This window comes from Clostridium beijerinckii HUN142, from assembly GCF_000621745.1.
In the GTDB taxonomy this organism is placed as follows: Bacteria; Bacillota; Clostridia; order Clostridiales; family Clostridiaceae; genus Clostridium; species Clostridium beijerinckii_A.
The window spans coordinates 1-57,671 of sequence record NZ_JHXK01000019.1 but is presented as its reverse complement, the minus strand read 5'-3'; the positions used below and the strand labels follow the sequence as shown (position 1 = coordinate 57,671).

Genomic DNA, 57,671 nt, shown 5'->3' with positions numbered 1-57,671 from the left:
TTTACATTTTCATCATCTATATATTTAGATAAAAACTTAATATCAGTACCTATTAATGCTTCTGATTCTTCTATAATTCCTGTACTACCACTATCTATTAGCGGTGTTATATTGTAAATCATATCAATAAATCCTGTAAAACCTAATTTTTTTGAAAGTCTCATAATAGTTGATGTGGATGTGTAGTTGTCGGCCGCAACTCCTCTAACGCCAAGATCCATTACACTATCGATATTATTAATTATATATTCTAATACTTGTTCTTCTATAGGTGTGATTTTTTTATTATTAACTATTTTGCTTAGATCAACTTTCATTTTTTAATCATCCTCTAATTATTATACGATTTCAATAGTTGCAATAACATTATTGTAATACATTACTATCTTATTATTCAATCTTAGCACACTATTATATATGTTGTCATAACTACTTTCTTGTTCCTATATTCTATTCAAATACTTTTATATGGGAATTGTAATACAATCAACTTATACATTACTTATCTAAATGGAATACTTATTTTAGTATTCTTTTTTATGTTATTAGTATGGTTCTTATACCTCAATTACCTTATAAAAAGTCCAACTTTCCTTAATCTTATCTAGAAATACATATACTGTATCGCTTGTCTATACAATATACACAACATTTTATTTTATCTACTTAAATATAAATGCTTAATCTATATGTAATTATAGGTATAGAAACATACTACTCGAAGCTTATTTGTATTTTAGTATCAAAATATGAAAAACATATTATTAACTTATATGAACGCTGGATATTCCTTACTACGAAATTAGTCCATTTATATAATCTAAATCTAAAGTATTTTCAATAATTCTATATTCCTTATTAGAATTACTGATATTATTAGCAATATTTATATATTCCTTACCTTGTATAGTAACTTCAGCAGATATGCTATTCTTATCGTAAATATATATATGATAAGAACCTTTTGTTCTATCTGATACGCTACCATAATGCTGAATTAGTTTTATTTTAGATAAATCAAATAAAATATTATTTATCTCAATCTTATCTTTAATTGTTTTATCTTCCCCTCCCAATGTGCTTCTAATCTCAATTTTCTCTATATTTTCTTTATTATAATTACTAAATAAAAAACTATTCAAAGTTCCTTTTCTAGGATATAAATAATATGATGAGCAAACTATTAGTACAGTAATCAATAATATGGATATACTTAAATTTTTCTTCATAAATACCCCTCCTATTTATGTTATAAAAGTATCGTCTAAATTATTAATAGATAAATCACTTTAAATAACTTGAGATCCTTTAAGCTTGTATTAACTTTAATGAAAAAGCAAATTACCAACTTAAAAAACTATATATGTTGAATAATTTATAAATTCTTTCGCATGAAAATATTAACATTTGAAACACAATAAAAGCTACAACCGTTGTATAACTAAGTTGTAGCTTTTGCTTGGTACTCCCAGCGGGATTCCCCCCATACATTTCAACACATTCTATAAAGTTATGAAAGATGCTATTTCACTACGCTTTAAGACTTTTTATTCATCAACTAAAAACCATTAAAATTGCTCCAATATCGGAGAATAAACACCGAACAAACACTTTTTATATAGTTAATAATTTAATTTTTTTATAAAAGATTATGCTTAATATAGTGTTGAAATATTTTATAAATTAGTTCTCTTTAATTGTGTCTCGTATAATATTTTCGAGTTCATTCCTCTTATCAATTAACTGTTGTTTAATAATGTCTTGCTTATCAATTTCAGCTTTAATTAAATCTACTACTTCCTTTTGCTTTGCTTTATTGGGAACTGGTAGTAAAAAATCATTTAATTCTTTACTAGATATTTTAACCATAGACTGATTTTTTCCCTTTGACACATACTTAAAGTATAGCCTTCCTATAATGGAGTTTATAATATACGCTACGTATTCTTTATTTATATCATCATTTAGATTAATCCTTATCATTAAATCAGAAAATATATAATCTTCATCTTCATCAGACAGTTTAGCAATTGACGCTAATGCTACTAAATTAACAGTATTACCCCTACTAACAAATAAATCTCCATTTTTAATAATATCATTATTAATATTATCTTTACTTTCATCTGAATATTTTGGTGAGTCAAATGACAAAGAAGTATTTATATTTATACAATCTATACCTAGAATTATATTTGTTGTTGCATTATCATCACATGTTGGAGACCATCCATTTTTAGTGTTTATTATATATTTACCCAATTTTTCAATACAATTACAATTCAAAAACATTTTTTCTTGTAGTTGAACAGCCTTATTCCACCTATAACTAGCTCTTAAATTTGAATTATTGAAAGACAAAGAATATAAATCAGTATCAATATTTTTCTTATTTTCTATTTTTTTTAATGTTTCTATATCTATGCAAAATTCTTTAGTTATAACTTCGTTAATTAATTTTTCAATAATTTTATTATAATTTCTGCTTTTAGAAATAGAATTTTCATATTTGTTGATTAAATCCAATAAATAGTCCTGTTCATTTTTGTCAAGAATCGGAATTTGTATATCCATTAAATCATCAACTCTTAAAAAAGAATATCCACCAGATACTTTATATAATTTTTCAACTACTTCTTTAATAATTATCGAAATTATATATGTGTACACTAAAGAATTATATTCTTCTTTTAATTTGATTGAAATATTATTCTGATTTAATAGCATCTTTACATCATCTCTTATGAGAGCTATTTTTCCAATACTGTGGCCAACTAGCGCTATTACAATCTCATTCCGTTGTACTTTAAACTTTTTAAATTTCTCCATATCGTAGAATTCTTCAGGTAAATAATCCATATTATCAAAGTCAATAAAGAAATCTTCTTGAAAATTAGCTCCTTTAAGTGCTATAATTTCTCCTTCAGTTGAAAAATCTTTTGCTTCAAAAGCATATCCTTTATATGAATAAGAAACGAAATATTTTAGTTTTTGGGTATTTTTATATTTGTTAGTAAAATCACTAATCCATTGAAAATACTTAAAATCATTTCTTAGAATATTATGATGTGATATATTTTTAAAGTTTAACTTTTGTATTTTTATAGCCATAGTCACTACCTCCTTGACCAATGGATTTCTCTTATGTAATCAAGTATAGTTTCTTTAATACCATCATCAACCAAAACCATTCCATTTCCATCTGTTCTATAAAGGTCATTAGATGCTATTTTTTCTCCTCTTTTAGACCTTTTATATCCAACGTTATCAGCTTCTGCCATAAAAATAGAGTAGTTAAGATCTTTTGAAACTTCTTCAAATACCCACCAAGTATTAACATAACCAAATTCCTTTTCTGTATCCTTATTATATTTGCAAAGTTCCACTAATTCATCTTGATATTTTTTTATTAATTCATTATTTGATAAAGCTATATCATCATCTGTAATATGCGCTTTTAAAAATCTAACCAAAACTTCCTTTTCTTCTGTCTCTGATAAACCTTTAATAGAAGGTAATTTTGCTTTTTGTTTTTCTCCAGAATAAACTCTAATTAAGTTCTCAACTCTTGTTTTAAGATTTTCATATTCTCTTGAATATTTATCCCAGATCTCATTCCATTTTTTAATCTCTACTACCGTTTTCTTTTCAGCAAAAAGAATACTTGTCTTTGTTTTTGTAAATGGATCAAATGTTAATTGTGGTAATGAAACAATTGCTTTAATGTTAAAATATTTATATAAGAATAGTCTAATATACTTATTTTCAGTTGTATCAAATATACTTTCTGGAAGAATAACAGCTAATCTACCATTTTCTTTAAGCAATTGATAGTATCTTTCAATAAATAAGTTTTCAGAGTTCTTTTTATCCCCAAAAATAAAGCATTTTCCAACTTTCTTTTTAGTGTCCTTATCCAAATCTACTGAAAATGGTGGATTTGTTAATATAATATCAAATTGTCCATTTACTTTTTGCCCATATGCTTCGTCATCTGATTCCTTATTGAGTGCATTTGGTGCTGATGGTTTTAAGTACTCTGTAAATGGCAATAACCCATCACCCTTTTGTGCTCCAACAAAAATGTTAGTAGAACCATCGCCATGTAATATCATATTAACCTTTGTAGCAGTTCCTAAATTAAAGTTCAATTCAGAACCGTATATGTATTCTCTTGCCCATTTATTCTCTCTATAGTCAGGATAAAACCAATCAGATTCAACTTTGTCTTTGACGCCTCTTGATGTATCAAGCTTTCCTCTGAACCTGTATTTAATGTTTTGAGTAACAAACTTCATATATTCAATTAAAAAAGTTCCACTACCCGCTGATGGATCAATCATAAATGGAATTTCTTTATCTTTATTAATTTTTTCAATTGCAAGTTTATCAGCTTGAATAGCCCATAACATAAATTTAACGATATTAACATGAGTAAAAAATTGTCCTTTACTTTGTTTAAACCCTGTTCGAATAATCCCTTCAAAAAAATCACCTAAAATATCCTTACCTGATAAACTATTTTTGCCATCTACAAAAGAATATTTTTCTAGTTCTTGAACTGTATATTTCAGTTTAGATAAAGAGAATTTTTTAGTATCAATAACATAAGATTTTTTTAATTCCTCAGTATCCGTAATATTAAGTTTTTCAGTTAAAGCCCTTTTATATAAATCATTAATTCTATCAAATAAAATTTCATTAGTTTCGAATTCATCACTTGAAGCTTTGTCAAAAGTAAGAGATTGAAATTCATATATATCCCCATCATTCTTTTCATCTTCATCCTGTATTTTAGCTAAAATAAGATTAGTAAGTGAAGAAAATATTTCATTATCATCTGTACTTCCTCCGCCCCATAAAACATTATGTAAATCTTTTTGTAGTTTATCTAATATTTCATGTGTAAAGTTCTTTTCTAAGTCTTTTTCGGTTCCTTTTATATAAGGTGTCTTTTGAGCCTTTCCATATCTTATTGGAATAGCATCTACAAAATCTCTTGATATTTCCCAATCAGAAAATGTAGGAAACTTTTCATTATCAATAACCATACATTCATCAGAAATGTTTTTTCCTAGCATATCTAATGTATAAAGCACCAAGTATTTAACATTGTGTCCTTCTATTTTTTCCATTCCGCCAACTTTAAATAATTGTTCTTCAATAGTCAGATCTTTATCCAAAGCAGCATAGTCCTTTGGAGACTTCAATTCAATAAATAGAAAAGCATCATTTTTATCATCTCTAACAATAATATCAATTCTACTCGTTATAGTGTGTGGCCTTCCTGCTGTGTATTCATGTTCAATTTCAATCTTTTCTGGTTTATATCCATACTCATTAACTAGTTTAGTTAATATATATGCTCTAACAATTTCCTCATCACCTGAAATAGATTTAATATCTCGTCCCTTGATTTTTGATGAATACGCAATTGCTCTTTTGGTGAAATCTAAATTTTCAACAATTTTAATAGGTTGTTTTTGTATATATTCTTCTATGTATTGTTTTTGTATATCTGTTAATAAACTCACCATTTATTCTATCTCCTTTAACTATGCATGTTTAATACTAATTCTATTACAATTTTATCGTGTACTTATCATAACATAATTTACAAAATATTGCACACAACGCCCATTTTTTGGTATTAAATTCTTTTATATGAAAAAATAAGCCCTACAAGCAACGATCAAGTTACCTATTGGGCTTTATTATTTCCCTATTTTTTTATTTCATAGAACCATGAACCCAATGTGCTTTTTAGATCATTACATTGACTCATAATCAAGTATTGTGTTTCAATCCATACACCTTTATCATTGCCCCTCACGTAACACGTAATGCCATTGAAATACTTCAAGACATCATTTATGTTAACCCCATCATATGCAGCTGATTCAGGCGGCAAATAGTTCGTAACTATATACCCTTTTTCTGCTGCTGTGGCTGCTGGATCTGCTGGTATATTTGAGTCAATTGCATTGCAGAACCTATGGGCCAAAAGCTGCCAACTGCAACCCCTATAGATGGCCATATCTGTTTCGCTATCACAAAAGCATATTTCAAATATTATGTTACCAGCTGCAATATGATTCATTTCATAATCTTTGACATATTTTACACCTCTGTTAGTGAATCCAAGAGATCCAAAGTTATTACATAACCTTTGGGCATATGGAAGGGCCTTGCTTGATTCTGATGAAACAAGCGCTTCAACCCCATGGCCTGATCCATTAAAAGCATTCATGTGAAGGCTCACAAATAAGTCAACATTTGCTGCATTTGCTGCGGCTGCTCCTTCAGATAATTCAGCATTTGCGTTGCTGCCATTACTATTACAATCTATAACAGTATGGCCATATTGTATTAATAGATCCCTAACATATTTAAAATATTGCTGCATTTGCTCATATTCATTAACGATTCCAACCGCCCCAATACAATTGGAGCTATGGCCGCCCCTTAATCCTATTTTCATTATTGCAATTCCTCCTTTGTTACACTATCGCTCATTCCTGTTGTGCTATTGTCCACAACAATTCCTAACATTGTAAGAACTCCTAATACTGTATTAATTATATCATTCCAATTATCAGGGAATATTTTAAACCCTAATTGTTGGCTCAATAATACGATAGCACTTGCAATGTATACCCAAAAACTCTTATTTTTTAATCTTGCCTTTAAATCAATCTTATTCATATCATTTCTACCTCTTTTCATTTATTTTGCTTTTGATCTCTCTTACATCTTCCTGAATATGCTCAACTAAATTGAATTTTTCTGCCAAAGTATCTAATAAATTTTGATACCTTGCTTCTCTTTCCCCTGTGGTCCTTAATACATAAACCAGTAAACAAGCAAACATTCCATACCCTAGGCCCTGTTTTAGGGCCATATTAATTAACTCATCCATAACACACCTACTCATTCAACATTAAAAAAGGCCATAAAAAAAAGACTTGTCAAAAGTCTGCTGTTTGGGCCATGATATTTATTATTGAGCTGCTAAAATTGCTGCCACTCTATCTCTCCATAATGGCGGCACTTCTTCGATCGTCATTATACCTTCTTTTATTCTTCTAACATATATAACAACCATTATTTTGTACCTCCTAACATTGCTGCGATCTCTACAAGCGCGGCTTCTAGATCATTCAATCTTTGTTCAACCGGATCAACTTCTTTTACTATATCAATATATTTATAATATAACTCATTGTGTTCTTTATCATATACTAATATTGTTTGTTTCCCCTCAACTTCAACCATTTCAGGCTCATTTTTATCTAATACATAGCCTTCATTTACATCAAATTCATTAAGATCATAATTAAAATTGTATCTAATAAATGTAACCTCATTTTTTTCATTAGCTCTGATAAATATCATTTTATATCCTCCTAAACCTTAAATTTTAATAGATTTTTTGCATTTGCAAGCATTACAAATTCATTATTTGCATTTCCAGCGGCCCCAACGAATCCATTAGATTCAGTATATGAACCGCCAAAAGGGTATGATGGCGGTATTCCAGTAATATCTCCATCCATTACTATAACCCCTGTTCCAGTTGCGGTGGTCCCACTCCCGTCTTTTGTCCCTGAAACTACAACACATCTACCCGCTGGACTAAAACCAGCGTTATAACCATACCCCAATTGATATACAGATCCAGATTCCTTCACTAAGTACCCACCATCTGAACTTGATGAACTCGTGCTGGATCTAAATGGTTTAAATACATAATCAGTCGTGCCATTCCCTACAAAACCAGCTTGATAGATCGAATTAAGGCTGACTTTTGCAACGCTTGCCCCGTTTGATTTATTAGCTTTTGTATATGATGTAGTCCCATTGTTAAAGCTGTCTACGATCCAGATATAATTCTTTGATAGGCCTATTGATGTAATGGTGCTGCCCCCTGATGAACTTTGAAAAACGCTTATGATTGTTGATGAATAAACCAAATTACCATTCACATCAAATCGCTGTATAATGGCATCACGCCCGCTCATTGCCACCTTGTAGATGTCTCCATTACTATCATCAAGCACATAACTGTAGCTTGTTGGATAATGGGCCAAGCATCTATTTGATCTATATGTCCAACTTACGAAATTTAAATTAGTATCATACCAGCCTGAATTCGCCCCGCCACCATAATCGATATTCACCCATAATAAATTTGTCCATCTATCAAACCTTATAAATGGCGCTCTTATATATGATGGCGTAGTCCATGAAACTTTTGTTACTACATTTAATTTAGCATCAAATTTTATTAAATCAATTGTACTGTAATTACTATTGCAAACCAATAAATATACACAACCATCATTGTCTATTGCAACACAAGGGCCAGCATATTGATAATTCGTTATTGATCTATAAAATGAGGTATAAGATCCGCCCAAGCTTTCAACTGTTGCAGATCCATCAACCCCAAATATATTTTTTCCAGCTACAATATATTGGCTTAATAAATTGGGATCGCCTTTGATTATTTGTGGCCCAGCTGTATATATATTGGCTGGTATCGTCTGATCCGTTGTACCTGGTATTATGGTTGCGGTAGCTTTGGAAGGGATATTCCCCGCCACTTTTGCCCCTTTAGTATAGGCACTATATCCATTTAAAATATGCCCCGCGGCTGCGGTTGCGTCTGCGCTATCAATAACGGTTGGACTTCCTGAAACACCCACTATTTTAACACCAGATTTTATATTATTTGAAATGATATTAGAATCAATTTGAGCTGCTGTGGCCACTACTTCTGGGTATCCGCTTGTTGTGCTTGTTATATACGCCCCTGGTGGGAATCTAAAATATCTATTGTTAGGGTAGAACGCACTAACTCCAACACTTACCGCGCTTATTGATGCTGGCTGATTCAGCATAGTTCCAATAATACCTGTGTCATTATCATTGCTAAAAGTTTCATTCGCTAGTACATGAGCTGCAATGGTATTCCCTTCGGCACTAGCCTTGATAAAAAAACAATCACCCGCCAGATCGTACCAAATTGTAACCGCCTTGCCCTTTACCAAGTTTGCTGGTGTTGTTGTGTTTGGTTTATACAATGGCCTTCCATTAACAAGTGTGCTTGTACCATTGTTATTATAAGCGACTCTAAAACTCTTTGAACTTCCATCAATAAGATCCACACCATTTAATATTATTGCATTTGAAGATCCCTGGGCCAGCTGTAAGACTTGTATACCATCAACCCTATTTGTTAAGTTTCCAGCGATATCGCCATTTAAAGTATTTTTTATTCCTGAAAACCATGAGTTAAAATCATTTGCGAATTGAGTCTCCATAGAATCTATTTGTGATTGTTCTGTTGATTTAGTAGAATCATACCAAGCTTGAAAATCTGTTTTCTTTTGAGTTGTCCAAGTAGAAAGATCTGTGTCATATTGGCTTTTCTTTTGTGTCAACCAAGTTTGATATTGATTGAATAATGTTGTTGTGTCTACTTGGTCTATAGTTCCATGAACTATCCCACATTTTGAATTATCCAGCCTAAGATCTGTTATATTGGGTTGGCTTATACTTAAAACACCTTTTCCAATATAAATATCAGCTATTCCCAATTCATAGGCGTTCGCATCTCTCTGTAGATCTGGCGCTGCTGGCGTAGTAGCAAAAGTACCTTTCTTCACCTTTGCGCTGATAGCTCTAGTTACAACATCAAATCTTAAAATCACTCGATCAATTCTATTTAATATTCCATCCGCATTATCAATATTTAGAACTAAATCAGCATCATTATTATAATAATAGCCTTTAATCCATGCTTTACCAGCCTTTATGGTTATGCTCATATCACTATTTGATAATGTTTGTAAGTTTGTACTAGGGTTCGGAAAAACTCCATTACCTATAAAACTCGAAAAATATTCCGCGAAAAAGTCTGCTTTATATTTACGATCGCCATTAATACTGTTGAAAAATCCGCTTTTTTCTGCCATCTTATCCCCTCATTTTCTGCTTTAGTTTATCAATTAATGTTGGTATATTATTACCAAAAGTTATGTTAATACTTTGCCCACTTGGCTCATATACTTCTTCAATTTCTGTGATCCTTGTATTTATAACTAAATTCCATCTTTTAGAAACACACGTAACAATATCGCCAAGATCAAAATCTTTTTTATATGTCAAATTTGAATTAACATTAATAGTGCTATCAAAAGTTAAAACCTCTTTTGTTGCTGCAAGCGCTTCATTACCCTTTTCGATTAATAAATCATTATAAGCTTGTTCACTCAAAACATTGTTATCTTTATCAACATTGGTTAAGCTCTTTTGATCTGCAAATATTTCAAACCTATCCAGGCCAGCTGCATTCCCAACGGTGGCAAGTTTCCTTTCAGGACCTTCACCGATTCCCCCAATTAGGACCAAGTTTTTATAGTTGTTCAAACTATCTGTAAATTCTTGGCTTAGTACATTTTCAAACTCCTTGCTAAATATAATCCTTGGGTTTATATTCTGGCTTATGCTTCGATCTTGGCCCTTGTATACTTCAAAGATCAAATCTTTATCAACTGGATCAAACTTGATCCTATGGCCTAAATTAGATATATTACTTAGGCTCTTAATTTCTTCAGCCAAGTTTGAATATGATACTTGATAATTAACCGATTCATTGAATCCCTTCAGGCTGCCAAGTGTTAAATTATTTATTATTCTTGATAGATCTGCTGGGTTTATGCAATTATGGTTTACTAGCTGCCGCATGGCATTTTCTGTTGTATCGTTTATTATTTCAGTACCCCAAATAATTCGCCTATTCAAATAGCCTGTTAAAAAATAACCTTTTACAATAATGATCTCTTTGCCTTCTTCATCTTGTTTTAAATTTACATATTCAATGTACGCTGCTTCTGGATCTCCTTTGATATATATAATATTTTCTCTTTTCAATAAAGAAAGGACTTCAGGCGTTAACCCACAATGCAGCTCAAACTCGCCAGCTTCAAAATATTTTCTAACATATCTAAATGATATAAAACCTTCAACTATACCTTTAAAGGTTAAATTCCTATCAAATATAAGTAATTCCATACTTACACCCCCAAATATTGCGGCGTGTAATATATTGTAACTTCTAAGTTATCAATAAATTGATCTGCATCATATCTGAATAAATTATCACCTGTAGCCAATTGTAAAAAGGTGCTTTGAAAATCAATATAATTGAATATGTTTGTAGAAACTCCATTTATAACACTTTCAAGTTTTTTGTTGCCAAAGCTAGTGTTTAAAACAATAACTTCACCAGCTTGCATGGTCCTATTAATCTTTATAAATTCTTGTGTATTAACATTTAATATTGATGGGTTAACAACCGTTGCCAGCGCCCTAAATTCGGCCCTAATTCCACAATCAACATCACCTTCGTTAAATACATCAACGATCAATGAAGGCTCTCTATGGCCTATTTCAACCCCTGTTTCGTCTGGTATTTCAAAATCAAAACTAAAATCACCCTTCCACAAGGCAATTTCAGCTTTTAATTCTGCTATATCCATCCAGAAAGGATTGCTTGCGGTGCAACTTATAAGGCATTTATTAACTGTGCCATTAACGCTTGTAAAGTATGGAAGTGAATCAATTATACATTTTGACTTAACCTCTTTTACTGGATCTTTATAGATTAAGTACCCTTCACCTAATCGCGGGTTAAATACTTTATTGATCTTATTTCTATAATCTATTAGATCCGTTTCATTATCAGCAATTATTGCAATTTCAATTGTCTTATCATTTGATTCAATCGTATTACCTAAGTAAGTCGATCCATCCTGATTCATGCCCTTGTTAGTATAAATATTTACTTTTCCCTTTTCTGAAAAGCCAAGCAGCAAAAGCGGTGCAAATTCATTAAAATCAATTGTTTGGCCTAATTTGTTAACATAAGTTAATTTTTTCACTTCTTTTCCTCCTTACAATCCAAATGCTAGTTCTTGCAACGCTCTTTTGTTCTGCTTTGCTGTTTCAGCTGGACTCAATGCTGATGGACTATAAATATTTACAACTTGACTAATTCCGCTGCTGGCCGCTTGGCTGCTGCCTGATATTGCGAAATTTGCACTTCCTGAATCAACTACTGGGATCGCTGCGGCTGCTAGGGCCTTCGCTTGTTTTGCAATGTTAGCAACTGTTGATGCAATACCAATCTCAAACCCTTGGCCAGTATATATTCCGATTTGTTTCATCACCCTTGATGGGGAATGAATATCTAATGAATGTTTTATACCCGCCACAAAATCATCAACAAGGCCGCCCATCCATCCTTTCATATCATCCCAGGCGGTTTTAATTCCATTTCTAAGACCAGCAACTATATTTTTACCAATGTCAAGCATTCTTTCTGGCAAGTTTTCAAAGGTATCAACTATTCCATTAAAAGTATCTTGTGCGCCTTGGGTAGCTTCTGCAAGCATATTACTTCCCCATGTAGCAACGTTACTAACTGTATTAGTTAACCAAGTTTCAACGCTGCCAGGTAATTGAGTAAACCAATTAATAACCGAATTATATGTATTGCTTGCGGCTGCTGTCGCTTCGCTTAGCATATTACTTCCCCATGTTTCAATATTAGTGATCGTATTAGTTAACCATGTCATTATATTTCCAGGTAGTGCGCTAAACCATTGGCCAACTGAATCGATCCATTGAGGTACATTTATAGTTAAATAATTAATTACATCTGATCCCCATTTAAAGATAGCTCCTACCGCTTCACCCAATCCATAAGCTATCTTATGTGGCAATTGGGCGAACCATTGCCCCATGGAATCTAACCAAGCTGGTATACTTTTTGTGAAAAAATCAGTTACTTTGGTCCATCCATCCTGAAAGGTTTGTGGTACTGTAGTTGTAAAGAACAAAGCAAATCCACTAAAAGCGGTTGGAATTGTGTCTGTAAAGAAAGTTATTATCCCATTAAATACAGAAATTGCAGTGGTGCTTATTGCCTCCCATGCTCCAATTATTGCATTTCTAAAACCTTCATTTGTATTCCATAAGTAAACTATAGCTGCAACTAATCCAACTATTGCCGCAACTATTAAACCTATAACATTTGCTTCCATGGCAGTATTCAAAAGATATTGAGTAACTGTCAAAGCTTCTTCAGCTTCTTTTGCGCTCTGGAATCCCAGCACCAGATCATTAATAACACTCGTCATTGCGAAAACTTGCATAGCTGTTCCTATAGCAACGATTCCAGCGGCGATTAAACTAGAATTATCCATTATCCAACCCAAACCATCCAATAATGCTGGTAATACATTTGTGGCCATATCAGCTATATTTTTTATTAATTCCCCTAATCCTTGTGATAACGATTCTATCCCAGCTTCAATGCCTGACTCTGAAAAAGCGGTGTTCATTTGATCTGCTGCATCATTCAAGCTCGGCATAAGCTCCTTTGAGATAGGCAATAATAGACTTGTTTCTATCTGTCTGCCTAGTCCTTGCAGCGCTTCGATAGGTGTATTATATTTCACCTGGTTAATTTGATTCATTGAATCGGTTGTCTTATCAAACATAGTTTGCATACTGTCAAGGTTTGTAATTACTTTTGGCCCTAGATCCTCCCATTGAGTTCCAAAAAGATCCACCCCAGCGGCACTTTGTTTGACTGGATCATCCATTTTCCTAAGACCTTCAATGATCTGGAAAAATGCTGCTCTGGCAGTCTCTCCCCCAGCTCCAAATTTTTTGGCCATTTCATCTGCATTAAGGCCAAGCTTACTGAATCCATCCGCTGTGGTATCAGATCCATCAATGACTCTAATTGATAATTCTTTTACTGCATCCCCTACTTTGTCTAAATTGAATGCCCCATTTTGCGCCCCAGCTTCAAAAATATCAAACATATCATTAGCATTTAAACCAAGCTTTCCAAATTGGACCGAATATTCATTTACGCTGTCAAGCAATTCATCACTATAATTTAAATTTTCTTGCTGCCCTTGTGCTAATAAATTAAAAGCTTCTTCAGATGTGATCCCAAATTGTTTCATTAGCGCCTGAACTGAGCGCATACTTTCAGGGACTTCCACTCCAAACGTATCTCTAAATGCAATAGCGTTTTGTGTTACCCCTTGCAGATCTTCTCCTGTGCCTTGCATATACTGCCTTACACTTGAAAAACTTTCCGCCGCATCTTCAATACTTTCACCAAAATTATTGTTATAAACTGCTTCGATCTGGTCATTAAATTTTGCCATTTCTTCATTGGTCGCGCCTGTTTGAGCTTGTAACCCATTTAAAGACTTCTGCCAATCTCCACCAAATGTTATAAGTCCCCCAATTCCTTCCTTTACCTTATCCCATAGATCTCCACCAATGGCCATTCCGAATCCGCGCTTGATATATTCACCCATGTTAGTGAATAAACCTTTGCTTTTCTCAACTTCTTCTTCTAATTCTTTAACCGGTTTTTTTAAATCACCACCTGAAGGCGGGTTCATAGCATCCTTGTAAGATGTTTTAAACTTATTCAATGACGATTCTGTGAACTCTATTTCTCTTTGGAACGCTCTGAATTGTGCTTCGCCTATATCCCCTTTAGCAAATTGTGCTTCGACTTGGCTTTCAGCTTCTTTCAAAGCTTTCAACTTTTGACTTGTATTTTCTATTTGCTTGGCCAATAATTCTTGCTTTTGGGCCAATGCTGCTGTGTTTCCAGGATCGAATTTTAATAACCTTTCAACATCTTTCAGCTCTTTTTGAATATCAATACTTTGTTTTGTAATGCCTGATAAAGATTTCTGAAGGCCTGTGGTTTCCCCATCCAATTCAATAGTAATTCCCTTAATTCTACTATCTGCCATCTTTTCACCTCACTTTCTAAAAATTATCAAAGTCGGTCTGGCTTGCTGTTCTTGACTTGGTTTTGTTTGGGTTGTTCATTTCAATAAATTCTTCAATGTAATCAAAGCACATACCAATGGTCATATCTTCAAGATCTTCACGTTGGAGATCGCATTTTCTGCATAAAATAGCAAATGATTCAGTCGTTAAAACCGAATCATCTGCTGAATTGTCATTTTCTATTTTTTTTTACTTTGAATACTTGAAGCAATTAAATCTTGGATCTCTGGGATTATTTCAAATAATGGAAATTCGTCAAAACCATCCAGCCAGGTGATAGGATCTGGAATTGATTTATCAGCTGTCTTTGCTAACACCCATATGATGTTATAAAATATTTCAAAATCTGCATTTTCTAACATTTCAAAATTATCTGTAGCATCTTTAAATTTGTTTAATTTATTTAATTTAATTATTTCAGCGAAATAATCTTTATGGAATTGCGCTTTAAATCTAAGCGGTGTTGCTGCTGTTGACTTAAAAGTGACTTCTTTGTTATCAATTGTTATTGTCTTTTCCAATTATTACACCCCTTTACGCTGCCACTTTTTCATATACTTTTGAATACCAGCCATTATAGATCTCGGCTGGTGTCATTGTAGTTGTCTTTGTTTTAACCGCAAGATCTGTTGTCCTTGGAGCTGCAACAAAAGTTAATTCACTTGTGTTTGGATCTGCTTTATCTGCCTTTGTACTAGATCCAACTTTTGGTCTTGATGCAGTACAATTATACAGAACGTGCCTTGTTGCTTTTATATCACCATCAAACTCAAATAATAGCGCAAAAGGCTTGCCCACTAAATTTGATCTTTCTGTTAAAACTCCATCTTTTTCATCTTTAACTTCCCCAAGTGCATCAATTAAAAATGTCTCTGGAATATTTGCAAGAGTTAAAGTCCCATCGTAGCCTTGATTGTTTGATGCAGAATAATATAAAACGTTATCCGCATAAAATTCTGTCATATCTCCCCTAGGATCTAAGGCCAATTCAATTCCACCTTCCAATGCAATTGGCGTGTCATAAGTTATAACACCATTAACAACTGAAAAAGTTGCATAATGCACATTTGTTAAACCATAAGTAACTTTATTATCCATATTATGTTAACCTCACTTCGTATATTTTTTGATAAATGTTCTCTGTCTCAATGAAAATCTCACCTTCCGACGAATAAGGAATTTCATTGGAATCAAAAAGATCTTCAAGCTTTTTTTCTGCCTGAAGATCTTTGATCTTTGTATATAATTCAATTTGAATATTGTATATTTTTATATAGACTTTATTATCTGCATACATATGAGCTGAAGGGCCATAAATGTATGTCATAAATGGCGGCTGTGGCGCTGGGTTATCATCTGTAACATTGAAATGAGAATAAAAAACTGGGTAGCCAGTTTCATTTAATATCTCTATTAATTCAGTTATTATCATCTACGGATCACCCTTTCCACTCCGCTTATATATTCTTCAACTGCTTGTTCTTCGGCTGGTCTTATATGGACCTTTGCCGCAACTCTGCCCCCATTTACTTTGGCATGGCCTTTTTCTAGTAGATGGGTTAATTGATAATTCGTTTTATTATGAATTATCTGTCTCGTGCCTTCTTTTGAAACTGTCCAACCTTTGGCATAATCTCCCGTATCTTTTGGACTTGTACTTCTTAGGATCTTTACAGTATTATTTGCGGCTTGCGGCTTGGCTGCTTCTAACCCTTCAGTTACTTCGTTTGAATATGCTGCCAATGCTGCTGCAATTTCTTTGGCCAATCCTTCTATCTTAGACATTTAAACCACCTTTTCACACGTTAATTCTATTTCTTCAAAATCCTTTGAATAAGTACGAATTACTTTATATCTATTTTTTTCAAATAAGATTTCTCTTTCTCCATTGTATTCATAGTTATGAATTACAAATATGATCTCTGGCTTTAGGCCCTGGCTTGCTGCATTATAATATTCATTTCTTCCTATGCTCTTTAAATCACAATATAGATCCGTTTTTATTTCTTCAGGAATCTGATTCTTTAATTCATCTGTTTTAAAGATATGTTTAATCAAAGTTAACTCATAATCATATGCCATGATCTAACCCCTTCCAACATGAATAATTAAATTGTGTAATCTATATTGCAAATGCCTTGGCATGGCTGCATGATCCTTATTTCTGTAGGACCACGCAACATAATCAACAATAAATAAAAGATGATAAAAGTTCTCATATTCTAAAATCAAACCTTTTTCATCTTCTAACTCTTTTGTTATTCCTTTTATAATTGCAGTAATATAATTATCTCTAATATCGGACCTAATACCCAATTCTTCTTTTACTAATTGGAGGATCAATTCAATATTCATCCATTACACCTCCTTAAAGTTTAAACTATCCTTGTGTTTGTGGTGTTGTGTTAGCTGCATCAAGTGCGAAAGACTTTGAAACTTGAGGCGTAACACCATTTAACCCCATAAGAACAAAAGCGCCTGTTCTTACTGGCTTTCCATCATATCTGGCAGTCGCCTTGAAAACTGTCTTATCATCTGTGAAAAGGAATTCTGATGAACTTGCACTTTTTACATCTGATCTTTCAGCTAATAGATATTTTGAATAATCACCAATTAAGATATTATCAATCGCCATATCTGGACAGAATACAACCTTGTATCCAACGCCTGGGAACGCTTGTGCTGAAACTGTAGTAAATGCCCCATTTACATTAGTTGCAAGTGACATTGGCACTATTGTTCCTAACCATGTTTGTTCATTCATAGCAATTGTTATTGGTCCTCTGCCTGAATATCCCCTTTTAACAAATTTCATAGCTTCAATTATCTTTGCAAGCTTTGTATCTGTTGTTGTTAATTTTATTATGTTAGTTGTTTTTAAATCTGCATCCGCTGCCAAAGCTGGAATAATACCCATAGGCATCTTGTTTCCTGTTCCATATAAAATAGCCTTGTCCAAAGCAATGGCAATACATTCTTTTAAACATTCTTCCACGTGCATTGCTAAATTTACCATTGAATCCTCTATATAAGAGTTGTCTAATGGTATGAATCCGCCTACTTTGTATCCATCAACTTCAACATCTGTGAAAAGGCAATTTAATTCGTTTATTCTTCCTTGCATTTCTGTCCATACTGCTTGTGGTGCTTCACCAACTATGATTGCTCTACCCTTGCCAGTTAGCTTGGCAACTCTAACAAGATCATATAATACTGAATATCTTCCCATATCATAAGTTAAAGTATCCATTATTATTTGTGGTATTGTAAGATCCAGGCCAGATATACTTCTTTTTTCAACTGCTTCTTTCAAATTAGCGTAAAAGCTTCTAACTTCTTCCCTGTTTAATCTGTCAACTATTTGGCTTCTTGTGTTCATTCTGTTTGATTGCATCCTTTGTTCTCCCCCTAGGTTTTTATTTCTTTCAATTGCTTCTGGTGCTGCTGGTGCTGGTGTTGGATCTGCTGCTGGTACTGGATCATTTACTGGATCTTTTGCATTTAGTTTTTCAAGTTCCCCTTCAAGATCTGCAATCTCAGTTTCCAAAGTTGTTTTTTCACCTTCAAGCTTCTCTTTATCTGTATCTAATTGAGATATATTTTCTTCAACCAGTTCAATTTCTTCATCTGTTTTAGCTTCTTCAACTGCTGCTTCAAGCTCTGCGGCTCTTGTGTTTAATGCTGCTTCTCTTTGCTGCAATTCAGCTAGACTAGCTTTCCTTTGTTCTATCTTTTTAGCTGTTATTAGCTTCTTTAATGCCATAATTTTTTAACCTCACCTTTAAATTATTTTTCTTTTGTAAAATCTGTTTTTCCCTATAAGCTTCAACGCTCTTTTGCCTAGCTTGTACGCCTGTTTCTTCATAGGCTGGAAATGTAACAACACTAACTTCATGGAGATCCACTTCAGTAATGGTCCATTTTACGCTCCCATCATCCCGCCACTCGGTTTCTTCAGATATGATATTGAAACCAAAGCTGCATTGACTTACATCACCACGCTTCACACGCTCATACACATTGACCGCTTCAGAATCGTTTGGATTAATCTTGATCCTTCCCCATAGGCCCCTCGAATCCACTTTTAGCTCCAAAGTGCCTGACTTGTTTCGGCCTAATACAAGCCGCGTATCATGGTTTATTAAGGCCCTTATGTCATTGCTCAAAGTGTTATTAAGTGCGGTTGGTGCTATTTCTTCATATGCTCCCAGCCATAACTCTGTTGGCTGATTAAAAACAATAAAATAACCTTCAATATACATTTCATTACTATCAGCGTTATCTCTAGTTTCAAGTGCTATGCTCATGCTCCTTGTTTGTCTTTCAATTCTGCTCAATTACTTATCACCTCCTTGCAGCTTCTTTTGATCGCCTATCATTCCAGCTGGTATATAGTTTTCAAGGATCACTCTTTCGTCTAATCCTTCTGCTGGTGACATTCCAAGCCAATTCCTTACTTCATTTCCAAACATTAAACCTCTAACATACATATCAGTTCCAACCGCTGCCAGTTCGCTCAAGTCATATGAATATAAACTCCTTGGGTTAAACTTAAAATAAAGGTCCTGGCTATATAAAAGCTTTCTTGTTAACTCCTGTTCGATTCCTTGGGCTATTGGTAGTATTGTTGTGCTGATAAAATTGTTATATTCTTCTTTGTTGTAAGTACCTACGCCCAAAAAAAAGGCTGGTACTCCGAAAATACCCGCCACCGTTTTTTTATCTAATTGAATTGCATCATTTAAGGCCAGATCATTTAAGCTCAATGGCTTTACTTGATCTATCTTTACCAAGTCGGCTGGAATAACCCAAGGTTTGCCGCCACCTGTTTCATCAATATATTTGTTTAATATTGCATCCCTTCCCGCTTCGCTTGCTAGTTCTTCTGTCATTGCATCAACTGCAATTATTAGTGATGGTTTCCACTTATCACTCATAAAAGAATTTTTAGTCTTTGCAGCTTGCTTCAAGTTCATAACAATATCTTTTAATACAACCTTGTACCCCTGGCCCAAATATGGCCTTTCTGGATCTGGATTTATAACGAAATGCAATACTTCATCATAATCGTAAATGTTAGATCCATAACGCACCTGATAGGCTGCTGGCGTATCTTGAAAAGAAACGCCTGAAGGCTTCAAAGGAATCAATTCAGATATCAACCCATTGTCAACCTTTGGATATACAACACTATTTCCATTTCCTGCTAATAACATTGAATGAACAATGTTATACACCCATGTTTTTCGTGTCATTAATGAATAAGGGTTTACATCAATTTTTCTGGATAAAGCATTTTTTACCCTTATATCTCCATTATCTGTATTTTGCATTAAATGAATTGTCATACTAGAAATAAGATCCGCGATCTTGTGCGCGGCCATTCGTACCTCTGGATTATCTGACAACCTTGTATAACCTGGAACGCTCAAAGATTCTGAATCATTAGATAAAAACCAACTTATTGCATCCCCTTCAGATCTCCTATTCATTTTCTTTTTATTACTCTTTGCCAATCTCTCACCCCCTTTAACCTTTCAACCAAGTTGAAGCGGAATTTGATTTCTCAATATCTTCTAATTTTCTGACACAAGCGAAAACCGCTGCATCAAAAACATCAATTCGCTGCTCTGGCATAACTTTTTCATACTGGATCATATCGTCTGTCTTTTCGATTGCTCTTACATTCTGCAAACAATACTCAAATGGATCAGCATGGAGGTAATACAATTTTCCTTCCTTTGCCTTTGCTTCGATCCTTCTAAACCCTTCTGACTTTTTATAAAAATACTGCGGCTGATCTATGATATTAAAACCAGCTTTCTTCATTCCTACAAAATACTCTCTACAAAATTTTCTATCATGGCCAACTTGTTTTATTTTGAATCCCATTTTTCTCATTTTTACAAACCAATTTACAATATCAGCATAATTAACAACTGGATTATTGCACATATCCAGCCAGCCATCATCTTTCCAGCCAAAAAGTGGGATTCCATCTTCATCCGCTTTTTTGTGAGCTGCAACAATTGGGAACCAGGCGTGGGGAATAATAATATCAATGCCCTGGTATTCTCCATATAAAGCGGTGGCAGTTAAATCATGCAACTTGGATAAATCGGCCCCGCCATACCATGTGATCGGCAGCTTTGCAAGTTGTTTTAAGGTCCATTCATACTTATTATCTGAGTTTTTAAATTCATCTAAATTGAAATAAGCTTTCATAGCACTTGTATAAATGTTCATTGACTTCGCTAGAAAATCTTTTCGCTGCTGCGGATCGTTTTGAGCTTGCAGCGCATCATTCAAAATATCGTCTGGCCTGATGCTTACCCCATATGCTGGGTTTGCTTTTTCATGTTGGATCGGATTTGTATAATCAACCTCGCCTGTTTCATCTTCATCAGCTTTGCAAATGAAAACAAAGTAAGCTTCATCTTTTACAGTTCCATCCAGTATCTTTTTGCAATACATTAACCGCTGATAACAAAAGGAATTCATATTATCACCAGCGGTTGTTATGCCTATCATCAACTTATTTGTATAAGCTTTCATGGCTTCCTTTATGATGTTGTATTGCTTCGGTGTTTTATAGGCGTGTATTTCATCCGCGATCGCAATATTACAATTCAAACTGTCCTGACGATCTGGATTTGCTGCAAGTGCTTGTATAAATATGCCGCCATCCCCTAGATCACCCTGTATTGAATGTTCTTGGTTATTGTCAATCACTCTGAAGTTTTGCTTTTCGCCCATAGCTTCAAGATTAAAATTAATAAAATTGAAACTTTCAAGGGATTGTTTCAAAGCTGCTGCGGTAATATATACCTTACTTCCACTTTTTCGCTCTAGTAGGCCCAAGGCCCACGCCAACGCTGCTGCAAATGAAGTTTTAATATTCTTTCTAGGTATAAAAATAAACGCTTCTTTGAAGCGCCTTATCTTAGTACCTTTATGATAAAAACCTAACAAGTTATACACCTGGAATTTATGAAATGGCTCTAATAAAAATGGCGTACCCCTTAAAGGTGTACCATCTAGCCTTTCCCCTTGTGCATGAACAAAGGTTTTTTCTATTATTCCAATTACGAATTCGGCATCCTTTGGATTAAATTCATATTTAGGATTTTTTAAATCATTTAAAAATCTGTTACAAGCTTGAATTTGTTCTTTACAAGCTATTTTTCTTTCTTCAACAATACTGTTGGCATATTCCATTACTATTTCATAATTTGTATATTGGATCATTGCAGCTCCTGAAGTACCGCCGCAAGTTTTGACTTGTTATTTCCTTCAGGTGTAACAGATCCCAAGGCTTTTGGATTTAAACAAAGTCTGTCAGAATATGCAAGAATGTCTTTTCTTAGTGATTCAAGCGTTGCCACAATTGCAGACTTTTTCGTTCCACCCGCTGCGGTTTCTGTTTCATATTGATAGCCGCTATCTTCAAATTCCTTTAAGGCTACTTCATATTGGATATTAAGATCAACATATATGCCTATAAGGCTGCTATATTGCTTTTTGTATACTCCTAAAACTTTCATATCTTCCACCACTTGGGCCATCATTACTGCTTTATTTTCTGGCATCCTCTCACCTCCTAAAAAAGTTTTTTCGGTAGTCGATCTATTGGAAAAGGTTATCTCCCTCGGTTCCTTACTCAATAAAATAAAAAAAAACAAAGTGGGGGGGATCTGATCTGAAAGCAATTGAATAATTTTAATACAAAAATAATTTTCTTTGATGGACTTCATTGAAATTTATTTTTCTGCCTTCATTCTCCTGATCCATTGTTCCCCTAACTTTGTTAGTTTATTGTTTGTACGGTCGTGCATCTTATCATGGCACTTGTTGCACAAACTTATTAAGTTATCACTATTAAATTTTAAATCTGGCCTTTGATCCAAAGGAATAACGTGGTGTACTGTAGCTGCTGCGACACTCCTACCATACCTTAAACATTCTTTGCACCGATATTCGTCACGCTTTAATATCCTTATTCTCTTGGCCATCCACTTAGGATCTTTATAAAACTTATTTACTTGCTTCATTCTATCCTCATAAGTTACTTAATGGCTATGTGAATACTACTTAATCAATTGATGCTGCTGCATAAAGTTAGTTGATGATACCTTATTATTTTGTTTATATATTGTGCCTCAATATATTTTTGTTTTAAGATCTAACTTTAAATAGTTTTATCAATTGTTCTTTCTATTCTTTTTCATAGTCCTCTTATCATTTGTTAGATTCAGCAAACGTGATAACCCAATATAAACATCTAAGGCTTAATGTAAACCGTAAACCAAAAAATTTATTAACTCTATATTTGAAAGGAGGTGCATAATAAATGAAAATAAAAATATGCAAAACCTTAGATGCTTATATTGAGCTATCTTCCAAGCTCATTGCCTTTTGCTATAATACAATAATAACATCATTTCCTTATGGAAAACTGTTGGCTTATTGGTTACTTATTGGCGAAAAACTGTTTAAATATTGGTGAAAAATTGGTGTGGAATTGATTCATTGGGATATATGTATGCAGCTAAATGATTTACTATTTTATTCTTAGCTTTGCAGCAATTATCTTTATCCATGCCCAAGCTCATTCCAATCTCTATCCAGGTCTTTTTCCTTCCCTTTTGAAAGTATCTTAATTCAACTATTTTTAATTCTTCTTCCTTCAATGATTCAATCCCATTGTTTATGAGCTGCTGCAATATAATAAGATCTTGCTTTGATTGCTTCAGCCTGTTTAATTCTTCGCTTATATGTTCATCCCTTCGGATCACTTCATCTTCAACTGATGACTTAAAAGCGTTGGTGTGTCCTGTCTTTTCTTCATATGATACCCCAGCAATTGCAACATCATTACTTAATCTATCTATATAAATATCTATGCTTTTGATTCTTAGATCTATATTCTTATATTCATATAAGGCCCTCTCTGTTTTCTTAAATAGGTGATCCATTCTTTTATTACTCCTTTGTCTATATATGTTATAACCTAAATTACAAAATTGTAATTGCTAAAAATGAGATATACCAACGCTTTCAACAATTTTACTATTCTAAATTACAAGAATTACACTAATTATATATACCCCCTACTTTTCATTCAAAATAGCTTATTTTCTTGTTTTCTTTATATATATATATATTATTTTTTCTGTAATTTCTGTAATTTATATATATATATACTGTCTTATCCTTGTCATACCCTCATTTCTGCAAATTACAATCTAAATTACACTAGCTTAAATTCTGTAATTTTTAAATAAATTCTGTATTTTTTTTGTTTTGACTTGGCACTAATGTTAAACGCGCGTTGCCTTTGCTTTCAGTACCGTTGAACGCTTCAACATTTGTTATTGTTAATAGTCCCAGCTGATCCAATTTTTCAATGCTATATCTATCCATTCTTACTGACTTTTTTTGAATAGTGAATGTTTTGTTATATGCTGGTTCTTTCTCGCCTTCCTGAAGTTTCTTTAATTCTTCAGAATCTTGAACAATATAACCCGCCAGCCTTGATTGCTTTTTAAAATCATTAATCTTGATCGGTGTTATATCAACTGCATTTGAGTTGTTTATATATTCCATAACCTTTGCAACAACTTCTGTTGTTTGCATATAAACAAAATCCCCCTCATGCCTTAATAACCCTTCAACATATGGCACTTTTCCCATACTTACCATTTCATCAAATAACAATAACATTTGTTCTACTATTGAATAAGCATCATCTTTATTCCCTAATACTTCGGATCTGATTAATTCTGTGATCTGGTCCACATAATCAATAATAGGATCAATGCCTTTTTTAATTAAAATCTTATTAAATATTTCAATTCCAACCGCGATATTACAAGCGGTGTTGTGTGGCCTGTCTATCAATCTGTCGAACTTGGCTGCCGCTTCGGTGTGCATCTTCTCGTATTCTTCGCTTGATAGATCCAGAATAGCTGCTATTAATGATCTGCCTAATGAATTTAATTCCTTCTCATGGCCTATTAAATACTTAATAGCTTCGGTATTCCCATGAGTTCTTTCTGACTTCGATACATAGACTATACATGATCTAGTCACAAGGGCCTTTTCAGCGTTTGGGTAACTTTCTTCACCAGCAATTATAATTGGCCTTTGATACTCATATTTAAATACTTTTTGTATCTTATTACCTTTTTCCTTTGTGCTTCGGTCATAAAGATCTCTAAGGGTTGCAGATATTTCGCTTAGGCGGTTTTTACTCATCATTGATGGTTTAAACTCATCATATAAGGCGGGATAATTGCCTGTAGATAAATCTTTAAGCATTGCAAAATTTGTGCTGCCCATAGTCTTTTTGTTAGCTGGTGGATAATTCAAAATAGGTGCTATGACTTTTTCAAGAATTGTGCTTTTTCCTGATCCAGACTCCCCAACAATTAATAAATGATGCAGCTGTTTTCTTATCTTAGTATTTTGGTATACTGCCAGATCATTGACTATAGTACCTAAAATGGCTGCCGCTTTATCAAAGGATAAATACCCCAGCAAGGCATCCTTCAGGCCCTTCAAATCGTCTGATTTTATAGGTTCAACGCTCATAATATCTATTTTGCTATCATCTGCATAAATTGAAATATCAATTTTATTATCTTTTTTCATTGCTCCAACTCCTGTTATAAATGACATTTCATTTTCTAACTCTATAAATTTGTCACCCATGTATATTTTTTCTGTATCTAATAAGTAATTATTATTTATCCAAGTTTTATAATCATTTAATATGTTAGTGCTGGCGTAAAAAGTTAGATCCATGCTACTTAAAAAACTTTTAAATGACTTTGTATCATCAAATACGGTGCTTGGCCCAGTTTTCTCAATAATCTTGCCATTTGCACTCCTGAAGGTGATCTTTACCCCTTCGGCATCATCTTCAACATAATGAAGGATCTTTCCATCTATAACCTTAAAATTACTTACTGGAATTTTCTTTACTTCATCATTTTTAATTGTGTTTATGTATGTTTTGCCAAATTCACAATAAAAATCATATTTATTATTGAGGTTTGATGCCCTGTTAAATGCTGCAAATAGATCTTCTATGTTGTGGCCCGCTTCGATCCAATCGGTAACATCTTTGTTATTGCCCAAGGCTCTAAGATCTGGCAGCTTAATTATTTTAAAACTGTCGCTGATCTCCTGAAACTCAATTCTTATTTTTTCAACATAAATTTCACCAGCTTGGCCAGTATCTCCAATAACATAAACTGCTTTAATTCTTTGATCTGTGATTTTTGAAAGATCCTTACACCCTTTTATTGATGTGGCCACATAATTTTTTCTTTTAAGGAATTTATTAATTGTATTTGCATCTTTTTCGCCTTCAACAAATATTATTGTTTTTCCATTCTTAATGCCCTGTAGGACATTGTAAAGATTATAGGGAACGTCAATTATTCCTTCCCTATTATTAATTATCTTATCGCCCATAAATCGGTAATAAGAACTTACTTTTTTGCCATCTGGTTTTAAGAACTTAGCTTTATAATAAATAATTTCATTTTGTTCGTTAACAAATTCAAATACACCTAAAAGTTTATATCCTAGTTTGTATTCACTATTTTTAACATCCCAATCAATGCGGCTTATTATTTTATCAAAGCGTATTTCTATTTCAGTTTTTTCGCCTTGTATTCCTAAAAGTTCCCTCGCGGTTTTGTAATCAACATTTCTATAATTCTGTATGAAGTCGATCGCATCCCCTGAAGCTCCACAAGCAAAACATTTATATCTATACTTATTTTTATCAGGAAAGAATTTAACCGATAATGAAGGCGTATGATCTGAATGAAAAGGGCAGTTTATATAACCTTGCCTATTAAATCTATTTCCTAATTCAGTTTCAATTGTTTCATGTAAATTAATATCACTTATTTCTTTCATTCCCTCACCTCGTTAAATCCATTTATCTTTTGTTCATAGCTCAATTCTTTACCAGATATAAATTCTATAAAAAATATTATCCCGCTCAATTGCCTGGTCACATCATTGAAAAGATCCAGATATTTTATACATTCGCTGATACTATTAGTTTTGAAAAACAATTCAGCTTTTTTGCTTCGCTCTAACAGCTCATTATATTTAACCTTCAGGGAATACAGATCTTTTTCGCTGTATTTAATACCTGAATCCATCTTTATCTATTCGCCTTTTTAGCCTTTCAAGCTTCGCTTCAATGAATCCATCTATATTAGCTTGGCTGTATATCAATCGCATCTGGGCCAGCATTATTTCAAGATCTGCAATTTCTTCTTCTACATTGTGCGGCTCTCCTAAAATATCTTTTAAAAGTGCCTGGCTCAACTCCGCTGCTTCTTCTACTGCTTTTATCTTCTGTTTTTCTTGACCAAACCTACAAATAGCTTTTATTAGTAGATCTTTATTCATTTGTATCTCGCTATACATTTTAATCATCCCGCCTATTCCCATTTAGTAATTTTAAAATTTATTAATGCTGCCAAAGCTATAGCAATAATTATGGTATATATATTGATTGGTATTTTATAATCCAATAAGCTCCATATAATATCCCTTATGGCTTTCATGGTCCAAAATAAACCTATATCAAATAAAAACTCTAATATAATCATTTTTATTAACTTCATTGCTGCTACTCCATTACTGTCAGTAAAAGATCGTGGCCTTTTATATGTTTGATTATTATACTTTCTTCGATCGCTTCTAAGTGGTTACATAATTCATATGGCGTAGGAAAACAATTCTCATAATCGTCTACCCTGTTATTAACTAAATCAACACCCATGAAGTCAATATCATCATCAACAACCAACCAAATCGCTCCATTGGCCATTATTAAAATATCTCCTTGGACTATATCTTCATAATCTATTTCGTTTGTATTTACATCAATAATCATTTGTTATCTTCTCCTTTATAATCAATTAAAATGGCATATCTCCGTTGTCAACTGGTGTTATGTCTGCATTAAATTTAGTATTTTCATTGCTGCTGCTATTCTTATTTTCTAAGAACTCAACCCCATTAACTGGATCTGCCACAACTTCAGTTATATATTTTTTTGTCCCTTGGGAATCATCATATGATCTGGTGACAATCTTCCCAGCTATACCAACTTTAGAACCTTTCCTGGTATAGTTTGCTACACTTTCAGCACTTTTGCCCCAGACTACAATAGGTATATAATAGGCTTTTGCGTTTTCTCCATAACCATCATTAACCGCTATATTGAAAGTAGCTTTTGCGGTCTGCTTTTCTCCTACATAACTTAAATTGGCATCATTAGTTAATCTTCCTATGAGTATAGATTTATTCACCCTTTTTCCCTCCGCTCTTTTCTTGCTGGATCTTCTCTTTCTTTTCATTTAACATCTTCATGCAATATGCTAGATCTCTATTTTCAATCTCTTTTATGTCCTTTACTTTGGCCCAGGCACAAAAGTTCATTTTATCTGTATTCGTTTCCTTTATTAAGTTTTCAATTACTTTTACTTGAACGTTACTTATAGGATCGCGCGCCCCTTCTTCTTCCCCTTCGGTTTCGGTTGTGTCATTCTCCGCAATCTCAAAAGCATTCATATATAAATATCTTTTCGCATATGTCAAAGCTCCACCTATATTTTGAATTGCATTGCATCCTTTTAGTTCTGATATTGCAACTGGCATATCAAAGCTTATAAATCTTTCTATATCTTCGCAATCATATATTAAAAGTGTTGCAACATCTTTAGTCATATTGAAAACCGGATTAACCCCATGTTTATTACATAGCTTTGCAACATCTGGTAAAAAGTCTTTTAGTTCAAAATAATCATATTTAGAATATGTATTTCTTCCAGTTTTTCTTAGTTCTACCCCTTGCAAATCTGCCCTAACCTTTTGCAGCTTTGCCACTACATTTAGCTTGCTTTTTTCTTCTGCCATTTATTTTCTTCCTACTTTCTCCATTCAAAAGATATACATATCATAAAATCATCATCTTTGAATTTTATATTTTCTTTTACCTCTATGTCTTTTATAAAAATTGAATTTTTCTGGCATTCTCCATTGTTATTAAAGCTGCATTCACTAGCTTCGCAATAAACAATCAATTTTTCATCCCCTTTAAATTCCTATTTGTTTGATCTGCTTAGTTGTATATAAGGGCATAACAAAAGTTACTCTGTCATTTTCTTTTTCAAATTGCTATATTCTATTAAAAGCGCTATAATTTCTGGATCTTCTTCATCTACTGCTTTTTGAATTTTTTTTACTACATTATCAAGCTGATCTACTTCTGAAATAATATTTTGTAGCGCTTTTAATGCGGACCTATTTTCTGCATATAATAAACTAAATCTCAAACGCTGCTTTTCATCACCTTCAAAAGATTTCATTACTCTATAATGGTTAACCTCATGTTCAAGCTCTGTTTCTCTATCTTTTAATATTTGTAGCATTTCATTATTTGTCATTCTCTTTGATCTCCTTTACAATTGCCTTTACATCTTCCTTAAAGGCTTCAAAATCTTTAGGATATAATATATATCCATATCCTTTGGCTGCTTTTATTTTTTCAATATTTCTTATCTGTAGCGGTGATGGTGTTCCACCTTCTTTTTTTAATTCGATCCCCATGAAATGGCCTGAAATACACCCAACAATATCAGGAATTCCACTTTTTGAATATGCGCCCGCCCAATGTTTAAAGTACCAAACTTCAGGAGCTAAACCATCCAGAAACTTTTTAACTTTCTTTTCAAAGTCTTTTTCACTAGGCATGGTTATACTGCTGCTTTACTTCTGATACTGTTCTTTTTTGTATTCTCTCAATGGCCTTCATATGCTTCGCTATCTGTTCCGCTTGGTGCTGGATCTTATATTCTTTTAAAGAATCTCTTGACTTGCCCACCCAAATATTTTGTTTATATTCTCTTACTTCTTCGCCTATTTTGCTTTTGTCTATGTTTTTCATTTCATTTGCTGGCTTGATTATATATTCATTTTTTGCTGATTCGTAAGTCATTACATACCCCATAATTAAATACCCCTTTTCTCTAATAATTCATTTGTTAAGATATATTCAACTCTTATATTGAATATTTTGTCTATAACCTTCATGCTCGGCATTGTCTGGCCGCTTTCATATCTTTGTATGGTCCTAGTGCTTTTATTAAGTTTCATTGCCAGATCTTCCTGGGTTAACCCTTGCTTGTCTCTATATACTTTGATAGCGTTTCCAATATTCATATATACCCCTCTCTATATTCACCGCCCTTCATCTTCTTGGAAAAGCTTGTCTGTATAATCTTTTCTTTGTTTGAGCGTTTCAAATATATCTTCTTCAATACTCTTTTCAGTAATTAGATAATAATAAAAGCATGATCTTTCCTGGCCCATACGGTGGGTACGCTTTTTACTTTGTTCAAAAAGTTCGCTGCTAAGTGTTAAGCTAAAATAAATGATCTTATTTGCTTTCTGCAAATTAAGGCCCATTGCCCCCGCCTGGTATTGAATCAATGTTATTGTATTATCATGCTGCTCGTAGTTTTTCAGATCCCTTTGATCTCCATTTACAATAGAGATAGGCTTCTTTAATTTCTTGCAGATCTCTTGGAGCTTCTGACATTCATATTTAAAATTATAAAATATAATTATTCGATCCTCTGTTGATTCCAAAAGCTCTGTTATCTTTTCATATTTGTTTTTGTTGTACATTGCTGCAAGTTGCCGCAAATATAATAGTTTTGTAAGTGACGTATCACCAACTAACTCATTTTCTTCTATTTCGATTAAACGATCTTTCTTAAATTTTTTATACTGCGGAATGTTTTTTATTTTAATCTCATATGGGATCACTTCAGGCAATTCAATAACTTCTTCTGTTTTCATAAAAACCGCCCCATGCTGCCGCAACATCTGCTTCAAATGGTCCACATTCTTATACCCTGTTACTTTTTTCTTTTTGAATCCTCCTAAATTCATCAAAAAGAATTTTATATAATTGTTCCAATATGCTTCTTTTGTGATCTTCCAGCCTAATAATTTGATCTGGCCGAAAAGCTCTTCATACTTGCCCCCTGTTGGTGTTCCAGATAGCAATATTATGTTTTTGGCCTTGATCTTCAAGATAAACTTAGTTCGGTTGCTGCTTTCGTTTTTGATATAGCTGCTTTCATCTAGGATCAAAGTAAATCCTTTTAACTTTTTAAATTCATCCCTTCGCCAGATCAAATCATAATTTATAATTATTACTGTGTTCGGCTGGATCTCTTGCAGCTGCTTTTTATATATGATCGTTTTATATTTTGGATAAAATTCATTGAAATGATCTTCCCAATCCTCCAATTTTGATTTCTGGCATACCACTAAAATAATGTTTGTTCCCAATTCTTCAGCTTTTTCAGTCGCAACAAAGGTTTTGCCAAGTCCCATATCTAAATAATAGGCGGCTTTATTCATGCCCCTTGTCATTTCTAAGGCTTTCAGCTGATGTGGGAATAATTTTATTTTAGCCATTTACTTTTATATCCCCTTGCCTTTAATTTATGGTATCTAGTGCATATGGCGGTTTCTGTTTTTTCTAGTGCGTAACTTAACATTTTTAGGCCATCATATTTGTAATAATACATTAGATAATCATCATCATCCCTGGTCCATGGCTGGTCCTGTCTTGCATGAAAATCTGGATTGTATTCCATTCGGCCACGTTTATTATATTTGATCTCATGGGCCATCAGAACTCAAAACCCAAGCTTCTCAAATACCATACTCGCCCATATACTGTAGATTCCTTTTTTTCAAGTGCATAACTCATCATTATCAGGCCATCAAGTTTATAATATTCCATTAAATACAGATCTTCTTCCCATGTCCATTTTTCATGCTGTTTAGCGTGAAACTCTGGGTTATATTCCATTTGACCCTTTTTGTTATACTTTATCGATGTTTCCATTTTTTTCGCCTTCTTGATTGTCCAATTTTTCAATTTTAATTTTATTAGTCTTCAAATTCAATATAAATTTAATTTTCATAATTACCTCTCATATTTAATTTTTTCTGTTAGTGGAATGCCATGACATTAGTATACGTGACATTAGTATACGGCTCAACATCCGAAATTCACTGAAAATTATAGTTTAACTTAACAACACTTTGATTTCCTCCCACTATTTCCGAAATCGGAAGTAAATTTAAAAAATATTTTCCGCATGCAGAAAAGTTTTTTCTTCTATTTACTTCTTTTCACACTATACATTTCCTTTTAACCCTTTGGTATATATGAGTTGTCGGATTTTATATATAAATACATCTTGAATCACATACTATATATGTTATACTATTGTTAACGGAAGCATGAGACCAAAAGAATATTACCATTACAAATTGTTAACTAGGGGGATATAAGATTGAGTGATATTAGTATAATAGGCGAAAATATAAAAAAAATTAGAGTTTTAAAAAATCTTTCTGCTTATGAATTAGCTAAACGTGCTAGCGTTGGTGGTGCAACTATAAGTGAAATAGAAAGTGGTAAAAGAAAAACATTAAAAGGAGATACTTTAGAAAAAATTGCTGCTGCTCTTGGTGTTACTGTCAATGATTTAATGGGCAATACTGAAACAGTAAGTTTTGAAACAGATAACCTTATGGATATACTTAACATAATTGATTATATTGAAAATCCTATATTGGACGATAGACAAATTACGAAAGACGAAAAGAAAATCTTAATGTCAGCAATTGCAATGGGTATAAGTACAATTAGATATAATAGACTTAAATAAAAGTGGTAGCGAATTCTTACCACTTTTTTTTATTAGATTTATGGCTCAATTGTAACATGTAGCTTTTAAAAAAAATACAGTATTATTTCAAAATACCTTATGTAATTTATTCCTATATGCTCATATATCCCCTTATAGTATTTTCATATAAAATGTTATATTTTAGATATACTATAACTAATGACAAAAAGGAGAACAAACATGGAAAGCAAATGGATAAATGCTGGTAACAGGTTAAGAGAAATAAGGAAGGAAACCAATTTATCGGTTTTTAAAGTAGCGAAGAAAGTACATATAAGCGGAAATTATTTATCAATGCTTGAACGCGGTATAAACTGCCCTTCGGATGCTGTTTTATTTAACTTGGCTGAATTCTATAATGTTGACCCTTCGGAATTGTTCAAACTTTATGATAAAGTCACACCTCCAACAAACGAACAATTAAAAAATATGCCCTCTTTAAAAGGTTTAATTACACAACTTTCCATTGATCCTAAATTAACACCTGAAGAAAAGGACAAATTCGCCACACAATTATATGAAATCGCAAACAACTTATTTAATAAGGAGTGATTACATGGAAAAATGGTTTCTAGGCTTCGAAGAATGGCTTGGTGGTAAATATGGTTTTGCATTTGTAGTACATTTTGAAGATATTATTTTGTTTGCTGCTGGCGTATTCTTGGGTATGCTTATCATGTCTGTACTTTCAGGGCTGGTCGTTTTCAAGCTTCAAAAAGTTAGTAATCTTGGATCTAACAAAATTAATTTAGTTAAATTTAAACATGAAGGTAAAAAACAATATATTGCAGATCCTAAAACAGTGGGAGAATCAGTGGAAACACTACTACTTGTGATATTCCGCCCCCTTTTCCAAACAAATGATTATACTTATAGGGATGAAAAAAGAACAAAATATTTTTTAATTTTTCTTGCGATAATAGGTATCTTATTATTCGCTTTGGCTCTTATTTGTATCACTACTGTTGTTCAAGATGGACGCTAAAAACCCCCTAAAGATAGGGGGATATCGTACTACTACAATTGCATTTCTTTACTTTCTCTTTGATTAATTTAAAATATTCTTGAAATATATACATATATGAACAACATAAACAATAAGTATAATAAGCATATTCCCATTAGTGTACCTAATAATATAACTTCTACCATATATGACAACACCTCCAATTATTGAAAGTATTGCCTTCAATAATTAATTTATTCAATGAAATATGTATCATTGAATAAATACGATTTACGATTTCTTTTATTAATCAATTATTTAATTATAACGCCCTTGTTTACAAGGCTTTTAACTTTATGTTACAATCAATTTGCGAGATCGGTGGTAACGAAAGTTGCTGCCTTTTATTTTTATTTCATATACTCATACAAATTTTTTGATTCTTCCAATCCTAACAAAGCTTTTTCTAATGAATCATAATCATACTCCCTAGGCTCAAAATTATTGAATTTTGAAACTTCCCAATCCTTTTTATACGGGTTTTTGAATTCAATTTGTATTTTCTTCTCATTTTTTATGGCCCATCTTGTATATTTGAATTCATCATTGATGTTATTTTGACTTTTCATATGGTCAAACGCTCTTATAATTTTTGCAGCATCATTTCCACTATCTTTTAATAACTCTTTAGATTGTCTTTTGTTAAATCCTGTATAATTAGCAATTTGAATTACTTTTTTATCCTCTGAATCTTCCAGGATCGCTTCATCTATGTGTATTTGGTTTTCAAGGGGTTTTCTACCGTTGCTATCAACCGGTAATTCTTTCGGTTCTTCTGTTGGTTTCTCTTTTTTCTTTGTTTCTGCGCCAACATAGAATAAATATTTATGTATAAAATATAAATTTTTATTTCCTCTACCTTTTTTGATAGTGATATACTTTTTTTCTTCCAATGCCTTTAAAGTATCTGAAACAGTTGCTTTTCTATTAGTTGATAATGTAATCATTAAATGCTCATAGTTCGGATAAGAATATCCATCTGTATGGCTATGATACAATATTAAGCTACTTAGTAGGATCTTTTCGCTTGGTTTTAGATTGGTATCATTATTTATATTTAGCATTGTCTTTAGTAAATCTTTAATCACTATCATTCCCCCTTTACTTCCTTTGTTTCTTATTCCTTACATCCTTAAATATAATCTCGTTTTCTTCCTCTGTATTTAATCGTATTTCGTAACCATTGGCAATTAAATATTCTTTAACCGCTTTATTAGTTATCTTACTAGCATCAATCATACTTTCATTTTTCATACGATATAAAGTGTCATACACTTCAGGCTCTAGTCTGCAAGTAAATCGCTCGAGTGCCATTCTACCACCTCCTTTCGTTCACCTTATATGTTTAGTATACTATAGACGTCTGCAAACGTCAATGGTACATTGAAATACTTTTCAATGTACCAACCAAGTCGACCAAATATAGTATGTATATAATATATTTAAATAATAAATTTATATAATATATATATGGTATCGAAAAGCGTAACACTCTATTACTGAATTAGTAACTCTGGTATTACTAAAATCGTATCTCTCTATTACTAAAACAGTAACACTCCACAAAAATAGTGTTACTAAAAGCGTAACTCTGTGGATAATGTTAATAAAAAGCACTCGGAGAGTGTCTTTTACTTCGTCATTTTTTAGTATTGTGCAGCATTTTAAATATAAAAAATACCGCAAATTCACTTTTTCAATGATGCGGTACTCATAACATTTATATTATTTTAAATCTATGCTGAATTTAATATTAGAAATAGTAATATATTTATCATTTGTATTACTTGCAAGGTAGGTATATTCACTATTTACCCAAATGTATAAATTTATTATAGCTTTACAGGACTTATTTATATCTTCTTTCATTTTCTCATCATCAAAATAAATACAGTCTATTAACTTAAAATTTCTTCCATTTCTAAGCAACATTATAGCATTAAGTACATTTAAAAGTTCACCTATCATTCCACTTTGATTGAGAAGATAGAATATATCATAAAATATTCCTGGTGGTATGTCATTTTTGTATCTGGTTAAAATCATATTTCCAAGAGTGCAAATTCCCTCTAGTTGCTGTTTTATTTTAGTAACCCATAACTTATTAGGATTTGCTATGTCTATTTCTATAGACTGATCTACTTGGTCCATTAATTTAACGCATTTAGATATTTGTTTTATAGAATTTAATTCAAAAAACTCTTCTATTTTATTAATTTCTGATATACTAATAACTTCTTTAATTGATGCGTTAATTCCAATAGATATCCATAAATCAATTATACGTCTTTCAAACTCCTGAATTTCTCTCTGCATCGTAGCTCTAAAAGGTATAAGCGTATTTTGTTTCTCTATTGCTTCTAATAGATCTGGAATAAAATTTACAAATATATAAAACATATAGCTAACAATGTATCCCACACTTAGATTATAAATTAACATATCTGCATTTTCTGGTTTAATGAAGTACTTGGGCATATTAGCCCATATTTTAAGATCTGAATATCTTGCTGCTTGAACCCCACTAGCCAGTAATCCTAATGTTAAAATTCCGAAATACACCCATTTCTTTTTTGATATTGCAGTCAATACTCTATATAATTTTTTAATCATAATTCCCATTTTATCCCCCCCTTGTACAATTATTAAGAAAATTATACCATAAATTTGATATTTCACTTTACATTAATACCGCATTATTCAATTTTCAAAGAACATTTTTATGATTTACTACGTTAAGTCTACATATTATGAAACTTATTAAACCTATTTTATAAATAAAATTCCTTTTTTAGCTTGGTTTTATATTATATACAAAAGATCATTAAAAAAATTAATACTGTCCCTAAATATTTACAGTAAAAAAATAACTGTAAGTATAATATTCTACACTTACAGTTATTTTATAATTTATTAGCACGTAACTACTTTATCTATCATTCCAATGCAATTTTTAATTGCCATTAGTTGAATTTCATAATTTTTAATTCTGCTCTCTAGTTCTCTAATGTATAATTCTTTTTCCAAGCTTTCGCTAGTTGTTTCAATTCCTAAATACCTATGAACTTCATTTAATGTAATTAAATACTCTTTTCCCGATTTTACGGCCTTTAATTTACCTTGTCTTACTGCTAGGGTTAATCTAGTAACTGGAATATCATATCTTGCTGAAATCTCTTTTATTTTAAAAATTGTTTTGTCATTTGTTGAATTCATTTTCTTCCTCCTAATTTCTTTAATCTATTAATATAATATCAATTTATTATATTTAATAAAAACCTCGTATTCTTCTTATAGATGTATTTAAATTTGATTTTCTTTAAATATCTTCACTTCCGTTAACAAATTCTTATCATTTCCGTTTACAAAAGCAAATTATTTTTGTATAATAGTTTTGTCAACGGAATTAATAGCCGGCAAACTTTTCGTTTTCAGAACTATAAAATAAATCTTTACCAAGATGAAAATTTAAAAAGCGGGTGAACAAATGGCAACATATAAACAAATATCTAAATATAATTGGAGTGTTAGTGTAAGTCTTGGATACGAAGACGGTAAACAAAACAGAACAAAAAAACAAGGTTTTAAAACTAAAAAAGATGCTGAAAAATGGGCAACTGAAATTGTATCTAAAAAGCATAAAGGATATGTTCCTACCTCTGAAAGTAATATATTATTAAAAGATTTTATGACTAAATGGTTTAACGAATTCAAAATTAATACTATATCAATTAATACTGTAAGTAATTATAAAGCTCGAATTAATACGCACATAATACCGAAGTTAGGGCATTATAAATTAAATAAGATTACTAATATAGTCGTTCAAGATTTTTATAATAGTCTCATTAATGAGGGTGCTAAACCTTCAAGCGCTAAAAAGATATTAGAAACTTTAAGTAATTGCCTTAGATATGCACAAAGAAATAAATTAATATATCTGGTTCCTGTTGACATTGATAGAGTTCCTATTGAAAAAAACAAAGTTTCATTTTGGAACGAATCCGAAGTTGATTTTTTCTTAAATGTTATAAAAGATAATTATTTAAATACACCAATATTAATTGAAATCTTTACAGGTTTACGAATCGGTGAATTATGTGGTTTACGTTGGTGTGATGTAGATTTAGATAATGGATATTTTATTATTAGAAACCAAGCTATAATTGATAAAACAACTAAAACTTTATTCCTTTCAGATAAATTAAAAACAAAGACAAGCTATAGAAAAATTGCATTACCTAAAATATTAGTCAACTATTTAAAATCTATTAACGATAATGCACTTGATACTGATTTTGTAGTGCTAAGTCGTGAAGGGCTTATGTGTAATCCCCGTAATTTATCAATGAATTTTACTAAAGAAATATCAAGATATAAATTATCCTTGGCAGATTATAAAAAATCTAAAAATAAGATGGATAATTATATGCAATTGCCTCAACTTAGTTTTCATGGTCTTAGACATACTCATGCTACATTATTGATATTTAAAGGTGAAAATATAAAAGTTGTGTCTGAAAGACTAGGCCATAAAAGTATTACTGAAACACTAGATACTTATACTCATGTTATGGAAGATATGAAAAATAATACTGCCGATTTATTAAATGATATGTTTATAAATGCAATCTCAAACTAAGCACCGAATAAACACATAAAAACTTTCCAAAGGAAAACAAGCACCAAATAAACACTTTTTCAGAAAACAAAAACGGCTCAACCCGCATGGTTAAGCCGTTTCTTTATGTAACTTGGTACTCCCAGCGGGAATCGAACCCACATCTATCCCTTAGGAGGGGATTGTTCTATCCATTTAACTATAGGAGCATATATTTAATTCGTACCTATAAAGTTTATTACAATTACTTGTCATTGTCAAATCAATAATTCATTTTTACACAAAAAAATAAATTATGTTAACCATGAAGATGCTGGTTAAATAAAATCTTTAGATAAAAGCCTATAAAAAACAAAAAATTTGTGATCTATTAAGTCACCTAATCTATATAAATTTCCAAGGTAATAAATTTAATAACTAGATGCTCTTAAGTAAAAAACATCAAAGGCTAATACTGCAATTCTGTATCCAAATTATATTCTTTTGCTTTATATAACTATAATTTATATTAACTATTTTCCACTGTCTACTGCACTTTTATAAAATGGTTCTTTATGCCTTACAAGTTTTTTCCATATTTAAATATTAATTTTCATAAAATAACATTATAAAATAAAGCTTAAATACCCTATATGTGTATTTAAGCTTTATATCTCTAAATTGTTTTAACTTTGAACTTCTTATTAACTCTAACTCTAAATATATCTACAATTTTAGTTATTAGAGGGCTAGATGCTATTATTACGGCTAGTGATATTAACCAATGACTTAATTGTATTTTGGTTAAGCTAAATACTTCTCTCCCTATTGGTGTTAAGAAACCTAATACTATTATCCCAAACATCGATAAGCACATTACTGTTTTAAACTTAGTTAACGGTCTTGCAACTCTAAACAATACCACCATACTAATTCCTGAAAACATTAATACTGCTAAAGTTCTACTATAATCCATTGGAAGATTCATTTGCATTGATAGAATAAATGTTATAAGTATAAATAGAGCAAGTAGTATTCCATTAGGAATACTAACAGTTAATATTCTTGTTAAAAATCCCTTTTTAACTCCTCCTGTGCTAGGTAATAAAGCTAAAAAGAATGATGGAATTCCTATAGCGCAGCTTCCCACTAATGATAACTGTATTGGAAGTATTGGATACTCTATAAGTAGTATTGAACATACAAGTGATAAAATTATGCAAAACACAGTTTTTGATAAAAATAATTCTGATACTCTCTCCAAATTATTAATTTGCTTTCTTCCCTCTTCAAGAACTTTAGGAAGTGCTGTAAAATCAGATTTCATTAATACTAATTGTGCTACAGCTTTTGTTGCATCAGAGCCATTGGCCATTGCAATACCACAATCAGATGATTTTAGAGCAAGTACATCATTCACTCCGTCACCAGTCATTGCAACAGTATGCCCCATTTCCTGAAGTGCCACGACAATTCTTTTCTTTTGATGCGGAGTAACCCTTCCAAAAACAGTTATTTCTTTAATCAAATTCTTCAATTTTTCATTATCTTCTGGCAATTCTCTTGCATCTATATATTTTTCCCAGCCATTTACACCAGCTCTTCTTGCCACCTCTGAAACGGTAATAGGACTATCTCCAGAAATTATTTTTACAGCCACTCCTTGAGCATCGAAGTATTTTAATACATCTGGTGCTGCTTCTCTTATGATGTCTTCAATTAAGACTAGAGCTACACTTTCTACTTTACCTTCTAATTTTTCATTTAAATTATTATGAAGGTTTGCCAGTAATAAAACTCTTTTTCCTTTTCTAGCTTCTTCTTTAACTATGTTTTCTATTAATTTGTATTCTTTATCTAATATTATCTCCGGTGCACCAAGTACCCATGTCCCAAGCTTTTCAAATGTAATTCCACTCCACTTTCTTTTAGATGAGAAAGCAATCTTATCTATAACTTTTATTTCCTTGTCATATTCTTCATATTTTTCCAATATAGCCTTCTGAGTTGGATTATTACTTGGTAGATTATTTATTAATGCCGCTAATACATGGTCTATTTCTTTCGAACTTTTAGAACTAATATTCTTCACTTCTGCTAATCTCAACTCGCCTTGAGTTAAGGTTCCCGTCTTGTCTAAGCAAAGTACGTCAACTCTTGCTAAGACTTCTGTGGCACTTAATTCTTGAACTAAAGTATCATATTTAGATAGTTTTATAATTGACACTATAAACGTAGCACTCGTCAATAGTACTAATCCCTCTGGTATCATTCCTACAATTCCTGATACTGCTCCTATCAATGCATCCTGCCATGTATTTCCTGGTATTCTTAACTGGGTTATTATTAACAATGCCGATAAAGGAGGCACAATCCATATTATCACTCTAAAAATTTTATCTATTGCTGCTTGTAACTCTGAATTTATTATCTTAAATTGTTTAGCTTCCTCAGCAAGCGTAGACGAATATGTTTCTTTACCTACTTTCGTAACAATCGCATATCCCTCTCCAGATACCACGAAACTTCCAGATAATAATATCTCTTTGTAATTTTTATATATTGCATCAGCTTCTCCTGTTAACATAGATTCATCTATTTCCAAGCCATTACTATGTAAAACTTCTCCATCCGCCAATACCTGCATACCGGTTTCTAAATAAATTACATCATCCAATACAATTTCTTCTATTGGAATTTCTTTTATTTTTCCATCCCTAAGAACCTTTGCATGAGCTGAGCTTATGACAGATAACTTTTCCAATGTACGCTTAGCTTTGATTTCTTGAATCACCCCGATTAATGTATTTACTATTATAACACCAACAAATATAGCATTCTTAGGTGATCCTGCTAAAATAATTATTGCTGCAAGTGCAAAATTTATTGCATTAAATCTTGTAAACAAATTAGCTCTTATTATTTGAGGCATAGTTCTTGATGGCGTCTTAGGAATGTGGTTTACTTTTCCTTCTTTAATTCTCTGTTTAACTTCTTCTGATGTTAAACCAACTATAACTTCAGCATCTTTCTCCTTCATATTCAACATATTATTATTTAAATTCATCAAAATTCTCCTGCCTGTGTAAATTATTTACTATACTATTTCATATAATTATCATTGTCTTATATATTATACATTTTTTAATATTATTTTACCCTAATTATTTACTTAATTTAAAATTAATTTTATTGAATTTTTAATCCACATGTAATCTATTTAGTCTTTTAATATATTAATTTTTATACTATACTGATTAGTGTAAAAATTAATATATTAAGGGTGTGTAATTTTTAATGTTAAGAACTATCTATTTTTATCTCGGATTAGTAATAAGTCTTATATTTTCATCTATCTATAAAATTAAGATAAAAATCTTAACTAATAAAGGCGACATGGAAGGAAGGAAATGGTTAATTCATAGAGTAACTCGCTCTTGGGCAAAATTCGTAATGAAAATAGCAGGTGCAAAGATTAATGTTACCGGTTTAGATAATCTTCCTAAAAATCAAACTGTATTATTTGTTTCTAATCACCAAAGTAATTTTGATATTCCCTTGCTATTGAGTTCCATTGACATTCCAAAAGGATTTATTGCAAAAAAGGAACTTGAAAAACTACCTTTTATTAGTAGTTGGATGAAATATATAAATTGTATTTTTATGGATAGAGATAATTTAAGAAAATCTGCCGAATCAATAGTTGAAGGTGTTAACCTATTAAAATCTGGTTATTCAATGGTGATATTTCCAGAAGGAACTAGAAGCAAAGGAAAATCTGTAGATGAGTTTAAAGGTGGAAGCTTTAAATTAGCTACAAAATCTAAATGTCCTATAGTTCCACTAACCATAAAAGGAACATATAAACTTATGGAAGCAAATAATAACGCAATAAAAAGCGCAGCTATAGAATTAGTAATACATCCTTTAATAGATGTTGCCACTCTAAACAAGGACGAGCTAGAAAAGCTACCAGAAACCGTTCATTCTATTATCTCTAGCTCTTGCAACCTATACTAATAAAAAAATATGGTGCCTAATTTATTAGGCATCTTATTTTTATGCATTAATTTAAGTATATTTTCTTCTAAATGCTGCTAATAATATACTGAGATAATAATATCTTTTGACATTAATTTATCTATTGTGTTATAATGAATTCATTTGACTTGTATATAAAACTTTAATATAAGTTATCGAAACAAAAATAATTAATTTTAAAACAAAGAAACGAGGATATTTAATGAATGATAATCAATTTGCTACATTAGGTCTTAAAGAGAGTATTGTTAAGGCAATATCAGACCTTGGTTTTACAAAACCATCTCAAATACAAGAACAAAGTATCCCTGTAACACTTAGTGGCGCTGATTTAATAGGGCAGGCACAAACTGGTACCGGAAAAACTGCAGCTTATAGCTTACCAATAATCACCAAAATGAGTGATAAAAGAGGAATAAAATCTCTTATCTTAGCACCAACAAGAGAACTTGCTGTTCAGGTTAACGAAGAGATACAAAGACTTTCTAAATATGAGAAAATTGAAACTCTAGCTGTTTACGGTGGAGATTCAATCGATAGACAAATAAGGGCTCTAAGAAAAGGTGATGTTGATATTGTAGTTGGAACACCTGGAAGAATATTAGATCTTGTAAAAAGAAAGTGCCTTCATTTAGAAAATATAGAATTTTTAGTACTAGATGAAGCTGACGAAATGCTTAATATGGGATTCATCGATGATATTCAAGAAATCCTTAGTCACACACCATCTGAAAGACAAACTTTATTGTTTTCAGCAACAATGCCTGATCCAATAGCAAAATTAGCTAAAAAATATATGAAACCAGATGCTAAACTTATTAGTATTAAGAGGAGTTCATTAACTGTATCTAAAATTGAGCAAAGTTATTTTATGATTAATAATAAACATAGATTAGAAGCTCTTTGTAGATTATTAGATTTAGATAATCCTAATTCAGCTATAATATTCTGCAGAACTAAAAGAGGTGTTGATGAACTTGTGCAAGAATTACAATCAAAAGGTTATATGGTTGAAGGTATGCACGGAGATATGACACAAGCCCACAGATTAACTACTTTAAATAAGTTTAAAGACGGCACACTAAGTCTATTGATTGCTACTGATGTCGCTGCTAGGGGTATAGATGTTGAAGGCGTAACTCATGTATTTAACTATGATTTACCTCAAGATGTAGAATCATATGTTCATAGAATTGGTAGAACTGGTAGAGCTAACAAAAGTGGTACAGCTTATTCTCTAGTAACACCAAAAGATTTTTCAATGCTTAAGCAAATTCAAAATGTTACTAAAAGCTCGATCACACAAAAACCAGTTCCAACTGCAGAAGAAATTAATAACAAAAAATTTGAGGACATGATGTCAGAAGTTGAAAAAACTATTAACGCAGGTGAACTTACTAAGTTTATTCCAAGTGCAATAGAATTAACTGAATCTTATGATGCAGTATCAATTATTTCAGCTTTAATGAAAATGAAGTTCGAAAATGAAGTTGTGTTTGATTATAGCTCAAACAAATTAGAAGCACCTAAAAAAGAAGATGTTCGTTTATTTTTCTCTGTCGGCAAAAGAGACGGTTTGACTCCTAAAGTATTAATTAACTATATCAGAGATACGACAAAAGTTAATGCTTCAGCAATTGGTCAAATAGATCTTATGGAAAACTTCTCATTTGTAACTGTTGATGAGTCTATATCTTCTAAAATATTAAAAAATTGTCCTGGTGGAAAAATTAATAAAAAGAAGGTTAATGTTGAAGTTGCTAATAAGCGTAAGAAATAATAAGATTTTTTATTCTTAATACTCTTACTTAAGGGAAGATTTAAATTCAGGTATAATGCCTAGAGCTTATCCTCCCTTTTTTGTTTTTATTATTTAAAATAACTATTCTAAAGACAGCATTAAGACATTTCATGCTATACCTTATACATCACTGTATATCAGCATCATCTTGATAACAATCCACATCTATTATATTTGATGTATTTTCTAATAAATATTTCTTTTGCATTATTATACTGAGAACTCCATTATCAATACTTTTAAGTATCTGATTTATTTCTATCTCCTCAATATCACTAAATTTTTTATTATAAGCCTTCTTAACAAGAACGGTATTAGAAAATATCCCAAATCCACTTTTTTTAATTTCTAGTCTATTTAGATTTATATCTAATATTCCTGGATCATATCTTATGCTTAATTCTCTAAGATCAATACCTTTTAGATCTATAGTTAGAAGATACATATCTTCATACCGATTAAGTTTTATAAAATTGTTATATTCTTCTCTATTTCCTTCATAAGAAGAACTATCTTCATTATTTTTAGTAAATTCATTTATATCAAAGTTATCTAAAAATGAATTCATAATTCCACTTATCTTCTCTATATTGTTTGAATTAAAAAAGTTGTCAAATCCAAAAGTAAAAACTTTGAACATATCTTCCCCCCGATATATTTCTTAACACTTATATAATATTTATAAACTTCCAATTTGTTTAAATGATTTTATTCTAATTTCAATTGTATTTTCAGACTTTAATTAATGTATCAATTTTAAATATCAGCTTAATTTTTCTCACTATATAACCCCATTACTTTCAATACACAACTAATATAATATTTTTTATTTGCAATAATTGTATCAATACACTATTGAATAATTTTATGTAAAATACTACAATAGTTATTATATACGGGAGGATATTATAATGAAGCGTATTGATAAAATTTATAACTATGTTTTAAAAAATTCTAAGAATTTTAATAAAGATAAATTCTTAGAGCAAAATGGGTTTAGTGCCCAAGAAATTGGACAAAAATTAAATATATTAAGAAATAATGTTTCAAAGGAACTTAATATTCTTTGTAGAGAAAAGAAAATTATTAAAATAAAAAATAGGCCAGTTATGTATTTTGATAGAAGTTACCTTGAAAACATACTATCTATAAGACTACCTAAAGATTTAGAGGAAATATCAGATATTAGTACATTGCTTTCTTCTCCTTCAAATACAGTTATTGAAGACCAATCACCTTTTAACTATCTAATTGGCGCTAGTACATGTTTAAAAAATCAAATTGAACAAGCCAAAGCTGCGCTAATGTACCCACCAAACGGATTACATACATTGATAATTGGTGGTACAGGTGTTGGTAAGAGTATATTTGCTAATATGATGTATAAATACTCTAAATATATAAAAAAACTCTCTGAAGATGCTCCTTTCGTTGTTTTTAATTGTGCTGATTATGCTAATGATCCAAAACTTCTTCTATCATATATTTTGGGACACATCAAAGGTGCCTTTACAGGCGCTGATAAAGATACAGATGGTATTATTTCAAGAGCTGATGGAGGCATTTTATTTCTTGATGAAATACATAGATTGCCACCTGAATGTCAAGAAACGGTATTTCACTTCATGGATACAGGAACTTACAATAAACTTGGCGAAACTGATAGGACACGAAGAGCTAATGTGCTATTAATAGGTGCGACAACAGAATATCCAAATTCCACCTTACTTAATACTTTCATAAGAAGAATTCCAATAACTATAACAATTCCAAGTTTTGATGAAAGGCCAATCGATGATCAAATTAAGTTGGTTCACTATTTGATATCAAAAGAAGCACAAAGAGTTAACAAAGCTATTAAGATTTCAGCTGAAGCTATTAAAGCTTTAATAGGGAGCACATCTTACAGGAATGTTGGACAGCTTAAATCAAATATCCAATTAGCGTGTGCAAAAGGATTTTTAAATTCTATTAATACAGATGACTGTATTGATATAAACTTAAACCTACTCCCACCTAATTTGAAAAGTGGAATTTTAGCTTTTAGTAATAAAATAAAGGATAATGCAACAGTATGGGATATAATCCCTAATGCAATTACAATTCAACCTGATGGCGATAAAACTTTCTTAGAAACTGATGCTTATGAACCACCTTTTAATATTTATAACATTATTCAAGATAAAACTTCTGCTCTTCAGGAAGAAGGCATGAGCGATGATGATATAAAAAACTTTATATCCATTGATATCAATATTCATTTAAAACAATTCTATGCTAGGTTTAAAAATGATACACATCGTCTGGAAGGCTTGTTAAAGATTGTTGATAAAGATATTGTTGAATTTGCTGAAGAGATAAAAGCTCTCGCAGAAACTAGATTAAATAGAAAATTAAATGAAAGATTCATTTATGCAACAAGCTTACATTTTAGTGCTCTGTTTAATCGTATTAAGAAAAAAACTGTTTTCTTCCCATCACATATTCAACTACAACCTTCTATTAACAGTAAAGAATATGAAGTTGCAACTGAAATCAATGAGTTAATCAAAAAACGTTATAATCTGGCTCTTCCTCCTATTGAGATTAGCTATCTTGCGCTGCTCTTTACTTCGATTCAAGATTCATCTCATCAAGAACGGGTTGGAATCGTAGTTGCTGCTCATGGTTCAAGTACCGCAACAAGTATGGTTGCTGTTGCCAGAAAACTCTTTGATGCTGATAATATTTTAGCTGTAGATATGCCTCTTGAGATGAATCCTTCTGATATATTAGAAACTGTTATTGAAAAAGTTAAAATAGTCGATGAAGGCAAAGGCGTATTACTTCTAGTAGATATGGGATCATTAAATAGCTTCTGTGATGCTATAACTGAACGTACTGGCATCAATACTAAAAGTATAGATATGGTATCAACACCATTAGTCCTAGAGGCTGTTAGAAAATGTTCTCTCTGTGATACAGATTTAAACTCTATTTATTCTTATTTAATTACTGATTTTAGAGGCTATACGAATAAAGTTATTACTGAAGAATGTCCGAATATTGATGGTACTATTGTTACAATTTGCTCTACTGGAGAAGGTGCGGCTATTAAGCTTAAAGAATTAGTTCAAGATATAGTTGATAATATACGTACAAACAACATTAATATAATTCCTATTGGCTTAAAAGATTTAAGTAAATCAATTACTCATATATCGAAAAGTAATAAGATTATAGCTCTTATCGGTATCTCAAATCCTAATATTGGAATTCCTTTTATATCACTAGAAAAATTAATAGATGGTTCTGGTGAAAAAGTACTAAAAAATTTGATCAATGGAGAAACTATTATTGATACTAATGATACAAAAACAGAAAAACAAATAGTTCTCAAAAGCCTTTGCAAACAAAGTCTTAGAGATCTTTTAACATATTTAAATCCTGAAAAAATATGTCCTTTACTAGAGGACTTTGTTATTACAATTGAAAATTTCTTATGTATAAATTATCAAAATCCTGTAAAGCTAAGGATTATGTTGCATGTTGCTTGTTCTTTAGAAAGGATGATTTTAAATGACGGATTGGTGTACAGAAAACCCATTGATACACTAAATAAAAATACTCTATCTGCATTAAAAAAAGCTAGCTTAATATTTAAGAATTCACTATCTATAAATTTAACAAATGATGAGCTATATTATATGGTTGATATATTTAACGAATTCTAAATTTAGTATCAAAATTAATTTTCAAGTATTAGTAAAGTATATTATTTTCCGATAAGGTACGCTATTTAATTTATATAGTGTATTATTTTTATAATTGCTATTTATTAACTATGATAGAACTGTATCTTTAACAGTATTCAATATTTTCCGATACACCAATTGACACTTTAATTACTATGTGTATCAATATCTAAATAATAATGAAAGGGTGATAAAATAGTGATAGCATTAATTATAAGTACTCATGGGAATTTCTCAGAAGAACTTGTCAAATCGGCAGAAATGATCTTCGGTGCTCAAAAAAATGTAGGCGTAGTTACATTTAAACTAGGTGAGAGTACAGATAATCTAGTTGAGAAATATACTAACCTTATGAATGAATTAGACTGTAAAGACGGAACTCTATTTATGATAGACCTTTTTGGTGGATGTCCTTTCAACGTTGCTAGTGTTCTCGCGTTGAAAAATGACAACATGGAAATTGTATCAGGAGTAAACCTTCCAATGCTATTAGAAGTATTCGGTAGTAGAGACTTTTCAAGTCTTTCTGAATTAGTATCAATTGCACAAAATGCTGGCAAGAATTCTATAAAGCAGTTAATAAAACAAACAGCCTCGAATTTAGAGGAGGATTATTTATAATGAAAATTGCATTAGCAAGAATTGATGACAGACTAATACACGGCCAAGTAGCTATAATTTGGTCAAAAGAAACAAAATGTCAAAGGATTATAGTATGCAATGATGATGTAGCAAAAGATGAAATTAGAAAAACTTTATTAACTCAAGTTGCGCCTCCAGGTGTTCAATCTCACGTAGTTGATATTGATAAAGCTGTTAGAGTTATTAATAATCCTAAGTATGAAAATGATATTGTAATGCTCTTATTTACTAATCCAACAGATGTTCTTAGATTAGTTGAAGCAGGAATTGATATTAAGTCTGTTAATATCGGAGCAATGTCTTTTAAGGAAGGTAAATCTCAAATAACTGGTGGTGTTTCACTTAATGATCAAGATATGAAAGCATTTAAAGCACTAAACGATAAAAACATAGAACTAGAAATAAGAAAAGTTGCATCTGATTCAAAGTCTTACATTATGCCTTTATTAGAGAAAATGTAGATTTTAAAATAATTAATTTTTGTTTCATCTAACATTATTAATTCAATCTCTATGTGCTGCTATACCTGCTGCAATCTATATTCAGTTAAGCTCTAACTGTTGCTGCTCAATCCCATCTACTTCATCAACTAGTAGCGTTGCAGACGATGAATTAGGATAAAATAAGAGGTAATATAATATGAGCAAAGAATTAAAAATGCTTACAAAAAGTGATTTAACTAGCATATATATAAGAGACTATCTATTCTGAACCATTTCAGGATAGTCTCTTTTTCACCTTAAAATAATTATTTATTTTTTCTTTTATAATCAGTTATCTTTTCTTTAAACTTTCTTACTTCCTCTTTTGTCTTATTGATTTCCATATGATCTAAATTACCTCTGCCTAATCTATCTGAAAGCGAAACCAAGAAAATCTCATTTATATCTACATCCCTTAGCATATCTCCTATGTTTTGAAATTTCATGTCTTTAGTTACAAATAAACTTTGCATATGCCACCTTACAAGCCCTCTTACTTCATTTATAAAGTTTTCTTCCATATTAAAATAAGTAAGAAATTCTCTAGTCATTTCAGCTCCTACACTATCGTGGTTATAAGATGTTAGTCTTCCTTTTCTTAATTTAGTAGTAGGTTTTTTGCCTATATCATGTAATAGAAGTGCCCACATAAATACTCTTTTATCTTTACTTCGCTCCCTATTTACTGCTCCTTGATCAATAACCATCATTGTATGTATAAAGACATTTCCTTCCGGATGAAACTTTGGATTCTGATCAACATCTTGTAAATCCTTTATCATTGAAAATGGATAATTATCAAGATTATGATTTTTTAGGGCATCCTCTAAATAAATAGAGGGTTTATCATCTCTAATTAAATGCTCCTCAATATTTAAAAAAATTTCTTTCTCATTCATAATATACTCCTATTAAACATTTTCTACTGTATCTATAATTTTATTTTAATTCAGCAATATTAGTATATCTAATATTAAAATTATTAAACTAAAAAGCTCTTAAAAGTTGATTTCTATACTAATACATCATTACTAATACATCATTTATATATAAAAATAGTAGGTAGATCTATAACAAAACAGATCAACCTACTATTTTATATATATTTTATTCTTACTACCTGCTATTAATTAGGTTCTCTATTGATAGATGAGCGGCTTATTTCTATAAAGCTGCATTACCTCTCTCACCTGTTCTAATTCTTATAGCATCTTCAATATCAATTATAAATATCTTTCCGTCTCCAACTTCACCAGTTCTAGCAATTGAAGTAATAAGTTCAATTACATCTTCTACTTTATCATCTTCTACAACTATTTTAACTTCTATCTTTGGTAATACATTAGTTGTTATTTCAGTCCCCCTATGATATTCCTTCCAGCCACGTTGTTGTCCGCATCCCATGACTTGACTTATAGTAACACCATTTATATTTTTATTTTTTAATGCTTCTTTAACCTCTTCAAGCTTTGAAGGTCTTACAATAGCTTCTACTCTTTTCATAATATACTTCCTCCCTAATCATCTATATAATGTATATAATATTATTTTAACAATATATATCTAAAAATTATACTACTAATTTTTATGCAAATACTTTATTGCAATACATACATTACACAATACTATAAAGTTTCCTGGATATATTAATATTTAGTCTAGTCCAGTAAACGCTGGATATGCGGTTTCACCATGTTCAGCCACATCAAGACCATCAGCTTCTTCTGCACTTTCAACCCTAATAGTCATAAATAACTTCATGACTTTCAAGATAATAAATGTCATAACCGCTGCAAAAACTATTGTTATTGCTATACCTTCTATTTGAGCTATTAAAAGTTTAATATCTCCAAAGAAAAGACCATTCCATTGCGCTACAGAGTTTATTGCTGTTTGTCCAAATAATCCTGTTGCAATACCTCCCCAGACTCCTCCAATTCCGTGACATCCAAAGGCATCTAATGCATCATCATATCCGAATTTAGATTTAACTGCAGTCATGAAGAAGAAGCATATTGGAGATACTATGGCTCCTATTATAATTGAACTCCAAAGAGGAACAAATCCAGCCGCCGGTGTTATTGCAACTAATCCTACAACAGCTCCTGTTGCAGCTCCGAGTATTGTTGGCTTTCCATGTTTTATTTTTTCAATTAGCATCCATGAAAGTAATGCTGAAGCTGCTGCAGTATTTGTTGTCATGAAAGCATGAACTGCAAGTGGACCAGCATTCAATGCACTACCTGCATTAAATCCAAACCAACCAAACCAAAGTAACGCTGCTCCAAGAACTACAAATGGAATATTGTGCGGTTTATATGACATCATACCATAGCCACGTCTTTTGCCTAATACAATACAGGCTACAAGTCCTGAAACTCCTGAACTTATATGAACTACATCTCCACCAGCAAAATCAACTGCTCCCAAAGAGTTTATTAATCCACCTGAGCCCCATACCATATGTGCTAGTGGGTAGTATACAAAAATTGACCACAATGCTATAAATATAAATAGTGCTGAGAATCTCATTCTTCCCACTAGAGATCCAGTTATAAGAGCTGGAGTAATTATTGCAAACATCATTTGAAACGCTGCAAAAAGCTCATGTGGTATAGTAGGTGCATACGATGAAGGATCTCCACCTACTCCATTAAATCCAAAAAAGTTAAGTCCTCCTATTACTCCTCCAATATTATCTCCAAATGCTAGTGAGTAGCCTATCAAAACCCACATTACAGATGCTAATCCACAAATAAAGAATGAAGACATTAACGTATTTAAAACATTTTTTCTACGAACCATTCCACCATAAAAGAATGCAAGTCCTGGTGTCATTAAAAGTACAAGTGCTGAACAAATCAATATAAAACTGCTATCGCCAAAATTAATTTCCATAAAAAATCCCCCTTAAATATAGTAAGTCTAAAATATAAATTGCTAGACAATACCTTGAAATTACTTAAAACTTTTCAAATAAATGTTAATAGAGAGATAACTGCGCACATTATCTAAAAACCAATTTCATAGTCTTTTCGAATTATAATTATAATTTTTTTAAATAAAAAAGGTGCTTGAGAAATATACTTACGAGTATATTTCTCAAACACCATTGTTCTTATTGATAGTATATTATCTTGATATAAAATTGTCAACATTTTTTTCAAAATAGATTTAATTTTGTTTAACATCTAATCAAAAACATTTAATGTGTTAATTATTATTTTTTTTATACTTTCATGCTTAATTGGCATATCCTCATTTGTCCCTATTAATTGAATTAAATTCACAAGATCTCTTAGCTTACTTATGTTATACCAATTTTGAGTGAGCTTATAATCTGAAAACTTATTGTACTCATATTCAAATGTCTCAATTAAATTTCTATTAAAATATTCCTCATATCTAAAAAACTGCCCTATATCCGCTAAAGGGTGTCCCGCCATTACAAACTCCCAATCTAATATACCTGCTAGCACTTTATTTCTTATTATTATATTAGTACCTTGAAAATCCCCATGAATAAGTCTAGGATCTTTATCTAAATCTCTTAATGCTTTTTCATTCTTTCTAACTACACGATTAATGTCATTTACAACGGTTTTTCCTAAACGCTTATTAGCTATATCTCCCATGAAGTTTTCATACCATGAAACAAGCGGTGGGAATTCTTCTCTTATATACAAACATTCATCTAAAGCCCCAACCTTAGAAAACTTATGACTATGTATTTTTGCTAAAGCCCTTGCGACGTCTTTAACAAAATTCTCCTCCAAACTATAACCTTCTCTTATAGCCTGCCCTATAGTTTGTCCTTCAATGTATTCATAAATCGCATATTCTCTATTTCCAATATCTTTATGTTCACTTACTCTATATACTTCTGGTACAGGTATAAACTTAGAATTCCTTAAAAGATTTAATAACTTAATTTCTTTCTTATAATCCTGCCCCTTTATAAAAAATACTTTTAATATGTACTTTTTTTCTAGATTATTGGCTTCAACAATATAGTTTGTCGTCCTGCACCCAGAGTCTATTGGTATAATATTACTAATATCATTTTCTTTCAATATACCTTTAAATAACTTTTTAATTGTTTCACTACCAACTTCCAAAAATGGAAATGTCCTTTCCCATCTATATTCCATGCCTTACCTCTTTATTTATTTAGCTTATTGCTTATAATCAAAATTAAATAAAATTATTCTTAAACAAAAGTTTTTTATAAGTCCAATTCCTTTTAAGTAAAATATTCAAATTTACAACAAGATCTAAATAATATTTTTTTACCATTTCCTTGGAAATATGTAACTAGGATGCTTCTAATTCCTTTACGTAATCATAAGCTTTCTCTATTGCTTCTGTTTTAGTTTCGTATATATGACTTACCCCAATTTTAACTGCAAACCCCATCTTATCTAATACTTTCATAGGTTGATTTTGCACATGTGTTAAGCAAAGTTTTATATTCGACTCATTACAATGTTTAAGTAATCTAGTTAATGCATCTATCGCAGACGCATCTATTGCGTGAGTATGTCTCATATCTAATATTACAACGCCCACTGAAGATTCAATTTCCTTCATTTTATCAAAAAACTCTTGGACTACCCCAAAGAACATTGGACCATTTACTTGATATACGCGTATCCTTCCATCTGCTTTTTCTAATACAGTATTTGTATCTTTATCAAAAACCTTCTCCTCTACCAAATCTCTGATTTGAGTAGTATCAGATACTCTCTTCATAAATAAAAACATTGTCATAATCATTCCAATTCCTATTGCTATAACTAAGTCAAATATAACTGTACATGTAAATGTAAGTAATAATACAATAATATCACTTTTAGGTGCCTTTAATAAGGCTTTAAATACCTTCCACTGACTCATATTATAAGCAACTATTATCAAGATTGCTGAAAGTACAGACATTGGTATCATCCTTGCAAGTGGCATTAAAATTAACATGGTAGCTAACAATGTTACAGCGTGTACCATCCCTGATATTGGACTTCTTCCATTTGATTTTACATTAGCAGCTGTTCTTGCAATCGCACCTGTAGCAGGTATTCCGCCAAATATTCCACATATAATATTGGCTAAACCTTGAGCTATAAGTTCCATATTTGAATCATGTTTATCTAATATCATTCCATCTGCTACTGTTGCTGATAATAGTGATTCTAATGCTGCCAGTATAGCAATAGTTATAGATGGAACAAATAATTTATTTATTACATCTATATTTATCTTAGGAAACATAGGCATTGGTAATGTTGATGATATCTCTTGAAATCTGCTTCCTATAGTCTCTACTGGTATATTAAATATTTTTACAAAAATAGTGGCAGCAATTAACGCAATCATTGATCCCGGTATTGTCTTGCTAACTTTAGGCCAAAATATCATTATAAAAATACAGCTTATACCTATTATTAGCGACCATATATTTAACGTTCCTATGTTAGTAACATAACTTTTCCATTTTGCAAAAAACTCCGCTGGAACATTTTCAATTTGCAGCGCTAAAAAATCCTTAATTTCAGTGGATACTAAGGTTACTGCTATGCCTGCAGTAAAGCCTATTGTTATTGTCTGAGGTATATATTTAATCAATGAACCAAACTTTAAAAGCCCCATTATTATTAATATAATTCCAGCCATTATTGTCGCTACAACAAGCCCACCTACGCCATACTCTTGAATAATGGAATAAATTATAACGACAAACGCCGCTGTAGGTCCACCTATTTGAACTTTACTACCACCCAAGAGCGAAATAATAAATCCTGCAAATATTGCTGTCGTAAGCCCTTTCTCTGGAGATACTCCCGATGATATTCCAAGTGCTATTGACAACGGTAATGCTATTACAGCTACAATAACGCCAGCTATAATATCCTTCATAACTTGCTCTCTAGTAATTTCCTTGTTCTTAATCATAGAAAAGAACTTAGGCATCATTTCTAATCACTTCCTTATTAAATTTGTCAGTCTCTATCTTACTCCTAAATTTTAAAGTAGTCAAAACAACCCCTATCATTACTGCATTACTAGAAGAATTTATAGAGAAATTAATACAAAGTGATTTTTTATTAAAGCCAACTTATTCAATCCTTTTAACAATTGTCTGTAACATAATTATGTTTTTTTCTCTCAGTCATGTTAAATACCTAATATCTTATCTATCTTACTTTCTAGTCCTTTTGTGATGTTCATTAACGGCAATCTAACCTCATCAGAATCTATTAACCCTAGTTTCTTTAGGCTATATTTAAGAGGTGTTGGATTTGGTTCTGAAAATAGTAGTGGTATCATTTTATATAGAGAACTCCATTTCTCTAGTGCAGCTTGATGATCATTAGCCTTTGCCAAGTTATATACCTCAATAAAGTCTTTAGTATTTAAATGGGCTGATGCCATTATCCCTCCTTGTCCTCCAAGCATAAGTGTTGTATAGAAATATGCATCCTCACCTGTTAAGATTGAAAAATCTTTTGGATGATTCATTAATAACTCGGTTGTCTGTTTCATGCATCCACAGCAATCTTTTATTCCTATTATGTTTTTTAATTGAGCTAATACATGCACAGTTTCATTTTCAATATTCGCTCCAGTTCTATATGGTATATTATAGAGCACTATATCCAAATCAGTTGATTCTGATATACTTTTAAAATGTTCATAAATCCCCCTTTGATCTGGTCTCGAATAATATGGTGTAACAGATAATATCCCATCCACTTTATACTTTTCTACTAATTTTAGTTTCTTAATTACTTCACTTGTATTATTTCCACCTAATCCTGCATATATTGGAACTCTATTTTTAGTATATTCAATAGTTTTTGTTAATATTTCTTCATATTCATGTTCTAGGATTGTAGGTGATTCCCCTGTGGTTGCAAGCGGTATAATTCCATTTATCCCTTCTTCTACATAGTGATTAATCATTCTTTCGTAAGATATGAAATCAACCTTTCCATCTTTAAACGGTGTTAATAATGGTACTAGAACGCCTTCAATTTTCGCCAATTTGTCCAACTCCTCAAATTTATTTTATTAAATAAGAAAACCCGTTAGTAAATTATACCAACGGGTAGAGTTAACCGCACAAAACTTGTACAAAACCAAAACACAATAATATTATAACTATAACATTATTATCTATAGCCTCACCAAATCCTTGTAGCTCTCCACTTTCGTGACAGTTATACATATATTTTATGCATACCCAGAAATAAATTTTTGCATAATCTAAATCTTCGGCCATAATACCTTTCTTTATTAATCAATGTTTGCCAACTCATAATAAATACTCTTTATTAATAGCACCTCTACCTTAGGTTTTCGTTATTACATTATTAAAATTATATCATTTAATCAACTACTTGTAAATAAAATAGCATCTATCACTTTGCCGAATAACAAAACTATTACTAATATTATTATTGGTTTTATAATCTTCGCTCCACTTTTAATTGCAAAATGTGCTCCTAAATAATTTCCCAAACTCGCACATATAGCTGCTGGTACACCTATAATAAATAAAACTTTGCCATTTAATATATAAGCTATTAATGCTGCAAAATTAGATGCCAAATTTACTATCTTAGCATTCCCTGACGCGGTTATAAGATTGAATCCTAAAAAAGATGTAAAAGCTAAAACTAAAAATGTTCCCGTTCCAGGGCCAAAAAATCCATCATAAGCTCCTATTACTAAACCTATTACTCCTGCCACTAAATAAATCCTTTTATATTCCACTTTCTTTTCATTATTTTCTCCCCCAATTTTTCTATTAAACAAAAGAAAAACTGCAACTATTGGCAAAATAATAATAAGACAGTATTGCAGGTACTTTTCATCTAATAGCAATACTAATTGAGTTCCAAACCATGATCCTATAATCGCACCTATGGCTGAAATTAGTGCTGGCTTAATTTTTATATTACCACTACTTAAAAACTTTATAGATGCTGCAAATGTCCCAATACCATTTGCAAATTTGTTAGTTCCATACGCTATATGTATAGGGATTCCAGCAAAAATATATGCCGGCAAAGATATTATTCCTCCTCCACCTGCAACAGCATCCACAAAACCAGCACAAAACACTAATGGGCATATTATAAGCAACATTGTATTATATGAATACATAACTTCTCCTACTGATAATAAGTTAATTATGTTTATTGAAAGTATATTTAACTTATCACTACTATTTAATCAAAATAAAAAAGATAGTCATTACAACTATCTTTTGTGCTTACCTCGCAACGTCCTACTCTGCCACACAGTCTCCCATGCAGTACCATCGGCGCTATAGACCTTAACTTTCCTGTTCGGAATGGGAAGGAGTGTTACCTCTATGCCATCATCACGAGATCTATTCAATTTCAAAGATTATATTCCTTGAAAATTGCACACAGTTTTTTTAATGTATTTACAACTTGACTATATTGGTCAAGCCCTCGACCTATTAGTATCAGTCAGCTAAATATGTTACCATACTTACACCTCTGACCTATCAACCTTGTAGTCTTCAAGGGGTCTTACTAGCTTATGCTATGGGAAATCTCATCTTGAGGTGGGCTTCACACTTAGATGCTTTCAGCGTTTATCCCTTCCCGACTTAGCTA

63 protein-coding genes, 1 tRNA gene, 2 rRNA genes and 1 riboswitch (1 of these 67 running past the window's edge) are annotated in these 57,671 nt (G+C 31.7%); of the genes, 9 read left to right on the top strand and 57 right to left on the bottom strand.

Annotated features, from left to right (window positions below; genetic code table 11):
* From T483_RS0110030 to T483_RS0109825, 41 genes are all read right to left on the bottom strand, one after another.
* Positions 1-317, bottom strand: partial view of a MurR/RpiR family transcriptional regulator gene (locus tag T483_RS0110030; RefSeq protein ID WP_026886730.1) — the 5' end (the start) only. It extends 442 nt beyond the left edge of the window; only the first 317 of its 759 coding nucleotides appear in the window; it begins with the start codon at positions 315-317; the stop codon falls past the left edge of the window.
* A 477-nt stretch (positions 318-794) separates the two neighbouring features.
* Entirely contained in the window at positions 795-1,229 is a 435-nt protein-coding gene (locus T483_RS0110025; RefSeq protein WP_026886729.1) for a hypothetical protein, read from the bottom strand.
* A gap of 454 nt (positions 1,230-1,683) precedes the next feature.
* On the bottom strand, positions 1,684-3,111 hold the full coding sequence (locus T483_RS0110020) for a restriction endonuclease subunit S (protein WP_026886728.1): 1,428 nt from the start codon (positions 3,109-3,111) through the stop codon (positions 1,684-1,686).
* A 5-nt stretch (positions 3,112-3,116) separates the two neighbouring features.
* A complete protein-coding gene (locus T483_RS0110015; protein ID WP_026886727.1) occupies positions 3,117-5,537 on the bottom strand; it encodes a restriction endonuclease subunit M in 2,421 nt (806 codons plus the stop codon).
* A 185-nt stretch (positions 5,538-5,722) separates the two neighbouring features.
* A complete protein-coding gene (locus T483_RS0110010) occupies positions 5,723-6,481 on the bottom strand; it encodes an N-acetylmuramoyl-L-alanine amidase (RefSeq protein WP_026886726.1) in 759 nt (252 codons plus the stop codon).
* On the bottom strand, positions 6,481-6,726 hold the full coding sequence (locus T483_RS0110005; protein ID WP_242841830.1) for a phage holin: 246 nt from the start codon (positions 6,724-6,726) through the stop codon (positions 6,481-6,483). The genes T483_RS0110010 and T483_RS0110005 overlap by 1 nt, the downstream gene beginning before the upstream one ends.
* Entirely contained in the window at positions 6,713-6,919 is a 207-nt protein-coding gene (locus T483_RS0110000; RefSeq protein ID WP_026886724.1) for a BhlA/UviB family holin-like peptide, read from the bottom strand. The genes T483_RS0110005 and T483_RS0110000 overlap by 14 nt, the downstream gene beginning before the upstream one ends.
* An 81-nt stretch (positions 6,920-7,000) precedes the next feature.
* Positions 7,001-7,105, bottom strand: a complete 105-nt coding sequence (locus T483_RS32435) for a CD1375 family protein (protein WP_274597740.1) — start codon at positions 7,103-7,105, stop codon at positions 7,001-7,003.
* A complete protein-coding gene (locus T483_RS0109990; RefSeq protein ID WP_026886723.1) occupies positions 7,105-7,395 on the bottom strand; it encodes a hypothetical protein in 291 nt (96 codons plus the stop codon). Before T483_RS0109990 ends, T483_RS32435 begins: the two co-directional genes overlap by 1 nt.
* An 11-nt stretch (positions 7,396-7,406) precedes the next feature.
* On the bottom strand, positions 7,407-9,980 hold the full coding sequence (locus T483_RS30095) for a hypothetical protein (RefSeq protein ID WP_051560327.1): 2,574 nt from the start codon (positions 9,978-9,980) through the stop codon (positions 7,407-7,409).
* A gap of 1 nt (position 9,981) precedes the next feature.
* Positions 9,982-11,079 carry a siphovirus ReqiPepy6 Gp37-like family protein gene (locus tag T483_RS0109980; protein ID WP_026886722.1) on the bottom strand — a complete coding sequence of 366 codons (1,098 nt, stop codon included), beginning with the start codon at positions 11,077-11,079 and terminating at the stop codon, positions 9,982-9,984.
* A gap of 2 nt (positions 11,080-11,081) precedes the next feature.
* On the bottom strand, positions 11,082-11,948 hold the full coding sequence (locus tag T483_RS0109975; protein ID WP_026886721.1) for a phage tail family protein: 867 nt from the start codon (positions 11,946-11,948) through the stop codon (positions 11,082-11,084).
* A 12-nt stretch (positions 11,949-11,960) separates the two neighbouring features.
* Positions 11,961-14,498, bottom strand: coding sequence for a phage tail tape measure protein (locus T483_RS28915; protein ID WP_207641430.1), 2,538 nt, complete (start codon positions 14,496-14,498; stop codon positions 11,961-11,963).
* A gap of 582 nt (positions 14,499-15,080) precedes the next feature.
* Positions 15,081-15,422: a hypothetical protein gene (locus T483_RS0109965; RefSeq protein WP_026886720.1), complete on the bottom strand. Its 342-nt coding sequence runs from the start codon at positions 15,420-15,422 to the stop codon at positions 15,081-15,083.
* A 13-nt stretch (positions 15,423-15,435) separates the two neighbouring features.
* Entirely contained in the window at positions 15,436-15,999 is a 564-nt protein-coding gene (locus T483_RS0109960; RefSeq protein ID WP_026886719.1) for a major tail protein, read from the bottom strand.
* A gap of 1 nt (position 16,000) precedes the next feature.
* On the bottom strand, positions 16,001-16,333 hold the full coding sequence (locus T483_RS0109955) for a hypothetical protein (RefSeq protein WP_026886718.1): 333 nt from the start codon (positions 16,331-16,333) through the stop codon (positions 16,001-16,003).
* Positions 16,330-16,686, bottom strand: coding sequence for an HK97 gp10 family phage protein (locus T483_RS0109950; protein WP_026886717.1), 357 nt, complete (start codon positions 16,684-16,686; stop codon positions 16,330-16,332). The genes T483_RS0109955 and T483_RS0109950 overlap by 4 nt, the downstream gene beginning before the upstream one ends.
* Entirely contained in the window at positions 16,687-16,983 is a 297-nt protein-coding gene (locus tag T483_RS0109945) for a phage head closure protein (RefSeq protein WP_026886716.1), read from the bottom strand.
* 3 nt (positions 16,984-16,986) lie between these two features.
* Positions 16,987-17,256 carry a hypothetical protein gene (locus T483_RS0109940; RefSeq protein WP_026886715.1) on the bottom strand — a complete coding sequence of 90 codons (270 nt, stop codon included), beginning with the start codon at positions 17,254-17,256 and terminating at the stop codon, positions 16,987-16,989.
* 25 nt (positions 17,257-17,281) lie between these two features.
* Complete coding sequence (locus T483_RS28910) at positions 17,282-18,664, bottom strand: phage major capsid protein (RefSeq protein WP_035790088.1); 1,383 nt, start codon at positions 18,662-18,664, stop codon at positions 17,282-17,284.
* Positions 18,636-19,238, bottom strand: a complete 603-nt coding sequence (locus tag T483_RS0109930; RefSeq protein WP_026886714.1) for an HK97 family phage prohead protease — start codon at positions 19,236-19,238, stop codon at positions 18,636-18,638. The genes T483_RS28910 and T483_RS0109930 overlap by 29 nt, the downstream gene beginning before the upstream one ends.
* The gene (locus tag T483_RS0109925; RefSeq protein ID WP_026886713.1) at positions 19,239-20,417 is read right to left on the bottom strand and encodes a phage portal protein; all 1,179 of its coding nucleotides are present in this window, start codon (positions 20,415-20,417) and stop codon (positions 19,239-19,241) included.
* A 13-nt stretch (positions 20,418-20,430) separates the two neighbouring features.
* Entirely contained in the window at positions 20,431-22,149 is a 1,719-nt protein-coding gene (locus tag T483_RS0109920) for a terminase large subunit (RefSeq protein WP_026886712.1), read from the bottom strand.
* Positions 22,146-22,565 carry a P27 family phage terminase small subunit gene (locus T483_RS0109915; RefSeq protein ID WP_242841829.1) on the bottom strand — a complete coding sequence of 140 codons (420 nt, stop codon included), beginning with the start codon at positions 22,563-22,565 and terminating at the stop codon, positions 22,146-22,148. Before T483_RS0109915 ends, T483_RS0109920 begins: the two co-directional genes overlap by 4 nt.
* A gap of 96 nt (positions 22,566-22,661) precedes the next feature.
* Complete coding sequence (locus T483_RS0109910; protein WP_035790087.1) at positions 22,662-22,952, bottom strand: HNH endonuclease; 291 nt, start codon at positions 22,950-22,952, stop codon at positions 22,662-22,664.
* A 441-nt stretch (positions 22,953-23,393) separates the two neighbouring features.
* Positions 23,394-23,876: a hypothetical protein gene (locus T483_RS28905; protein ID WP_051560324.1), complete on the bottom strand. Its 483-nt coding sequence runs from the start codon at positions 23,874-23,876 to the stop codon at positions 23,394-23,396.
* Between the two features lie 301 nt (positions 23,877-24,177).
* Complete coding sequence (locus tag T483_RS28900; RefSeq protein WP_051560323.1) at positions 24,178-26,835, bottom strand: CHC2 zinc finger domain-containing protein; 2,658 nt, start codon at positions 26,833-26,835, stop codon at positions 24,178-24,180.
* Entirely contained in the window at positions 26,832-27,086 is a 255-nt protein-coding gene (locus T483_RS0109890; protein WP_051560322.1) for a hypothetical protein, read from the bottom strand. Before T483_RS0109890 ends, T483_RS28900 begins: the two co-directional genes overlap by 4 nt.
* Entirely contained in the window at positions 27,070-27,357 is a 288-nt protein-coding gene (locus T483_RS28895) for a hypothetical protein (protein ID WP_051560320.1), read from the bottom strand. Before T483_RS28895 ends, T483_RS0109890 begins: the two co-directional genes overlap by 17 nt.
* A 14-nt stretch (positions 27,358-27,371) precedes the next feature.
* The gene (locus tag T483_RS0109880) at positions 27,372-27,557 is read right to left on the bottom strand and encodes a hypothetical protein (RefSeq protein WP_026886708.1); all 186 of its coding nucleotides are present in this window, start codon (positions 27,555-27,557) and stop codon (positions 27,372-27,374) included.
* 5 nt (positions 27,558-27,562) lie between these two features.
* Positions 27,563-27,763 carry a hypothetical protein gene (locus T483_RS0109875; protein ID WP_155268467.1) on the bottom strand — a complete coding sequence of 67 codons (201 nt, stop codon included), beginning with the start codon at positions 27,761-27,763 and terminating at the stop codon, positions 27,563-27,565.
* A 91-nt stretch (positions 27,764-27,854) separates the two neighbouring features.
* Positions 27,855-28,247: a single-stranded DNA-binding protein gene (locus tag T483_RS0109870; RefSeq protein ID WP_026886706.1), complete on the bottom strand. Its 393-nt coding sequence runs from the start codon at positions 28,245-28,247 to the stop codon at positions 27,855-27,857.
* Positions 28,240-28,854 carry an ERF family protein gene (locus tag T483_RS0109865; protein WP_026886705.1) on the bottom strand — a complete coding sequence of 205 codons (615 nt, stop codon included), beginning with the start codon at positions 28,852-28,854 and terminating at the stop codon, positions 28,240-28,242. Before T483_RS0109865 ends, T483_RS0109870 begins: the two co-directional genes overlap by 8 nt.
* 11 nt (positions 28,855-28,865) lie before the next feature.
* Positions 28,866-29,021: a DUF1540 domain-containing protein gene (locus T483_RS30960; RefSeq protein WP_155268465.1), complete on the bottom strand. Its 156-nt coding sequence runs from the start codon at positions 29,019-29,021 to the stop codon at positions 28,866-28,868.
* A 66-nt stretch (positions 29,022-29,087) separates the two neighbouring features.
* Complete coding sequence (locus T483_RS0109855) at positions 29,088-29,384, bottom strand: hypothetical protein (RefSeq protein WP_026886704.1); 297 nt, start codon at positions 29,382-29,384, stop codon at positions 29,088-29,090.
* Positions 29,374-29,691 (bottom strand): VRR-NUC domain-containing protein, encoded by a 318-nt coding sequence (locus T483_RS0109850; protein WP_026886703.1) that lies wholly within the window; start codon positions 29,689-29,691, stop codon positions 29,374-29,376. Before T483_RS0109850 ends, T483_RS0109855 begins: the two co-directional genes overlap by 11 nt.
* Entirely contained in the window at positions 29,684-29,947 is a 264-nt protein-coding gene (locus tag T483_RS0109845) for a hypothetical protein (protein ID WP_026886702.1), read from the bottom strand. Before T483_RS0109845 ends, T483_RS0109850 begins: the two co-directional genes overlap by 8 nt.
* A gap of 2 nt (positions 29,948-29,949) precedes the next feature.
* On the bottom strand, positions 29,950-30,159 hold the full coding sequence (locus T483_RS28890; RefSeq protein WP_035790086.1) for a helix-turn-helix transcriptional regulator: 210 nt from the start codon (positions 30,157-30,159) through the stop codon (positions 29,950-29,952).
* Positions 30,160-30,177: 18 nt separating this feature from the next.
* Complete coding sequence (locus T483_RS0109835) at positions 30,178-31,428, bottom strand: SNF2-related protein (protein ID WP_080696965.1); 1,251 nt, start codon at positions 31,426-31,428, stop codon at positions 30,178-30,180.
* Complete coding sequence (locus T483_RS28885; protein ID WP_155268464.1) at positions 31,416-31,610, bottom strand: hypothetical protein; 195 nt, start codon at positions 31,608-31,610, stop codon at positions 31,416-31,418. Before T483_RS28885 ends, T483_RS0109835 begins: the two co-directional genes overlap by 13 nt.
* A 35-nt stretch (positions 31,611-31,645) precedes the next feature.
* Entirely contained in the window at positions 31,646-31,864 is a 219-nt protein-coding gene (locus T483_RS0109825; RefSeq protein WP_026886700.1) for a hypothetical protein, read from the bottom strand.
* A 454-nt stretch (positions 31,865-32,318) separates the two neighbouring features.
* Here T483_RS0109825 and T483_RS28880 point away from each other — a divergent pair, with 454 nt between their 5' ends.
* From T483_RS28880 to T483_RS0109805, 3 genes are all read left to right on the top strand, one after another.
* A complete protein-coding gene (locus tag T483_RS28880) occupies positions 32,319-32,696 on the top strand; it encodes a helix-turn-helix domain-containing protein (RefSeq protein ID WP_051560318.1) in 378 nt (125 codons plus the stop codon).
* 201 nt (positions 32,697-32,897) lie between these two features.
* Positions 32,898-33,269, top strand: coding sequence for a helix-turn-helix domain-containing protein (locus tag T483_RS28875; protein ID WP_035790084.1), 372 nt, complete (start codon positions 32,898-32,900; stop codon positions 33,267-33,269).
* A 4-nt stretch (positions 33,270-33,273) separates the two neighbouring features.
* Positions 33,274-33,702, top strand: coding sequence for a hypothetical protein (locus tag T483_RS0109805; protein ID WP_026886699.1), 429 nt, complete (start codon positions 33,274-33,276; stop codon positions 33,700-33,702).
* 371 nt (positions 33,703-34,073) lie between these two features.
* On the opposite strand, the gene T483_RS0109800 is transcribed toward T483_RS0109805, so the two are convergent.
* The 4 genes from T483_RS0109800 to T483_RS0109785 form a co-directional block, all read right to left on the bottom strand.
* A complete protein-coding gene (locus tag T483_RS0109800) occupies positions 34,074-34,811 on the bottom strand; it encodes a helix-turn-helix domain-containing protein (protein ID WP_026886698.1) in 738 nt (245 codons plus the stop codon).
* 13 nt (positions 34,812-34,824) lie between these two features.
* Complete coding sequence (locus T483_RS0109795) at positions 34,825-35,037, bottom strand: hypothetical protein (protein ID WP_026886697.1); 213 nt, start codon at positions 35,035-35,037, stop codon at positions 34,825-34,827.
* A 411-nt stretch (positions 35,038-35,448) separates the two neighbouring features.
* Positions 35,449-36,345 (bottom strand): hypothetical protein, encoded by an 897-nt coding sequence (locus T483_RS0109790; RefSeq protein ID WP_242841828.1) that lies wholly within the window; start codon positions 36,343-36,345, stop codon positions 35,449-35,451.
* Between the two features lie 291 nt (positions 36,346-36,636).
* Entirely contained in the window at positions 36,637-36,939 is a 303-nt protein-coding gene (locus T483_RS0109785; protein ID WP_026886695.1) for a DNA-binding protein, read from the bottom strand.
* A 271-nt stretch (positions 36,940-37,210) separates the two neighbouring features.
* Between T483_RS0109785 and T483_RS0109780 the strand changes: the two genes are divergently transcribed.
* Complete coding sequence (locus T483_RS0109780; protein ID WP_026886694.1) at positions 37,211-38,365, top strand: site-specific integrase; 1,155 nt, start codon at positions 37,211-37,213, stop codon at positions 38,363-38,365.
* 113 nt (positions 38,366-38,478) lie between these two features.
* Here T483_RS0109780 and T483_RS0109775 read toward each other — a convergent pair.
* Together T483_RS0109775 and T483_RS0109770 are read right to left on the bottom strand one after the other, a co-directional pair.
* Positions 38,479-38,553, bottom strand: a tRNA-Arg gene (locus tag T483_RS0109775).
* 446 nt (positions 38,554-38,999) lie between these two features.
* Positions 39,000-41,390, bottom strand: a complete 2,391-nt coding sequence (locus tag T483_RS0109770; protein WP_026886693.1) for a cation-translocating P-type ATPase — start codon at positions 41,388-41,390, stop codon at positions 39,000-39,002.
* A gap of 230 nt (positions 41,391-41,620) precedes the next feature.
* On the opposite strand from T483_RS0109770, the gene T483_RS0109765 reads away from it, so the two are divergent.
* Together T483_RS0109765 and T483_RS0109760 are read left to right on the top strand one after the other, a co-directional pair.
* Positions 41,621-42,343: a lysophospholipid acyltransferase family protein gene (locus tag T483_RS0109765; protein WP_026886692.1), complete on the top strand. Its 723-nt coding sequence runs from the start codon at positions 41,621-41,623 to the stop codon at positions 42,341-42,343.
* A gap of 223 nt (positions 42,344-42,566) precedes the next feature.
* The gene (locus tag T483_RS0109760; RefSeq protein ID WP_026886691.1) at positions 42,567-44,144 is read left to right on the top strand and encodes a DEAD/DEAH box helicase; all 1,578 of its coding nucleotides are present in this window, start codon (positions 42,567-42,569) and stop codon (positions 44,142-44,144) included.
* 148 nt (positions 44,145-44,292) lie between these two features.
* Here T483_RS0109760 and T483_RS0109755 read toward each other — a convergent pair whose 3' ends face one another.
* The gene (locus T483_RS0109755) at positions 44,293-44,805 is read right to left on the bottom strand and encodes an Hsp20/alpha crystallin family protein (protein WP_026886690.1); all 513 of its coding nucleotides are present in this window, start codon (positions 44,803-44,805) and stop codon (positions 44,293-44,295) included.
* A 271-nt stretch (positions 44,806-45,076) separates the two neighbouring features.
* Between T483_RS0109755 and T483_RS0109750 the strand changes: the two genes are divergently transcribed.
* The 3 genes from T483_RS0109750 to T483_RS0109740 all read left to right on the top strand — a co-directional run bounded on the left by T483_RS0109750 (position 45,077) and on the right by T483_RS0109740 (position 49,002).
* A complete protein-coding gene (locus T483_RS0109750; RefSeq protein WP_026886689.1) occupies positions 45,077-47,878 on the top strand; it encodes a sigma 54-interacting transcriptional regulator in 2,802 nt (933 codons plus the stop codon).
* A gap of 219 nt (positions 47,879-48,097) precedes the next feature.
* On the top strand, positions 48,098-48,520 hold the full coding sequence (locus T483_RS0109745) for a PTS sugar transporter subunit IIA (RefSeq protein ID WP_026886688.1): 423 nt from the start codon (positions 48,098-48,100) through the stop codon (positions 48,518-48,520).
* Entirely contained in the window at positions 48,520-49,002 is a 483-nt protein-coding gene (locus T483_RS0109740) for a mannose/fructose/sorbose PTS transporter subunit IIB (RefSeq protein ID WP_026886687.1), read from the top strand. The genes T483_RS0109745 and T483_RS0109740 overlap by 1 nt, the downstream gene beginning before the upstream one ends.
* A 287-nt stretch (positions 49,003-49,289) precedes the next feature.
* Here T483_RS0109740 and T483_RS0109735 read toward each other — a convergent pair whose 3' ends face one another.
* The 9 genes from T483_RS0109735 to T483_RS0109690 all read right to left on the bottom strand — a co-directional run.
* Positions 49,290-49,922: an HDIG domain-containing metalloprotein gene (locus T483_RS0109735; protein ID WP_026886686.1), complete on the bottom strand. Its 633-nt coding sequence runs from the start codon at positions 49,920-49,922 to the stop codon at positions 49,290-49,292.
* A 265-nt stretch (positions 49,923-50,187) separates the two neighbouring features.
* Positions 50,188-50,526, bottom strand: a complete 339-nt coding sequence (locus tag T483_RS0109730) for a P-II family nitrogen regulator (protein WP_026886685.1) — start codon at positions 50,524-50,526, stop codon at positions 50,188-50,190.
* 150 nt (positions 50,527-50,676) lie between these two features.
* A complete protein-coding gene (locus T483_RS0109725; protein WP_026886684.1) occupies positions 50,677-51,921 on the bottom strand; it encodes an ammonium transporter in 1,245 nt (414 codons plus the stop codon).
* A 293-nt stretch (positions 51,922-52,214) separates the two neighbouring features.
* Positions 52,215-53,174 carry a phosphotransferase family protein gene (locus tag T483_RS0109720; protein WP_026886683.1) on the bottom strand — a complete coding sequence of 320 codons (960 nt, stop codon included), beginning with the start codon at positions 53,172-53,174 and terminating at the stop codon, positions 52,215-52,217.
* Between the two features lie 163 nt (positions 53,175-53,337).
* Positions 53,338-54,993, bottom strand: a complete 1,656-nt coding sequence (locus tag T483_RS0109715; RefSeq protein WP_026886682.1) for a SulP family inorganic anion transporter — start codon at positions 54,991-54,993, stop codon at positions 53,338-53,340.
* 201 nt (positions 54,994-55,194) lie between these two features.
* Positions 55,195-56,064, bottom strand: coding sequence for a 4-hydroxy-tetrahydrodipicolinate synthase (dapA, locus tag T483_RS0109710; RefSeq protein ID WP_026886681.1), 870 nt, complete (start codon positions 56,062-56,064; stop codon positions 55,195-55,197).
* 146 nt (positions 56,065-56,210) lie between these two features.
* Positions 56,211-56,377: riboswitch (Lysine riboswitch) on the bottom strand.
* 35 nt (positions 56,378-56,412) lie between these two features.
* Positions 56,413-57,189: a sulfite exporter TauE/SafE family protein gene (locus tag T483_RS0109700; protein ID WP_026886680.1), complete on the bottom strand. Its 777-nt coding sequence runs from the start codon at positions 57,187-57,189 to the stop codon at positions 56,413-56,415.
* 111 nt (positions 57,190-57,300) lie between these two features.
* Positions 57,301-57,417, bottom strand: a 5S ribosomal RNA gene (gene rrf, locus T483_RS0109695).
* Positions 57,418-57,491: 74 nt separating this feature from the next.
* A 23S ribosomal RNA gene (locus T483_RS0109690) occupies positions 57,492-57,671 on the bottom strand; the annotation flags it as partial.

What these genes read in the sequence shown, in the direction of transcription:
- T483_RS0110025 (WP_026886729.1), bottom strand. Translation starts at nt 1,229, where the DNA reads ATGAAGAAAAATTTAAGTATATCCATATTATTGATTACTGTACTAATA.
- T483_RS0110020 (WP_026886728.1), bottom strand. Translation starts at nt 3,111, where the DNA reads ATGGCTATAAAAATACAAAAGTTAAACTTTAAAAATATATCACATCAT.
- T483_RS0110015 (WP_026886727.1), bottom strand. Translation starts at nt 5,537, where the DNA reads ATGGTGAGTTTATTAACAGATATACAAAAACAATACATAGAAGAATAT.
- T483_RS0110010 (WP_026886726.1), bottom strand. Translation starts at nt 6,481, where the DNA reads ATGAAAATAGGATTAAGGGGCGGCCATAGCTCCAATTGTATTGGGGCG.
- T483_RS0110005 (WP_242841830.1), bottom strand. Translation starts at nt 6,726, where the DNA reads ATGAAAAGAGGTAGAAATGATATGAATAAGATTGATTTAAAGGCAAGA.
- T483_RS0110000 (WP_026886724.1), bottom strand. Translation starts at nt 6,919, where the DNA reads ATGGATGAGTTAATTAATATGGCCCTAAAACAGGGCCTAGGGTATGGA.
- T483_RS32435 (WP_274597740.1), bottom strand. Translation starts at nt 7,105, where the DNA reads ATGGTTGTTATATATGTTAGAAGAATAAAAGAAGGTATAATGACGATC.
- T483_RS0109990 (WP_026886723.1), bottom strand. Translation starts at nt 7,395, where the DNA reads ATGATATTTATCAGAGCTAATGAAAAAAATGAGGTTACATTTATTAGA.
- T483_RS30095 (WP_051560327.1), bottom strand. Translation starts at nt 9,980, where the DNA reads ATGGCAGAAAAAAGCGGATTTTTCAACAGTATTAATGGCGATCGTAAA.
- T483_RS0109980 (WP_026886722.1), bottom strand. Translation starts at nt 11,079, where the DNA reads ATGGAATTACTTATATTTGATAGGAATTTAACCTTTAAAGGTATAGTT.
- T483_RS28915 (WP_207641430.1), bottom strand. Translation starts at nt 14,498, where the DNA reads ATGAACCCGCCTTCAGGTGGTGATTTAAAAAAACCGGTTAAAGAATTA.
- T483_RS0109960 (WP_026886719.1), bottom strand. Translation starts at nt 15,999, where the DNA reads ATGGATAATAAAGTTACTTATGGTTTAACAAATGTGCATTATGCAACT.
- T483_RS0109955 (WP_026886718.1), bottom strand. Translation starts at nt 16,333, where the DNA reads ATGATAATAACTGAATTAATAGAGATATTAAATGAAACTGGCTACCCA.
- T483_RS0109950 (WP_026886717.1), bottom strand. Translation starts at nt 16,686, where the DNA reads ATGTCTAAGATAGAAGGATTGGCCAAAGAAATTGCAGCAGCATTGGCA.
- T483_RS0109945 (WP_026886716.1), bottom strand. Translation starts at nt 16,983, where the DNA reads ATGGCATATGATTATGAGTTAACTTTGATTAAACATATCTTTAAAACA.
- T483_RS0109940 (WP_026886715.1), bottom strand. Translation starts at nt 17,256, where the DNA reads ATGAATATTGAATTGATCCTCCAATTAGTAAAAGAAGAATTGGGTATT.
- T483_RS28910 (WP_035790088.1), bottom strand. Translation starts at nt 18,664, where the DNA reads ATGGCATTAAAGAAGCTAATAACAGCTAAAAAGATAGAACAAAGGAAA.
- T483_RS0109920 (WP_026886712.1), bottom strand. Translation starts at nt 22,149, where the DNA reads ATGATCCAATATACAAATTATGAAATAGTAATGGAATATGCCAACAGT.
- T483_RS0109910 (WP_035790087.1), bottom strand. Translation starts at nt 22,952, where the DNA reads ATGAAGCAAGTAAATAAGTTTTATAAAGATCCTAAGTGGATGGCCAAG.
- T483_RS28905 (WP_051560324.1), bottom strand. Translation starts at nt 23,876, where the DNA reads ATGGATCACCTATTTAAGAAAACAGAGAGGGCCTTATATGAATATAAG.
- T483_RS28900 (WP_051560323.1), bottom strand. Translation starts at nt 26,835, where the DNA reads ATGAAAGAAATAAGTGATATTAATTTACATGAAACAATTGAAACTGAA.
- T483_RS0109890 (WP_051560322.1), bottom strand. Translation starts at nt 27,086, where the DNA reads ATGGATTCAGGTATTAAATACAGCGAAAAAGATCTGTATTCCCTGAAG.
- T483_RS28895 (WP_051560320.1), bottom strand. Translation starts at nt 27,357, where the DNA reads ATGTATAGCGAGATACAAATGAATAAAGATCTACTAATAAAAGCTATT.
- T483_RS0109880 (WP_026886708.1), bottom strand. Translation starts at nt 27,557, where the DNA reads ATGAAGTTAATAAAAATGATTATATTAGAGTTTTTATTTGATATAGGT.
- T483_RS0109875 (WP_155268467.1), bottom strand. Translation starts at nt 27,763, where the DNA reads ATGGCCAATGGAGCGATTTGGTTGGTTGTTGATGATGATATTGACTTC.
- T483_RS0109865 (WP_026886705.1), bottom strand. Translation starts at nt 28,854, where the DNA reads ATGGCAGAAGAAAAAAGCAAGCTAAATGTAGTGGCAAAGCTGCAAAAG.
- T483_RS0109855 (WP_026886704.1), bottom strand. Translation starts at nt 29,384, where the DNA reads ATGACAAATAATGAAATGCTACAAATATTAAAAGATAGAGAAACAGAG.
- T483_RS0109850 (WP_026886703.1), bottom strand. Translation starts at nt 29,691, where the DNA reads ATGCCTAGTGAAAAAGACTTTGAAAAGAAAGTTAAAAAGTTTCTGGAT.
- T483_RS0109845 (WP_026886702.1), bottom strand. Translation starts at nt 29,947, where the DNA reads ATGGGGTATGTAATGACTTACGAATCAGCAAAAAATGAATATATAATC.
- T483_RS28890 (WP_035790086.1), bottom strand. Translation starts at nt 30,159, where the DNA reads ATGAATATTGGAAACGCTATCAAAGTATATAGAGACAAGCAAGGGTTA.
- T483_RS0109835 (WP_080696965.1), bottom strand. Translation starts at nt 31,428, where the DNA reads ATGGCTAAAATAAAATTATTCCCACATCAGCTGAAAGCCTTAGAAATG.
- T483_RS28885 (WP_155268464.1), bottom strand. Translation starts at nt 31,610, where the DNA reads ATGGAATACAATCCAGATTTTCATGCAAGACAGGACCAGCCATGGACC.
- T483_RS0109825 (WP_026886700.1), bottom strand. Translation starts at nt 31,864, where the DNA reads ATGGAAACATCGATAAAGTATAACAAAAAGGGTCAAATGGAATATAAC.
- T483_RS28875 (WP_035790084.1), top strand. Translation starts at nt 32,898, where the DNA reads ATGGAAAGCAAATGGATAAATGCTGGTAACAGGTTAAGAGAAATAAGG.
- T483_RS0109805 (WP_026886699.1), top strand. Translation starts at nt 33,274, where the DNA reads ATGGAAAAATGGTTTCTAGGCTTCGAAGAATGGCTTGGTGGTAAATAT.
- T483_RS0109795 (WP_026886697.1), bottom strand. Translation starts at nt 35,037, where the DNA reads ATGGCACTCGAGCGATTTACTTGCAGACTAGAGCCTGAAGTGTATGAC.
- T483_RS0109790 (WP_242841828.1), bottom strand. Translation starts at nt 36,345, where the DNA reads ATGGGAATTATGATTAAAAAATTATATAGAGTATTGACTGCAATATCA.
- T483_RS0109785 (WP_026886695.1), bottom strand. Translation starts at nt 36,939, where the DNA reads ATGAATTCAACAAATGACAAAACAATTTTTAAAATAAAAGAGATTTCA.
- T483_RS0109780 (WP_026886694.1), top strand. Translation starts at nt 37,211, where the DNA reads ATGGCAACATATAAACAAATATCTAAATATAATTGGAGTGTTAGTGTA.
- T483_RS0109770 (WP_026886693.1), bottom strand. Translation starts at nt 41,390, where the DNA reads ATGAATTTAAATAATAATATGTTGAATATGAAGGAGAAAGATGCTGAA.
- T483_RS0109765 (WP_026886692.1), top strand. Translation starts at nt 41,621, where the DNA reads ATGTTAAGAACTATCTATTTTTATCTCGGATTAGTAATAAGTCTTATA.
- T483_RS0109760 (WP_026886691.1), top strand. Translation starts at nt 42,567, where the DNA reads ATGAATGATAATCAATTTGCTACATTAGGTCTTAAAGAGAGTATTGTT.
- T483_RS0109755 (WP_026886690.1), bottom strand. Translation starts at nt 44,805, where the DNA reads ATGTTCAAAGTTTTTACTTTTGGATTTGACAACTTTTTTAATTCAAAC.
- T483_RS0109750 (WP_026886689.1), top strand. Translation starts at nt 45,077, where the DNA reads ATGAAGCGTATTGATAAAATTTATAACTATGTTTTAAAAAATTCTAAG.
- T483_RS0109740 (WP_026886687.1), top strand. Translation starts at nt 48,520, where the DNA reads ATGAAAATTGCATTAGCAAGAATTGATGACAGACTAATACACGGCCAA.
- T483_RS0109735 (WP_026886686.1), bottom strand. Translation starts at nt 49,922, where the DNA reads ATGAATGAGAAAGAAATTTTTTTAAATATTGAGGAGCATTTAATTAGA.
- T483_RS0109730 (WP_026886685.1), bottom strand. Translation starts at nt 50,526, where the DNA reads ATGAAAAGAGTAGAAGCTATTGTAAGACCTTCAAAGCTTGAAGAGGTT.
- T483_RS0109725 (WP_026886684.1), bottom strand. Translation starts at nt 51,921, where the DNA reads ATGGAAATTAATTTTGGCGATAGCAGTTTTATATTGATTTGTTCAGCA.
- T483_RS0109720 (WP_026886683.1), bottom strand. Translation starts at nt 53,174, where the DNA reads ATGGAATATAGATGGGAAAGGACATTTCCATTTTTGGAAGTTGGTAGT.
- T483_RS0109715 (WP_026886682.1), bottom strand. Translation starts at nt 54,993, where the DNA reads ATGATGCCTAAGTTCTTTTCTATGATTAAGAACAAGGAAATTACTAGA.
- T483_RS0109700 (WP_026886680.1), bottom strand. Translation starts at nt 57,189, where the DNA reads ATGTATTCATATAATACAATGTTGCTTATAATATGCCCATTAGTGTTT.